This window comes from Bacillus sp. J33 (assembly GCF_000518885.1).
Classification (GTDB): domain Bacteria; phylum Bacillota; class Bacilli; order Bacillales; family Cytobacillaceae; genus Cytobacillus.
The window spans coordinates 1-47,770 of record NZ_JAEL01000037.1 but is presented as its reverse complement, the minus strand read 5'-3'; the positions used below and the strand labels follow the sequence as shown (position 1 = coordinate 47,770).

42 protein-coding genes, 2 tRNA genes, 1 rRNA gene and 2 riboswitches are annotated in these 47,770 nt (G+C 39.9%); of the genes, 5 read left to right on the top strand and 40 right to left on the bottom strand.

Annotated elements, in window-relative coordinates:
• From L634_RS0113050 to L634_RS0112910, 27 genes are all read right to left on the bottom strand, one after another.
• Positions 1-223: ribosomal RNA gene (locus tag L634_RS0113050) — 16S ribosomal RNA — on the bottom strand; the annotation flags it as partial.
• 394 nt (positions 224-617) lie between these two features.
• Positions 618-2,678 (bottom strand): glucose-specific PTS transporter subunit IIBC, encoded by a 2,061-nt coding sequence (ptsG, locus tag L634_RS0113045; protein WP_026582834.1) that lies wholly within the window; start codon positions 2,676-2,678, stop codon positions 618-620.
• Positions 2,679-2,876: 198 nt separating this feature from the next.
• Positions 2,877-3,719, bottom strand: coding sequence for a glucose PTS transporter transcription antiterminator GlcT (glcT, locus tag L634_RS0113040; RefSeq protein ID WP_026582833.1), 843 nt, complete (start codon positions 3,717-3,719; stop codon positions 2,877-2,879).
• A 131-nt stretch (positions 3,720-3,850) separates the two neighbouring features.
• On the bottom strand, positions 3,851-5,179 hold the full coding sequence (locus tag L634_RS0113035; RefSeq protein ID WP_026582832.1) for an NCS2 family permease: 1,329 nt from the start codon (positions 5,177-5,179) through the stop codon (positions 3,851-3,853).
• Between the two features lie 131 nt (positions 5,180-5,310).
• Positions 5,311-5,412, bottom strand: a riboswitch (purine riboswitch).
• Between the two features lie 84 nt (positions 5,413-5,496).
• Positions 5,497-7,017, bottom strand: coding sequence for a glutamine-hydrolyzing GMP synthase (gene guaA, locus L634_RS0113030; RefSeq protein WP_198029766.1), 1,521 nt, complete (start codon positions 7,015-7,017; stop codon positions 5,497-5,499).
• A gap of 191 nt (positions 7,018-7,208) precedes the next feature.
• Positions 7,209-7,310, bottom strand: a riboswitch (purine riboswitch).
• Positions 7,311-7,378: 68 nt separating this feature from the next.
• The gene (locus L634_RS0113025; RefSeq protein WP_026582830.1) at positions 7,379-9,577 is read right to left on the bottom strand and encodes a DUF4129 domain-containing transglutaminase family protein; all 2,199 of its coding nucleotides are present in this window, start codon (positions 9,575-9,577) and stop codon (positions 7,379-7,381) included.
• Positions 9,574-10,791, bottom strand: a complete 1,218-nt coding sequence (locus L634_RS0113020) for a DUF58 domain-containing protein (protein ID WP_026582829.1) — start codon at positions 10,789-10,791, stop codon at positions 9,574-9,576. Before L634_RS0113020 ends, L634_RS0113025 begins: the two co-directional genes overlap by 4 nt.
• A 1-nt stretch (position 10,792) precedes the next feature.
• Positions 10,793-11,749, bottom strand: a complete 957-nt coding sequence (locus L634_RS0113015; protein WP_026582828.1) for an AAA family ATPase — start codon at positions 11,747-11,749, stop codon at positions 10,793-10,795.
• Between the two features lie 374 nt (positions 11,750-12,123).
• Positions 12,124-13,587: an esterase/lipase family protein gene (locus L634_RS0113010; RefSeq protein ID WP_051428323.1), complete on the bottom strand. Its 1,464-nt coding sequence runs from the start codon at positions 13,585-13,587 to the stop codon at positions 12,124-12,126.
• 271 nt (positions 13,588-13,858) lie between these two features.
• Complete coding sequence (locus tag L634_RS0113005) at positions 13,859-15,559, bottom strand: transglutaminase-like domain-containing protein (RefSeq protein WP_026582826.1); 1,701 nt, start codon at positions 15,557-15,559, stop codon at positions 13,859-13,861.
• A 345-nt stretch (positions 15,560-15,904) separates the two neighbouring features.
• Positions 15,905-16,099 carry a hypothetical protein gene (locus L634_RS0113000; RefSeq protein ID WP_026582825.1) on the bottom strand — a complete coding sequence of 65 codons (195 nt, stop codon included), beginning with the start codon at positions 16,097-16,099 and terminating at the stop codon, positions 15,905-15,907.
• Between the two features lie 17 nt (positions 16,100-16,116).
• Positions 16,117-17,523, bottom strand: a complete 1,407-nt coding sequence (locus tag L634_RS0112995; protein ID WP_026582824.1) for a vWA domain-containing protein — start codon at positions 17,521-17,523, stop codon at positions 16,117-16,119.
• 215 nt (positions 17,524-17,738) lie between these two features.
• Positions 17,739-18,596, bottom strand: coding sequence for a hypothetical protein (locus tag L634_RS0112985; RefSeq protein WP_026582823.1), 858 nt, complete (start codon positions 18,594-18,596; stop codon positions 17,739-17,741).
• 18 nt (positions 18,597-18,614) lie between these two features.
• Positions 18,615-18,815: a hypothetical protein gene (locus L634_RS0112980; RefSeq protein WP_026582822.1), complete on the bottom strand. Its 201-nt coding sequence runs from the start codon at positions 18,813-18,815 to the stop codon at positions 18,615-18,617.
• A 109-nt stretch (positions 18,816-18,924) separates the two neighbouring features.
• Entirely contained in the window at positions 18,925-19,548 is a 624-nt protein-coding gene (locus tag L634_RS0112970; RefSeq protein ID WP_026582821.1) for a hypothetical protein, read from the bottom strand.
• Positions 19,549-19,564: 16 nt separating this feature from the next.
• Positions 19,565-19,966: a TadE/TadG family type IV pilus assembly protein gene (locus L634_RS31095; protein WP_034262646.1), complete on the bottom strand. Its 402-nt coding sequence runs from the start codon at positions 19,964-19,966 to the stop codon at positions 19,565-19,567.
• A gap of 4 nt (positions 19,967-19,970) precedes the next feature.
• The gene (locus L634_RS0112960) at positions 19,971-20,699 is read right to left on the bottom strand and encodes a hypothetical protein (RefSeq protein WP_026582820.1); all 729 of its coding nucleotides are present in this window, start codon (positions 20,697-20,699) and stop codon (positions 19,971-19,973) included.
• Between the two features lie 20 nt (positions 20,700-20,719).
• Positions 20,720-21,544, bottom strand: coding sequence for a hypothetical protein (locus L634_RS0112955; protein ID WP_026582819.1), 825 nt, complete (start codon positions 21,542-21,544; stop codon positions 20,720-20,722).
• 3 nt (positions 21,545-21,547) lie between these two features.
• Complete coding sequence (locus tag L634_RS0112950; RefSeq protein WP_026582818.1) at positions 21,548-22,834, bottom strand: hypothetical protein; 1,287 nt, start codon at positions 22,832-22,834, stop codon at positions 21,548-21,550.
• A gap of 79 nt (positions 22,835-22,913) precedes the next feature.
• Positions 22,914-24,314 carry a VWA domain-containing protein gene (locus L634_RS0112945; protein ID WP_026582817.1) on the bottom strand — a complete coding sequence of 467 codons (1,401 nt, stop codon included), beginning with the start codon at positions 24,312-24,314 and terminating at the stop codon, positions 22,914-22,916.
• A gap of 81 nt (positions 24,315-24,395) precedes the next feature.
• The gene (locus L634_RS0112940; protein WP_026582816.1) at positions 24,396-24,629 is read right to left on the bottom strand and encodes a Flp family type IVb pilin; all 234 of its coding nucleotides are present in this window, start codon (positions 24,627-24,629) and stop codon (positions 24,396-24,398) included.
• Positions 24,630-24,686: 57 nt separating this feature from the next.
• Complete coding sequence (locus L634_RS0112935; RefSeq protein WP_026582815.1) at positions 24,687-25,625, bottom strand: type II secretion system F family protein; 939 nt, start codon at positions 25,623-25,625, stop codon at positions 24,687-24,689.
• A gap of 3 nt (positions 25,626-25,628) precedes the next feature.
• Entirely contained in the window at positions 25,629-26,555 is a 927-nt protein-coding gene (locus L634_RS0112930; RefSeq protein ID WP_034262643.1) for a type II secretion system F family protein, read from the bottom strand.
• A complete protein-coding gene (locus L634_RS0112925; RefSeq protein ID WP_026582813.1) occupies positions 26,533-27,903 on the bottom strand; it encodes a CpaF family protein in 1,371 nt (456 codons plus the stop codon). Before L634_RS0112925 ends, L634_RS0112930 begins: the two co-directional genes overlap by 23 nt.
• 13 nt (positions 27,904-27,916) lie before the next feature.
• On the bottom strand, positions 27,917-29,077 hold the full coding sequence (locus L634_RS0112920) for an AAA family ATPase (protein ID WP_034262640.1): 1,161 nt from the start codon (positions 29,075-29,077) through the stop codon (positions 27,917-27,919).
• A gap of 20 nt (positions 29,078-29,097) precedes the next feature.
• A complete protein-coding gene (cpaB, locus tag L634_RS0112915; RefSeq protein WP_026582811.1) occupies positions 29,098-29,901 on the bottom strand; it encodes a Flp pilus assembly protein CpaB in 804 nt (267 codons plus the stop codon).
• 977 nt (positions 29,902-30,878) lie between these two features.
• On the bottom strand, positions 30,879-31,877 hold the full coding sequence (locus tag L634_RS0112910; RefSeq protein WP_026582810.1) for an ABC transporter substrate-binding protein: 999 nt from the start codon (positions 31,875-31,877) through the stop codon (positions 30,879-30,881).
• Positions 31,878-32,083: 206 nt separating this feature from the next.
• On the opposite strand from L634_RS0112910, the gene L634_RS0112905 reads away from it, so the two are divergent.
• Positions 32,084-32,710: a DUF421 domain-containing protein gene (locus tag L634_RS0112905; RefSeq protein WP_026582809.1), complete on the top strand. Its 627-nt coding sequence runs from the start codon at positions 32,084-32,086 to the stop codon at positions 32,708-32,710.
• Positions 32,711-32,754: 44 nt separating this feature from the next.
• Here the strand turns inward: L634_RS0112905 and L634_RS0112900 are convergent, their stop codons facing one another.
• On the bottom strand, positions 32,755-33,945 hold the full coding sequence (locus tag L634_RS0112900; RefSeq protein WP_026582808.1) for a M14 family zinc carboxypeptidase: 1,191 nt from the start codon (positions 33,943-33,945) through the stop codon (positions 32,755-32,757).
• Positions 33,946-34,924: 979 nt separating this feature from the next.
• Here L634_RS0112900 and L634_RS0112895 point away from each other — a divergent pair.
• The gene (locus L634_RS0112895; RefSeq protein WP_026582807.1) at positions 34,925-35,773 is read left to right on the top strand and encodes a hypothetical protein; all 849 of its coding nucleotides are present in this window, start codon (positions 34,925-34,927) and stop codon (positions 35,771-35,773) included.
• A gap of 590 nt (positions 35,774-36,363) precedes the next feature.
• On the opposite strand, the gene groL is transcribed toward L634_RS0112895, so the two are convergent.
• A complete protein-coding gene (gene groL, locus L634_RS0112890) occupies positions 36,364-37,995 on the bottom strand; it encodes a chaperonin GroEL (RefSeq protein ID WP_026582806.1) in 1,632 nt (543 codons plus the stop codon).
• Positions 37,996-38,057: 62 nt separating this feature from the next.
• Positions 38,058-38,342, bottom strand: a complete 285-nt coding sequence (gene groES, locus L634_RS0112885; RefSeq protein ID WP_009336289.1) for a co-chaperone GroES — start codon at positions 38,340-38,342, stop codon at positions 38,058-38,060.
• Positions 38,343-38,829: 487 nt separating this feature from the next.
• Here groES and L634_RS0112880 point away from each other — a divergent pair, with 487 nt between their 5' ends.
• The gene (locus L634_RS0112880; protein WP_026582805.1) at positions 38,830-39,564 is read left to right on the top strand and encodes a CPBP family intramembrane glutamic endopeptidase; all 735 of its coding nucleotides are present in this window, start codon (positions 38,830-38,832) and stop codon (positions 39,562-39,564) included.
• Between the two features lie 240 nt (positions 39,565-39,804).
• On the top strand, positions 39,805-40,008 hold the full coding sequence (locus tag L634_RS0112875) for a YdiK family protein (protein ID WP_026582804.1): 204 nt from the start codon (positions 39,805-39,807) through the stop codon (positions 40,006-40,008).
• A gap of 21 nt (positions 40,009-40,029) precedes the next feature.
• On the opposite strand, the gene tatC is transcribed toward L634_RS0112875, so the two are convergent.
• The 4 genes from tatC to moaC all read right to left on the bottom strand — a co-directional run bounded on the left by tatC (position 40,030) and on the right by moaC (position 42,201).
• Positions 40,030-40,785 carry a twin-arginine translocase subunit TatC gene (tatC, locus tag L634_RS0112870; protein WP_026582803.1) on the bottom strand — a complete coding sequence of 252 codons (756 nt, stop codon included), beginning with the start codon at positions 40,783-40,785 and terminating at the stop codon, positions 40,030-40,032.
• 16 nt (positions 40,786-40,801) lie between these two features.
• Positions 40,802-40,972, bottom strand: coding sequence for a twin-arginine translocase TatA/TatE family subunit (tatA, locus tag L634_RS0112865; protein WP_026582802.1), 171 nt, complete (start codon positions 40,970-40,972; stop codon positions 40,802-40,804).
• 76 nt (positions 40,973-41,048) lie between these two features.
• Entirely contained in the window at positions 41,049-41,693 is a 645-nt protein-coding gene (locus L634_RS0112860; RefSeq protein WP_026582801.1) for a redox-sensing transcriptional repressor Rex, read from the bottom strand.
• 25 nt (positions 41,694-41,718) lie between these two features.
• Entirely contained in the window at positions 41,719-42,201 is a 483-nt protein-coding gene (gene moaC / locus L634_RS0112855; protein WP_026582800.1) for a cyclic pyranopterin monophosphate synthase MoaC, read from the bottom strand.
• A gap of 384 nt (positions 42,202-42,585) precedes the next feature.
• On the opposite strand from moaC, the gene L634_RS0112850 reads away from it, so the two are divergent.
• Positions 42,586-44,511: an ABC transporter ATP-binding protein gene (locus tag L634_RS0112850; RefSeq protein WP_026582799.1), complete on the top strand. Its 1,926-nt coding sequence runs from the start codon at positions 42,586-42,588 to the stop codon at positions 44,509-44,511.
• A gap of 230 nt (positions 44,512-44,741) precedes the next feature.
• Here L634_RS0112850 and tsaD read toward each other — a convergent pair whose 3' ends face one another.
• The 6 genes from tsaD to L634_RS0112820 all read right to left on the bottom strand — a co-directional run bounded on the left by tsaD (position 44,742) and on the right by L634_RS0112820 (position 47,758).
• Entirely contained in the window at positions 44,742-45,767 is a 1,026-nt protein-coding gene (gene tsaD, locus L634_RS0112845; protein WP_034262649.1) for a tRNA (adenosine(37)-N6)-threonylcarbamoyltransferase complex transferase subunit TsaD, read from the bottom strand.
• A complete protein-coding gene (rimI, locus tag L634_RS0112840; protein ID WP_026582797.1) occupies positions 45,764-46,213 on the bottom strand; it encodes a ribosomal protein S18-alanine N-acetyltransferase in 450 nt (149 codons plus the stop codon). The genes tsaD and rimI overlap by 4 nt, the downstream gene beginning before the upstream one ends.
• Positions 46,214-46,228: 15 nt before the next feature.
• Positions 46,229-46,936 carry a tRNA (adenosine(37)-N6)-threonylcarbamoyltransferase complex dimerization subunit type 1 TsaB gene (gene tsaB, locus L634_RS0112835; RefSeq protein WP_026582796.1) on the bottom strand — a complete coding sequence of 236 codons (708 nt, stop codon included), beginning with the start codon at positions 46,934-46,936 and terminating at the stop codon, positions 46,229-46,231.
• Positions 46,933-47,388 (bottom strand): tRNA (adenosine(37)-N6)-threonylcarbamoyltransferase complex ATPase subunit type 1 TsaE, encoded by a 456-nt coding sequence (tsaE, locus tag L634_RS0112830; protein ID WP_026582795.1) that lies wholly within the window; start codon positions 47,386-47,388, stop codon positions 46,933-46,935. The genes tsaB and tsaE overlap by 4 nt, the downstream gene beginning before the upstream one ends.
• 216 nt (positions 47,389-47,604) lie before the next feature.
• Positions 47,605-47,681 (bottom strand) — tRNA-Asp (locus L634_RS0112825).
• A 3-nt stretch (positions 47,682-47,684) separates the two neighbouring features.
• A tRNA-Met gene (locus L634_RS0112820) sits at positions 47,685-47,758 on the bottom strand.
• Positions 47,759-47,770: the final 12 nt, after the last annotated feature.

Below are 47,770 nucleotides of genomic sequence, written 5' to 3'. Positions count from 1 at the left end.
AGCCGAAACCATCTTTCAGCTTTCCCTCATGTGAGAAAAAGAATTATCCGGTATTAGCCCCGGTTTCCCGGAGTTATCCCAGTCTTACAGGCAGGTTGCCCACGTGTTACTCACCCGTCCGCCGCTGACGGTCTGGGAGCAAGCTCCCATCCGTCCGCTCGACTTGCATGTATTAGGCACGCCGCCAGCGTTCGTCCTGAGCCAGGATCAAACTCTCCATATAAGAGTTGATTAAGCTCACTTACACACGGATGTGTTGGCGTCGATGTTGCCACAGGACGTGGCGTACTTAATCGACGATCCGCTGTTGTCTTTTCAAAAAAGACTAAAGAATTAACGTTGACGTTTTTGTTCGTTCAGTTTTCAAAGATCAATCCGTCGCTCAAAAGCAACTATATTAATATATCATTCACACATCACTCTGTCAACAAATTTTTAAAACTTTTTTCAAAATCGTTAACGTCTCAAGCGACTGTTTTAATATAATAACATCCATATGCCCAAATAGTCAACAAAATATACATAAGAATTTAATGGTTATTTTAACTATATAAGATTATTTCAGAACAAAAAAGAAACCAGCACAAATCACGGCTGGTTTCTTCCTATTATATATCCTACTGTTTAGAGATCATAATAATGTCTTTATCTTTCAAGTCTACAGCACCTGGCTTATTAATTTTTACAGTTTCTCCTTGCTCAAGGTTCGTGAATACAATTGGAGTAATTTTTGAAGTAGCATTTTTCTCGATATAATCGAGATCCACTTTTAATAATGGCTGCCCCGCTTCAACACGGTCGTTTTCAGCTACCAGCGTTTCAAACCCTTGGCCTTTTAGGTTAACTGTATCAATACCTACATGAATTAGTATCTCACGGCCAGAATCCGAAAGTATGCCAATTGCATGCTTTGTCGGGAACATGTTAACGATTTTTCCATCAACTGGAGAAACAACCGTCCCCTCCTCTGGTACAATCGCAAATCCATCACCCATCATTTTTCCTGAGAATACCGCGTCAGGAACTTCTGTGATTGGTTTGATTTCACCTTTGATCGGTGCAACGAATAAATCTTCCTTATGTTCAGTTTGAAGCGCTTCAGGATTTACTTCTTCAATTTGCTGTTCAACTCCGCCTTCAGGAGCCTTTTCAACAACACGCGGCCTTTTTCCGCTCATAATATCTTTCATTTGACCTTTAATTGTTTCAGATCTTGGCCCAAAAATCGCCTGGATGTTATTTCCGACTTCAAGTACACCAGAAGCCCCCAATTTCTTTAGACGGTCTTTGTCTACACTGCTGATGTCATTTACTGATACACGAAGACGAGTAATACAAGCGTCAAGATGAGAAATGTTTTCTTGTCCGCCCATCGCTTCAAGAACTTCGTATGGAAGGTCTCCTCCTTTTCCAGAAGCAGTTTCCTCTTCGTCTTCAACCTCTTCACGGCCAGGAGTCATCAGATTGAATTTCCGTATCGCAAATCTGAAGCCGAAGTAATAAATAACCGCAAATACAAGACCAACCGGAATAACAATCCATGCATTTGTCTGAGGATTGATTAAACCGAATAAAACATAGTCAATTAATCCTCCAGAGAATGTCATACCAATTTTAACATCTAAAAGGTGCATGGTCATGAAAGAAAGACCAGCAAAAACTGCGTGAACTGCAAATAGTACAGGCGCAACAAATAAGAATGAGAACTCAAGCGGTTCTGTAATACCTGTTAAGAATGAAGTTAATGCAGCAGATGCCATAAGGCCGCCGACTACTACTTTCTTTTCAGGTCGTGCTTCATGATAAATCGCTAATGCTGCCGCTGGAAGACCAAACATCATGAACGGGAATTTACCGGTCATGAAGGTACCAGCTGTCAGATCTTGAACATTGTCGCTAATCTGCGCCATGAAGATACGCTGGTCACCGCGCACAGTCTCTCCTGCACTTGTTACATATTGGCCAAACTCATACCAGAATGGTGAATAGAAAATGTGATGTAATCCAAATGGAATCAGTGAACGTTCAATTAAACCAAAGATAAATGCTGATAAAGTTAAGTTAGCATGTACCATGTTTTGAGAGAATGCATTAAGCCCTTCCTGGATTGGCGGCCAGATTACAAGCATAAGCAATCCAAGGACTACTGATGTTGCAGCTGTAATAATTGGAACGAACCGTTTTCCTGCAAAGAACCCTAAATAAGATGGCAGTTCGATTTCATAAAATCTGTTATATAAACCTGCCGCGATAATACCTACGATAATACCGCCGAATACCCCTGTTTGCAGAGTAGGGATTCCCAAGATATTCGCATAGTTAAGCCCATTTACATCTTCTGCAGTAATCCCTGCAGCCGTACCCATTGTGACATTCATGATTAAATAACCGATGATGGCAGCAAGTGCAGCTACACCTTCACCGCCAGCCAAACCTACAGCTACACCAACTGCGAATAGGACAGGCAGGTTGGCAAATACTATGTCCCCTGCTTTTTGCATTACCTGGGCGACGATTTCTACCCCTCCATTATCGAGGAAAGGCGCCAATTCAAGCAATGCCGGATTTTGCAGCGCAGCACCTAAAGCAAGCAAGATACCCGCTGCAGGTAAAAGCGCCACTGGAAGCATTAAAGCTTTTCCGACTTTTTGCAGGACGCCGAATACTTTTTTAAACATAAGTTAACCCCCTAGTATTTTTTACTCATTAAGCGTTTTCATTTCATTCGCAAGCATTAAATGCAAATAAAAAAGGCATGAGGAAAAAAGGATAGAACTTAGGCATATATAAGGGTATCTTTCCCTAATTGCCTAAATTCCATTACCTTTCTTCACTCATGCCTGATCGAATCAGTAACACGTAAAGATAAATAAAGACTAATTTATTTTCTTTTGAAGCCTCTGCAAATGCATGGTCAAATATACCGCTTCTGCATTATAGACTGGTTTTTTTAATGTTTGCTGCATTACCTTAATGAGCTTCCATGAGAGATTGTAGCATACCGGATATTCTTCTTTCAAGAGGGAAGTTATTTTTTCCGGTTCCTCCACTACCTCACCTTTGTTAACGCGCTCAATCGTAAAACGGATATGACGGACGAGCCTCATATAATCTATGCTATCTTTATCAATTTCTATATCAAGCTGATCTTCAATCATGTTAACGAGATGAGTTACAAGCTGAGAATGCTGATTAACCTCAGATAAGTTGCGGTTCATCACGGCACTATGAACATGCAGGGCTATAAAACCAACTTCTCCCTCAGGCAAATAAATGCCCGTTCGTTCTCCGATAACGCTTACAACCTCCTGGGCTATTTCATACTCAAAGGGATATAAGGCCTTGGTTTCAATAAGGAACGGGTTTTTCATTTCCATTCCCTTTTTTAAGCGGGTGATAGCAAACATCAAGTGATCCGTCAAAGCAACGTGAATATGTTCATTAAGCATTGAGTTTGACCTTTGTTTAATCAATTCAATAGAGGAGATGATTGCTTCTAACAATTCATTATCGACAAAAGGCATTAGCTTAATATAATTTTCCTGTTCTTTTTCATTTTTTAACACAAAAAGCTTTTCAACCAGTGCAGAGTCAATCTGCTGACCAGGCTTCCGGTTAAAACCTATACCCTTCCCAATAAGAACCACTTCTCCAAATGACTCATGACTGCCGATTAGGACATTATTATTAAGTACCTTTTTTACCTTATATTCTCCCATACTTTTCTCCCCGCTCATTAAACAAATGTACTCTCATGGTATTAAAGCCTGCCCGGGAAGTCAACGGATTAGATGAAATATTTGCAGAATAAAAAGAGACCCGCTGCTTAAGCGGATCCCCAGGCAAGTTTTTATTTTAAGAAAATAAAGTACAGGATAAAGATCACAAACAGCACGTACATAACCGGATGGATCTCTTTGGTGCGTCCTTTTACAATCATTGTAATTGGATAGAAAATGAATCCGACTGCAATTCCTGTAGCAATGCTGTAGGACAGCGGCATAACAATGATCGTAAGGAAAGCCGGAACAGCAATTTCGAACTTATTCCAGTCAATCTTCCCTAATGAAGCTACCATCAATACACCTACAATAATTAATGCCGGGGCTGTCACAGCTGAAGTAATGACTTCCAATAGCGGGAAAAAGAATAGTGATAATAGGAACAGCCCTGCTGTTACAATTGAAGCAAAGCCAGTTCTTGCACCCGCAGCAACACCAGATGATGACTCAATAAATGAAGTTGTGGTTGATGTTCCAAACACCGCACCTACTACAGTTGCAGCAGAATCGGCGAACAATGCTTTTCCTGCCCGCGGCAATTTATTGTCTTTCATTAAGCCAGCCTGATTCGCTACGCCTACTAATGTTCCGGCTGTATCAAAGAAATCAACGAATAAAAATGTTAACACAACTACCAGCATGCTTGTTGAAAAGAATGAAGGATCTCCATAAGCCTCAAATGCCGCCCCAAAGGTTGGAGCCACACTTGGAATGGAATCCACAACCTTTCCTGGGACATCAATCAATCCTGCGATCATCCCTGCGATGGTTGTAATCACCATACCGATGAAAATTCCGCCATTAACTCCTTTTGTCATTAATATAACTGTTACGGCAATACCAAAGATGGCCAGCAGAACATTCCCGTCAGTAAAATCGCCTAAGCCAACTAAGACGGCATCATTATTCACAATAAGCCCGGCACTCTGGGCACCAACGAATGTAATAAATAGACCGATCCCGGCACTGACAGCATATTTTAATTCTGCAGGTATCGAATTGATAATTTTTTCGCGTAGACCAGTCAGAGTTAATAAGATAAAAATGATCCCTGAAATTAAGACTCCGCCTAAAGCATGCTGCCACGGAATTCCCATGGTTAAAACGACTGTATAAGCAAAGAATGCATTTAAGCCCATGCCCGGAGCAAGTGCGATTGGGTATTTGGCTAAAAGCCCCATGAGCAATGAACCTATCGCTGCAGCTACAGCAGTAGCTACAAATACAGCACCATAATCCATTCTCATCGCATCAGGCAGATCCGGTATATCCATTAACGATAGGGTTATCGGATTAACTACTAAAATATATGCCATGGCTAAAAACGTTGTAAGACCGCCGATAAATTCACGGCGATAGTTTGTTCCAAGCTCTTCAAACTGGAAGTATTTCTTCATTCCTTTTCCCCCTATAAGGTTGTCTATATTTTTCCAATAAAAAAACTCCGGCAGAGTACCGGAGCTTTGACAACAGGGCTCGTGCACGATTAGGGATTAATAAGGAAGCTATAATGGCTAAAACCATTCCCTAAAAGCTGCACTTACCTCGTAGTCAAGCTATTTACGGTAGCTCGGTAGAAACTTTCGGGCCATATTCCCAAGATTATACGACGTAATACGACATATTTAATTCTTCTTTATATTAACACCTCAAAAAGTCCCAGTCAACAGAAAAAGCGAACATTAAATGTCCGCTTTTTCCCAATGTTCGTATTTTATTCCCACTCAATTGTGGCTGGCGGCTTGCTTGTAATATCATACACCACTCTGTTAATGTGAGACACTTCGTTAACTATTCGGGTAGAGATTACTTCAAGCACATCCCAAGGAATACGGGCCCAGTCTGAAGTCATTCCATCAATGGATGTAACTGCACGAATCCCGATTGTATAATCATATGTGCGTGCGTCACCCATCACACCAACACTGCGGATGTCAGGAAGAACAGTAAAATACTGCCAAATATCCCGGTCCAACCCAGCTTTTTTAATTTCTTCGCGCAAAATTGCATCGGACTCGCGCACGATTTCCAGTTTTTCCTCAGAAATTTCTCCAAGTACACGGATGCCTAAGCCAGGCCCTGGGAATGGCTGTCTCCATACAATCTCATCCGGAATGCCAAGTTCCGTTCCAAGTGCGCGAACTTCATCCTTAAATAATGTGTTCAGCGGCTCGATTAGCTTGAACTGCATATCTTCAGGCAGCCCGCCTACGTTGTGATGAGATTTAATCGTTTGCGCAGTAGCCGTACCGCTTTCAATAATATCTGTATAAAGCGTTCCCTGAGCAAGGAATTCGATGCCTTCAAGCTTTGCAGCTTCATCATCAAAAACATAGATGAATTCGTTGCCGATAATTTTGCGTTTTTGTTCCGGGTCGCTGACACCTTTAAGTTTATTCAGGAAACGCTCTTGTGCATCCACTTTAATAACATTCATATTGAAGCCATCAGCAAATGTCTTCATGACGCCTTCTGCTTCATCTTTCCTTAGTAAGCCATGGTCCACAAAGATACAAGTCAGCTGATCCCCAATTGCTTTATGGATAAGAACAGCTACGACAGAAGAATCAACACCGCCGCTTAATGCGCAAAGTACTTTTTTGTCGCCCACTTCCTGGCGAATTTTCTCCATTTCAATTTCAATGAAGTTTTCCATGGACCAATCGCCAGTACAGCCGCAAACGCCAAATACAAAGTTTTTCAGCATATCATTTCCGTAGACAGAATGGCGGACTTCCGGGTGGAACTGAACAGCATATAAACCGCGCTCTTCATTGCTCATGGCAGCAATCGGGCAAGAAGGATTAGTACCATCTACAGTAAAGCCAGCTGGCGCTTCCACTACAAGATCTCCATGGCTCATCCAAACAGTCTGTTCTTTTGGAAGGTCTGCAAATAATTTTGATTCATTTTCAACCTTGAGGACTGCTTTTCCGTATTCACGATGCTTGGCAGGTTCCACTTTTCCGTCGAAATGCATTGTCATCAGCTGCATTCCATAGCAAATGCCGAAAATCGGCAAGCCCAGTTCAAAAATTTCTTCATCGCAGCGGAAAGCATTTTCCCCGTAGACACTGTTAGGGCCGCCAGAGAAGATGATGCCCTTTGGATTCATCTCTTTAATCTCCGCAGCTGTAATCGTATGCGGATGAAGCTCACTGTATACGCCCAATTCGCGGATTCTTCGCGTAATTAACTGATTGTACTGGCTTCCAAAATCCAGCACTACGATCATCTCTTGATTTTGAAGTTCTGTTTTCCCCGTCACGCTGTTCACCTCATTAATTTATTATCTTGCTTTTATTCTTCTCTTCTGCGAAAAAAATATCTAGGAAAAATTAATTCTTTGCACGCCTGCATATAAAAAACCGGAACTCTATCTCCACAAAAAAAGTGAAGGCAGAATTCCGGTTTTTACCTATAGTAAAAAGCATATTCTGCCTTCATAGTCAGATCATTTACGGTGATCCGGTAGAGACTTTCGAACCATATTATCGAGGATATATGAAGGTTGCATCATATTGTTGTTATAACGGCAAAATCCGAACGATGCCGTTGTCTTATTTGCCTATTGTAACAACATGCTTAATTTTTGGTCAAGCTATTGTCTTTTTAATTAAATTTTCCCACAATTCCTTTGTCTCGCTCCAGCTTCCTTCTTTAAGGACGCCCTTGTAAACGAGCTCTTCATAGCGCGCGGTCAAATGGCTCATTTCCTTTGTCGAAAAGAAGCTGTCTACATATTTGGCATACTCTCTTAAAGTCTGCCTATTCTTTCTTTTTAGACCGTAACGATCCAGCTCTTTTAAAAGAATCAAATATGCTTGAGGAAAGTGTTCATCCTTCTTTGTCTGTTTAAAGCGCCATAAGAAATAATGCGGCAGCCAGCGGCCGCGTTTCCGATAAAGCACAGCAGCCAGAATAGCTGCGGCCAGAATGATTATGGCAAAGGCAATCCAATGCTTCGCAGCAAAAGCTTTTAATGAATCCCACAGCTCTTTGACAGAAAATGAAGATTCTTGTGCAGTTGTCTCCTCAGGCTTTTCCGGCTTCACTGGAGTTTCCGTCTCTTTCGGCTCTTCAATTTCCGGCTGGCTAGCATTTTGACTAGCATTATCAAAATTGAATTGCACGTTATTGCTAAAACCCTGGGTCGGCTCAAACGGAACCCAGCCGATTTCAGGAAAATAAATCTCTACCCATGAATGGGCATTGTTATTTGTGACCTCAAATAAACGAAGGCCAGATCCAGGAGACTGCTTGAATTCTCCCTCTGTATAGCCCTTCACCCACCTTGCCGGCATACCAATTGCTCTGGCCATGACCACCATGGAAGTGGAGAAATTATCGCAATATCCCCGTTTTGTATCAAATAAAAACTGGTCAACATAATCTTCATCTTCATCGGGAATAGCCACATCTGTCTGGTCATAGGTATATTCTGCTCTATGGAAATACCTTTCAAGTTCTCTGGCTTTTTCAAACCAATCAGGTTTATCCTGAGTGATTTCAAGCGCCAGCTCCCTAACTCTTTCGGGTAAATCTTCAGGAAGCTGTGTATAGCGTGACATGAATTCCCCAGTAAGGGCCGCAGCTTTCGTCTCCGCCTCCTTCATAGCCGTTACACTATATTTCGGTATCTGGAAGCTCAGCTCATATTGGTCCAGCGCCATTGGGCGGCCGCCATCCAAAGTACGGATTTTTTCTGTAGCCGATTCAAGCTCAAACGTAATAAAAGGCGGGGCATCAATACTTTTAATACCTAGCGGATAAACCACATGCGGATAATTCATAAATGTATATACCTTGCTTGTTTCTTCGGTTGTTTCGATCGCCTCATTATCAATAAACGAAGAGACCGGAATGTCCTCTCCCATTTCAAATGGGACAAATTCTTCCTCAGGCTGTGAGGTGACCCATCCTTTGCCTGTATAAGTATCTTTGGTTTCCACCTTCCAGTAATGGCGCGATTCCACTTCAGACCTGAATACCACCTGATTGTCCCCGACAAATGGCCCACCAAGACGTGAATCATCTTCGCCATAACCGATCTTCTGGATCCCGGGGCCATCTTCCCCACTGTTTTGCCCGTACGATTTAATAAACGGAACGGGATCCGGCCAAATTGGCTCTGCCTTGGGTGCGGCATACCCCAAACCGGTACTGACTGCTATTAGAACGGCAAGAGGAACCATCCATCTGCGCGATAGGGAGCCCTCTTTGCTAATCCCCTCCTTATCAAGAAGGCGGTAAAAAGTCAGGATGCCCATGACAGCAAAGCCCGCAGCCACTGTTCTGACAATTGCTCCATCTGCTATATAAGGAGTAAATGTATCCAGAACAGTTATATAGACGAGTGTCATAAAAAAGAAGATAAAAATCCGTTTGCGGTTAATGAGCCAGTATTGAATTAAATAAGTCATCAGCCAAAGCAGAATAAAGAAGAGCAGAGTTCTGAAAAGGTTCGTCATGCTCGTCCAATCTCTTTCAGCCATTAACCCGAAATTATATCCCAGGTCCTCCAGGAACGGAGTTATCCATGAAGTTTGAAAGAAAGAGCCCTCAAAATATAGGTAATGCAGCTCATAGATAATGTAAAGCACCTTTATAAACCCGCTTAATATAGTGCTGACACCGAAAAAAGCAAGCATCAGCGATAACACAAGAAACATTAGAAAAACGGTTATATTCGAAGTTTCAGTCAATTCTTTAAGGGGTCTCAGCCATTCCCATAACAGCAAAAAGCCCAGTCCATATAAAAGAAAGGTGGCAACATCTTTTTTATGAGACTTCATCCCTTGCTCACCCCCGAAAATGCTTCTGAAAATTGCCCGTTCTGAACCATGATGACCCTTCCCCCCCGGGCGCTGGCTAATGCCGATAGCGCAATCTCCTCCTGCGCAGGGGATTCGTGTTCTGCTTTTATTAAAAAAATGGTAACGGCACCTTTCTTAGAGGAAAAAAACCCCGTTTTTTCAATTAGCGCCTTTGACAATTGCGATGTAATGATCATAAGCTGGATATTTTGCTGCAAGAGAAAATTTTCAGCCTCCAGTACCCGTTCAACTGTAACAGAGGAGTCATCCTTTATTTTTGCCAGATGATAAAAAAGCTGCAGCTGCTGTCCTTCTCCCCCCCTGATTGGAAAAACAGTCCGATCTGCTGCAGATGACAGGAAGCCCACCTGAGCTCCTTTGCGGAGGATTGCTCTTACAATCGTTGCGGTAAAAGAAACGATAGCTTCAAAGCGGCTGTCAGGCGCACAATCCATAAGGATATATACATCATGGGATTGTCTTTGTTCAAACTCTTTTGTCATAATATCATTGCGCTTAGCAGTTGCTTTCCAGTTAATCCAGGAAAATCTGTCTCCCGGCTGATACTCCCTTATCCCAATGGCCATGGAAGTATCCCTCTGCACCCGCTCTTTTGAAGCAGTCATCCCCTGATCATAATGATGTGCCAAAGGCTTATAGATAATGTCCTCATAGGCAGGATAGACAATCATTCGGCTTTCAGCCTGAACATGCGTTTCTTTCTCAATTAAACCAAGGGGATCACCGGTGCTGATCCGTATGGACTTGAAAAAATATTCTCCCCTTGGCAAACGATCTATTTGATATTGAAGCGAGATTTCCTTTTGAAACCCGGGAAACAGAAACCGTTTCGCCTTTTTGCCCTGTTTCGAATAAAGGAGCTGGTCGCTTGCCACATCCTCAATGACCAGGTATAAAAGCGGAATGGCCGTCTTCCTTTCTATCTTCAAGCTGATAACGGCATTCTCACCTGCATTGAACTCCGTTTTGGGCAGCTGCCGCTCCACCTGAAAGTCATTCAAGGAGTATAAGGATAAAGCAAGTGCATACAAAGCAAATGGAAGAAAACTGTAAAATAAAAACCAGCTAACAAACCCTCCCTGAAACATGGCATAAGAAAAGGTGAGGAGAATGAGAACAAATAAGACAATTAGTTTCCATACACCTTTTAAGGCATTATACACCCTGTTCATCTTACTTCACTAACCTTTGAACAGGGACTGGAACTCTGGCAATTACTCGTTCTACCACTTCCTCCGCTGTAATGCCTTCAAACTTCGCCTCCGATTTTAAAATGATTCGGTGGACAAACACGGCAGGCGCCAAATACTGGATGTCATCCGGAATCACATAATCACGTCCATACATAAATGCATATGCCTGGGCAGCTTTCATTAAAGCAATCGAACCGCGCGGACTTGCCCCCAAATATACGCTGCTGTGTGTTCTTGTCCGATTGGCAATATCTACGATGTAGCGCTTAATTGTATCATCAACATGGACTTCCTTAATTTCTTGCTGAAGCCCGCGAAGTTCAGCCAAATCAATAACAGGCTCCAGTTCTTCAATCGGCGGAATCCGCTGAGCGCGATTTAGCACTTCCATTTCTTCCGCAATCTCGGGATAGCCCATTTTCATTTTTAATAAGAAACGGTCGAGCTGAGCTTCCGGAAGGGGATATGTCCCCTCATATTCAATCGGGTTCTGCGTCGCCATAACAAAAAATGGCTTTTCAAGTCGGTGCGTCACTCCATCAATCGTGACGCTGCTTTCTTCCATTCCCTCAAGAAGAGCAGATTGCGTTTTTGGAGAGGTTCTATTAATTTCGTCGGCTAAAATGATATTTCCCATAATTGGGCCTGGCCTGAACTGAAATTCCATTTCTTTTGGATTATAGATGGAAACACCTGTTACATCAGATGGAAGCAAGTCGGGTGTAAATTGGATACGTTTAAATTGCGCCCCCACTGACTTTGCCAGTGCACGCACCATCATCGTTTTTCCGACACCTGGTACATCCTCCAGCAATACATGGCCTTCAGCAAGAAGCGCCACCAGGCTTAGCTCTGCTACATCTCGCTTGCCAATCATCACTCTCTCAATATTCTCCAATACCCTTTCAATCGCAGGGTGCATATTTTCCCGATTCATTGAAACCTCCCCTTATCGATCTCATGCAGTGTCGCATTTATTTTTTTATCTATTAAATTGCTCCTAACCATTTATATATTCGATGCTTCCTCTCAAAGTCCTGTGTTCTATCGAGATGTTTCTCTTTTTGAAAAATTTGGAATACTACTATTAACGGATTAAACTAGTAAAAGGTTTCATAGATTTTAAATGAATCTTGTTTACATTGAACTGATCCAATGGAAAAACCATACCAAAACTCTTCTTAAATAAAGGCATTTTCGAGGAGTCAAGTCTCCTTCGCTACAATCAACTTAGTTGGTTACCCTTAGTTAGCCGCCTACAAACTTTACGAAAACAGCCAAAAAAAGACTGCTTCTCAGCAGCCCCGCGAATTAATTATGCCGTTTTCCTTTCTTATCTACATAAAAAGACTCAATGATTGTTCTTTCATAAGGTTTCCCCTTTGAGGTTAGCCCCTGTACGTCTGTAGTTACATTGTACACGCCTTCCTTTCTTAAATCACCATCTGACATTAGGCCATTTTTTTCTCCCATAGCCTTTTTTTGCAGCTTCTTGCCTGAAGGATCAAACCCGAAGTAAGTCCATTTTGTTTTAAAGGCTTTATGGCTATTCATTATGCCAGCCTTGCCTTGGATTTCATCATTTAACGGACTGTCAATAGTGACCGTGTAAAGGTATGAGGCATTTCCTGGCCCTTTTAATGACCATTTTCCTGCTTCAGGAGCATTGATTTCAAACTGATGGACCCATGCTCCTTTAAAGAATTCAGCTTCTTCTTTATAGGCTTTTTTTGTCTTGTATTCCTGTCCGTCCGGACCGGACAATTTCAAGGTGGACAGATTCTTATCACTTAAGAAGGACACTGTCATGGATTTAACATCTTCTTCAATGGTAAATTGGTCGCTTACCGACATTCCAGCCTTGCCGCCTTTGACAATGGAATTTACAGCCGGCTGGCTTAATGGGGCTTCCACGCTTGCGGAAGCCAGCATTGCAGCAGGCTGGGCAGCTGTTGTATATGGCCTAAACACCTGAAATGTATAGGACCCTTCCCGGATGGTTGTATGATTCCAGCTGCCTTCCTGAACAATAGAAGCTCCAGGCAGGCGGGAATTAACCGCTGTTACAACGCCATCGCTTTTACCGTATTGGCTTAAGTATAAGCCTCCCCAATAGGTAGCGCTTCCAAACGAGCCCCATTTTGTACCGCCAAGCGTATAATAATTGTTCTTAGCGGCATTTGAATGGTTATCCGTTATACTTCGAAAATATTGCATATTGCCTGTCTGAAGGGATTCTGTAGCTTCATTGTTGTTTCCAAGGAGAGCAGCAAGCCACCAGGCGGCACTGCTATGCGCGAGATCTGCAAGCTGGGTTCCATGATGGGGGGAGGATAGTGAAATGACATTAGACACGTATTGATGGGCTCCGTAATGAACAAGCGCTGATTGGGCATCTACTCCGCCTTTGCTATAGCCGATGACCACAAGCTTTTTCCCGCCGAAATGATGATATATTTCCTCGAGTTTTTCAGCAAGCAATGCGCCATTTGCCCACATATCCCGATCATGATGAAGATCGATGAAGGCCGTTTCATAGCCATTCGCCAAAGCTACTTCATACATATCATTTCCTTCATGCCAGACAGCTGATGAATTGTTATACCCATGGACAAATACAAGAGGAGATTTGGCTGGATCAATGAAGGACGGTGTTTCTCCTGTATACCAATAACCCGGAGTTCCCCTGTCATCACCGCCAAAACCGCCTGCCCTAACAAAACCAGGAAAAAGAAGCATCATACAAAACACAACTCCCGCCATTTGTTTTATCAAGCATTTCCCTCCTTAAGGAAAATCCGGACATTAAAGCCCAGTCAGCATAATTTTATAATTTTCAGAAAATATCCGAAAGGGTATTTGGATTTATTTAATCGTTTTTCCACCTAATTGGTAAAATGAAGCCTGACTACTCAGGACCATCAGGCAGCGGCTCTGGCGGAGGAGCATTTTAACAAAGAGAAAGTGCCGCTTCAATCATTGGCACTTTCTCTTTGTTTTGCTTAAATGTCTGTTATTCATTTATGGGAACACCCTGTAGCTAAAATTAATACGAAATCCCTTTTCGATTATGAGTTTTTTCAAATTCATTCTGATCGGGATCAAAGTATTTCTCATTAAAAGCAGCTACAAATTTATCATCTTTTATGTAGCCTGCTCCCCATGTTGGATCCATAGTCAGCCAGTTTCCTTCCACTTTCACTTCCACCCATGCATGATTCTGAGGCCAGAAACCGCCGAAAGCAGTGCCTTCTACAAAACGGGCTTCCATATCGCTGGCCCGCAGGAGAGCAATGGCAAGATAGGCGTAATCCTGGCAGACACCAGTCTTGGAATCCAGCGTTTTCAGTGCGCTATCATCCCAGCTGAAATTATCTGTTTCCAGCTTTTCCACATCATACGAAACGTTTTTTGCGACGTAATCATAGATCGCTTTCGCTTTATCCCTGTCCCCGGCTATCCCGCCTGTCAGCTCATCAGCCAGCTCTTTAATTTGAGGGGCATCTGATTGGACGCCTCTTGAAGGCAGCAGGTCCCGCTTATCTTCACCTTCAGACTCCACTTCAAACTTGGCAAACCCATAATACCGGAAATAATCACTGTTCTTTTCTTTAATTTCCGGAACACTTAATGTAACTTCATACGTACCAGGGCCAAACCTCAAGTAAAAAGAATCATCAAAAGTGAAATCTTCTACAGGGATGACATCGAGCGCCTCGTCCTCTCCCTTTTTAGTCGTGATATAGATGTGTGTGGTTTCAGGGCCAAACTCCGCCTTCGGATCAATTTTTCCTTTAACAGAAAAAGTGCCATCTGACTCTTCACCGCCGTATTGCGGATACTCCAGCGTTACTCCGCGTTCTTCATACGTTTTGGAGAATTCAATCGGGCTCATTATTCTATCAGACTCATTATCTATTAAAAGCGTTGTGGCGGTCTGATAATAATTATCACGTTCTTTATCTGGTACCAATATCTCGAGCTGATGAAGGCCTTTCCCGTAAAATAAAGGAACTTCATAAGAGAACTTTCCATTTTTGACCGGGATCACATGCTTCCACATTTCACTATCCTTGTTCAATTTGAGCATAATTGAATCACTTTCCGTCAGGTTCCCAGCTTCACCTTCCAGGGTGAAAACTTCTTTCCCTTTCACATAACTGGATTTCAAATCCAAAGCCAGCTCTGCTTCCTGGCCAAACGGAGTAAAGGTTACGTCACGTTCCGTATCCGGATTGACATTGTGGACAGTGAATGAGGCAAGATCATAATAATAATTCCCGCTATCCGTACTTGGAAGCTGTATGCTTACTTTGTACTCGCCTTCCCCATTGAAAAAGCGGATGTCCTGCTTAAATTTCCCTTCCTTGATTTGTGTGTAATATTCAAGGTCGTTTCCTGCCGGTCCATCCCCAGTAGAACGAACCTTGATCCAGGCATAGTCAGACTTTAACGCTGAATATTTCTCAACCTTCCCTTCAATAACCACCTTGCCATTCGCAGCAAACTCCTTATATTCAGGGTTTGTTAAAGCTGCCCCGACTTCCTCGCTATAAGAAGTCAGCTCCAGAGGCTCAAGTACCAGTTCCTTGTTTTTTTCTTTAGCCAGCTTTTCAAATTTATTTTCTTCCTTCTTCTCCGCTTTGGCCTCGGCACTGCTTGGATCCGGATCGCTGCATGCGGAAAGGAGCAGCAAGCTGCTAATTAAACATACAAAAACGATAACAAAAGGATTTTTACGCACCATGTTACCCCCCTAATTAGCCTTCTCTTACAGATTATAAAAAAATCACTGTTTCCTTATTCCTTTTACGTCTTTTGCTTTATTATTGTTCCTGGGTCTTATGTCCCCTTTTTTATAAAAAGAAATGCTATATAGCTATACTTTATTAAAAATAAAATTTAACCTTCGATGGCTTTTTTTATAGAGCAGTGGATGCAAAGGTTATAAATAACCCTATCCCATATGTAAAGCTGGAAAAACATTTGAAGCTCCTGAAGGGAAATCAGCGGGCAAATTAACCAAATACGGAGAATCCACTCACTTATAAAACCCTTAAATAAATGATAAATCGATATTTTCACTTTTAATTTACATTTCACTATATTTCTTGTTGATTTCTTCTTTTACACTCTCAAAGTTTTTATTAGCTAAACTTCTTAAGTCTTCCCTGATTTGTTTGTTCATATCCATACCTTTGCTAAACCGTTCACTTGTTTTATCAGATAAAAGCTTGAAAGCTTCCCTGCTAATATGGCCTTCATCTCTTAATACTCTTAAAGGCAATGATTAGCCCACTTTAATTACTGGGTACTTTGCTGATATCTCTCCTCCAAAGTCTTTAAAGCTTCTGCATAACTTTTTTCATTTAAATCTTTGAGCTCTTGATCAAACTTCTCGATTTCCTCAAGAATCCAATCGTGATACTGATTGTTTTTTTGTTCAAGGTACTGATAGGATTTTTTGTCCATTAAACCCTTTTGCCAAAGTTGGGACATTATAAGGTTCATTTTCGTTTTTTCATTTATCGCTTTTGATTCTTCTTTTGTAATATAGACAAAGATATCTATGCTGTTGTTCACTTTTTTATAGTCAAGGCTTTGAATCCCTTGCTCTTTCCATTTCTCCCACGTTTCTGCCAGGTCATTAAGCTTTGAAAGTTCTTCATTAAGCTGGCTGCCGTCAGATACCTGTGCATACAAACCTTCAGTCGTATCAGCGATTCTCTTTAATTGGTTTTGACCTTCGCTATCAACATCAAAACCTATCACATTAATAATAGGAGCAATATTAGAATCGTATAATTGTTTTGCTGCCTTGACAGGGTCATCATCACATGTTGAAACCCCATCACTTACTAAATAAACGATGTTCGTATTACTTTCACCGTCATAGTTTGCCAAATCTTTTTTTGCTTCATTTATTGCAAGCTCAATAGGAGTCCATCCGCTTGGAGCTATTTTATTTAAAGCAGATTGAAAGCTGGACTCATCATAAGCTGATATAGGATACATCATTTCACTGCTGCTGCAGGATAATGTTTTATCCTTATCAGAACCGGTCCCTTTATGTCCGTAAACCCTGATACCGACATTGGCTTCTTTCGGCAGCGATTGAACAAATTTTGAAATTGATTCTTTTGCTGCATCCATTTTTATTTTTCCATTGACCTTGCCAGCCATACTGCCTGATGCATCCAGTAGAATTTCAACATTTAAATTCTCTTTAAATTGATATCTTGTATTTTCCATTTCCGGATCACCAATCGTCTGGAATCTCAACTGCCTAATGGCTTCCTCGGGTCCTCTAAAATCTTGCTGCATTTTAACCAATAATTCCTGATAAAAATAATCCAGCTCCTCATAGGTCGGGCTATTTGAGATATCAGGAAGATCCTTAAAAGTTTCAAACATCCTCTTCAAGTCCTTTTCATTCAACATGAAGGTAAAATCATGCTGTTCTCCAACTGGTCTGGAAGCAAGCTCTTCATATGTAGAAGGAAGTGGGTCAACCTTGACCTCTGAACCGCTCTCTTTTTCAGCTTGGCTTTCTTTATCCTTCTTTAAAACTTCTTGATTTGTATCTTGCTGAGAGGTTTCTGATGGTTTAGCAGAATCTTTATCTGCTTTATTTTGAGTATCCTGATTACAGCCAGCAAGAATAAGGGAAACATAAAGGAAAACAACTATTAATAATTTCGATCTTCTCATTTTTCACTCACCTTATAAAGTAAAATAAAAGCAGTCAAACACAAATAAACTTTGGCCTTTAATGATTAATCAATTAGGCAGTTATCATTACAGCCGCAATCCTAAAAAAAGCCATAAGCTGGCACTCGCATCTTATGACTTTAAATATAGCTTTATTGAGTTCACCGCTGGCGGGACAGGAATCGCCTTCCGTTTGTTAAAAACATTTGTGATGTTTATTTTGGATTTCTTAGTTTAACGACCATATTTTCTTCAAAATATATTAGTCCCTCTCGATCAAATTTTTCTTCAAGGGATTCTTTCAGTCTTGTCTGGTCAATAAGTACTTTATTTCCTTTATCATCCTGCTCAAATTCCCGCATGGACTTTTCCAAAGCTCCTTGATTGGACTGTTTTGCTGCTATCAGCAAAGTCTTGATCATTTTTCGATCCTTTGCGGGTATCTGCCCTTCCAGATGATCAAGAGAATCAACTACTATATCATAATCCTTAATAAGTGATCTTTCCCTTATTCCGTAGTTATACATTAATTCTCTATAACTGTTAAACGTACTTCTTACCTTTTCCAAGAACTTCTGATCAAAATAACCTTTTTCCTTTTTAGTTTCTTTCTGGTAATCTGCCAAAGTATAATAAATGTCATTTAACACTTTAGGATTTTCAAGTGTGATATTGGTTTCCTTAATTATTCGATCAGCCGAGGCCGCTGCGTCTGCTGAAGGAAGGCTGTTAAACACTCCCCGATGTTTCGTTAATAGCTTTACTCTTTCCTGAAAAGGAGACATATTTTTCTTCAATTGAGGAAGGATATCTGAAATCGCCTGAGACATCAAAGTATTGAAATTAACCATTAATCTAAAGATATCCTTTGCTTGCTTATAAGGGATCACTTTTCCATCACGATTTAATATAAGATATCCGCTTATCCCTTTCATTTTCGAGAGATACTGATTTAGAAAATAATACTCCGAACCGTCATAATAAGCATAATCCCACATGTCCCATTTCTCGAAAAACTTCTTATAGCTTTTTATGGTTTCAATTTGTTTCGGTGTTGGTTTTGTATTAATCATTGATATTCACCACCTGCTTCAGCCTCTCAGGTCTATCCTAATCTTGGTCAAATGATTCTTTCTGATGACCGGAAGAGCAAAGCCAACAACGATTGCCGTTAATGGAATACCTTCATCTGAAAAAATCCATTCTGCTACTGAAACAGGAACGTAAATGAAGTAAAAGAATATCATGATAAATAAATAAAATCGCTTCCAGTTCTTCTCTTTCTTAGACATCCTAGCACCTCTTACTGCTTAATGATTCCTACCGGTATTGCTTCAGCTGCTGCTGAAACTCTTCTTCGTGGATAAAATCCAGCATATAAAAAACTCAACTGCTGCAAGCTTATTCTCCAAGTGTTTTGTTTGACCAAGAGAGTTTCTCTATAAATGGAATAGATGGACCTTTCCCTGTCTGTGAGAGATCCTTTATCAAACTATCAAATAAGTTACCACTAGACTTGAATGTCGCCTTTCCTTCTACCACAATTCTCTCCTGGGAATCAAATAGTTGTACCTTAAAGCCTGTACTCTTTCCCCCGTTTTGAGAAATAACATTACTTACTACAGCTGAAATTTCATTTGTACTATCACTTAATCCATCCATGATATAGCTTTTAAGCTTTTCATTCCCACTCAGTTCTTGCTTTAATACTGTATTAACAGCGACATGTAGAGCTTGGTTTTCATTTAGCGTATTATTAGACAGCATCAAATTTGATTGCTCATCTTTAATTTTCTTTTCAACTGATTTCCCTTCAAGCAAACCTTCACCAATGCCAATTAAAGATTCATCATAATCCCTAACAGCCATTAAAACATAGTCGTAAACAACATCTGTGGCAGCAATACTAGCCTGTTCTGCACCTATGGAGGCTGTTTCCTTTACGGCATAAGCTTTAATTAAATTGACTCCCATTACTAATAAGACACCCGAAAGAAGCATTACCCAGATAATTAAGATAGTCATATGACCCCTTTGATTTCTAATTAAAGACACTATTCATCACCCGGCTGCTTGCTTTCTGTGTAACATTTAAAGAATTTATTGATTTCCACTGATCTGGTACAAAGAGCAGATCTACTTTTACTGTGATTGTTGCTTCAAAATTTCCTTCTGAGTCCTCGGATTTCGAGAGATTTGAAAAGCTTACCGAGCTGCTATTTCCGACCACTTTCATAGCAGCTGCTTTGGCTTCTTCAAATGTATCTCCTGCAGCATAAACCTTTGCCGCTTCATTTACTGCGGATTGGGCTGTAACTACCCCGTAGCCAAGGGCAAATCCTTGAAAAATTAAGAGCATAAACATAAAAAAGAAGGGAAGCACTCCAATAAACTCCAAACTTATAGAACCCTTTTGATCTTTTAAAATATGTTTTATTTTCATACTTTCACCCTCTTCTCAGAGCAATTCTTGCTCCCCCTGCGTCAAAATTCGTTTTCGGAGCATATAGAACACCTAACCATTCGTTGCTTAAAGAAGTTAACAAAATTACAAAAAAAGGAAAAATAAGAAGGTTTAATAACATCTGACTCAATACAATCGCAAGGTAGCTTTGGGTAAACAGGGAAACCCCGTACATGAGTCCTACCCCAATACCAAGTTCAACTACTGTCATAATTAGAAGAATAAGGAAAAGCGGGAGAAATTTCTTTTTGGTGAGCTTGATTGAAGTCTTCCACGCTTTTGTGATTTTTTGGTTGCGAATCACTGTAATATATGGCGATAAATAGAGAAATAATAGCACCAAGACACCTGGAATGATAAAAAGAATAGAACCTGCATAAAAAAGCAGCACATACACAATTCCGAAAACGAAAACTTGGAAACCATATTGTATAAAAGCTATGTAACTGCTTTTCAGACGTTTTTCTTCGCCGTCTATCTCTGCTAAAGTAAATCGAATAAAAGGAATCTGACAAATCGAAAGAAAGAGTATTGTAAAGAAGGTGTTGGTTAGATCACCGAATATCGGTGCACCATACGAGTTTCCAATGTAATAGCAAATAGACACAATATAATTATGAAAAATAAGGAAAGGGAGCATGATTGTAACTCCCAATAGTAAAATAGATTCTATGTTTCTTACATAAATGTTCAAAGCACTTTTTGCATGCATACTATTTCACCCAATCTAGGCTAATTTCGGATAATAGGGATAATTTTTTCCTTGTACATGACTTCCCCTTCGAGTACTTTTAATCTCCTAAATTCCTTTATTCCTTCTTCAGATAAAGGAATAGAATAAACGTCCCCTATATAGGATTCTATCAATGTATCCATTGACTCTTTTAAGATTTTTCGCTTTTTTTCATCCGCAAACTTCCATAAAAAATTGATTAACTTTTTATCTGAACTGTGCCTTTCAAGACTACTAATAATGACTGGAACAGTTTTAAGGTTGAGCCATTGGATCATTCCTTGTCTAAATAATATTTCTTGACTCTCTAAAAATAAATCATAAGCATATTGGAAATCAGTGACTGTAAGCTTTTTTCTAATCTTTGTAATTTCATTATGAAATTTCTCCAACAATCTATAGATTTCTTTTAATCTAGACTGGCCCTCTAACATTTCCTCTGCCATTCTTTCGAATAATTCTATTTCTTTTTGCGGATAATCATCTTGACTTCGATTTAGATAATTATAAATAGAATCTATCGTTGTGTTTAAAAAAGTAACAGGCCTTTCCTTAATTTTCATAAGGTCATTAGCTGCATACAACATAATATTGTTATAACTATTCACTATGAAAATAACCTTAATAGCCAACTCTTTATCTGGAACATTTCCGTTCACATGAACGACCATGTTCCCTGTGCCTTTCCCTAATAAGCTTAGAAATACAATGAATTGATATTCATTTTGATTATACTCAGTAATATATGGATATACTTCTATTCTTTCATTCCATTTTTTCTGATTCTTTATGAAGTCTTTAGTATCTGCTGTTAAATTTGTCATTTATTAACCTCCAAAAAAAGTCTTTTTAGTCCAATCCCACGCCCCTTTTGCAGCATCTTTCACTGCTTTAACAGGCTTAGAATCCAATATTTTACTTACTGTTTTACTTTTTCTGAGGAACGATGAAATATTATTTCTATATTTATAAATAGTACTTCCTAGCCACATTGCTCCACCTACAACAACTAGACCAGCACCAATGACCTGTCCTCCTGGAATGGCAGCAGCAACAACTCCTGCATTCATCAATGTTTCACCAGTAGCACCAAAAAATTCACCCATTGCTTGATTACGTTCAGCATCTGTTTCCGCATTATATGCAGCATACCATTTCGTACCTGCTTCTATTCCTGAAGTGACTGCTCCTACTGCAGCTACACCTGCATTTAATTTTGAAACTGGTTGAAAGGCAGTGCTAGCAAAGCTTGCACTTCTACCTGTAGCTGCTGCAATTTTACCTGCTGAGAATTTACCAAGTGCATATGCACTTTGTGCAGACATGACACCTTTCTCACCGACATCATACAAATCGGCTGTCCATTCAATACTAGTGCCCTTAACTGCCATTTTATAGCCGCCAGTAAGTAGTCCCGCTTTAAATCCAACAGTTGTATTTATTAAATGCCTGTTAAATGCCGCTGAATTGGGGTCCATTTCTCTCAAAGCCGCATCCATTGTTCCTGCATACACAACGGTTGTTCCAGCTACATCATTAATGACATATTTGGCGGCATCGAGTCCTGATATTCCCTCGTTTTCCGATGATTCCTCTGGTTTCCCATTACCTCCAGGATTTAATGCAGAGTTATTTGCTATTGGAGAGTTTGGATTAAAGGGATTCTGATTTCCGGGAAGATTGCCTAACGATGGATTACCAGGTAAATAAGGCGAATTTGGGTTTACTGGAGTAAAGGTTCCGTCTGGCTGTGGAAGCAAAACGGTGCCATCTGGAAGTTGTATTGGCAGTACCGGGCCTACATTACCGTTTAACCCGCTTCCACCATTCCCTGTCGATGGATTTGAGGTATTCCCTTGCTGCCCTGGGGTAAATGGACTGACTTCTAAATTAAAAGGATCTACCTCTAAATTAAAAGGTGTCACTTCATTCATTTCATATGGACCTACATCTAAATCAAATCCCTCAACGTCTAAGTTGAAGCCTTCTACATTAAGGTTAAAGCCATCTACTTCATTGGCTAAGGCGATAAAAGGAAAAAAGTGAAAAGAAACTATTAATGATGCTAATAATCCGGCTGCCATTCCCCTCCATTTTTTTATCAGACGATTCATTGTTTCTCCCCTATTCGTTTTTGATAAACGAGGATGCTACTCATATAGGTTTTAGCATCCTCCTGTCATTTCGTAATATCTAAGTGCCACTATTCTCTTTAAACTTTTCATCAATTTGTTTTTGCATTTCTTCGTATGTCTGATTATTTAGCTGGTTAAGTTCTTTTTCGAGATCTTGAAATTGTTTAATTACTTCATCTCTTCGTTCTTCCATTTTGCTTAAAATGTATTCATAAGCTTCACCTGTTAATGCACCTGTTTCATCTCTTAAATATAGGATAGCGTCTTGATAATTCTGATATTCTTTGAAACTTTTATCAGACCAATCATTTGTAATTTCTAACACCATAATACCGCGTTCATAACTGGTGGTTATCGCATCGCTATCGGACTTAATTTTCCAATTCTGCCATTTTTCTGCGATTTCTTTTGCTCGGTTAAACTCTTCTTCTAATCCCGCTTGATCATAAACATTTGTATAGATTCCATCTGCAGCGTCAGCAGCAGCTTGAAGCTGTTTTTGACCATCTGCATCTACATCAAAGCCAATGATGTTGACGATTGGTGATACATCTGATTCCTTCAGCTTTTTAGCGGCTTGAACCGGGTTTCCACCGCAAGTCTCGATTCCATCACTTACGAGAAACACGATGTTTGTATTGTCCTTCACAGGATATTTAGATAAATCCTTTAGCGCATGCTCAAGTGAATCAGCTACAGGTGTCCACCCTGCAGGCTTAATTTGATTTAATGCATTATCAAATTCAGCTTGCATATAGGGACTAAAAGAGTATATTAGTTCATTACTGCTGCAAGATAATTGTTTATCACTGTCAGATCCGCTTCCTTTATGTCCATAAACTCGCAGACCCACGTTGGTATTTTCAGGTAATGAAGAGGTAAACTCTTTAATCGCTGCTTTAGCTAGTTGCATTTTGGATTGTCCATCAACCAGTGCAGCCATACTGCCACTCGCATCAAGTATGATTTCTACATTTAGATTGTCTTTCAGCTGGTATCTTGGATCAGTTATTTCAGGACTTCCAAATGACATGACCTTCATCTGTTCGAACACATATTTAGGATCTTTATAATCTGGAGCAAAAAGCTGCACCCACCTTCTCCAATATGCATCTAACACCTCTTGATCTGCCTTCCCATTTAATTTAGGAAGTTTATCTAACTCTTTTGTGATTTCTTTTTTATTATTATCGAAAGAATATTTAGAAAGTGGCCCTGCTGGATATGATACGTTTTCTTCAAGCGTTGCAGGTACAGGTGGCGCCTCCTTTAGTTCAGGAAACTTTGAAAGAATATCCTCTTCAGCATTTTCTTTCTTTTTGTCATCAGATTCCGCAGATTGTTTAGATACAGGTTCACTTTTGTCCTTCTTCTCTGTAGATGTACCTTCGTCACTTTGGCAAGCCGAAAGTAATAGTACCAATATTGCAAAGATGAAATATGTAAATTTTTTTGACACTTAAAGCACTCCTTATTTAAGGAATCGTAAACTCTAAAAGATAAAGGTGAGAACTGACTGCCCTCACCTATTAAAAAACTATTAGCTGCCAATCATCGTTTGGATTTTTTTAAATATACTCGAAACCATGCCGCTGACTCCAGCACCAGAAGAACTTACAGCTGTAGATAATAAAGTTACGATTGTAATAATAACAGCAGCTACACCAATCCACTCTAAAGCTTGGGAACCTCTTTCATTTTTTACAAATCTTCCAATACCTTTCTCAAAAGCATTACCTGATTTTACATATAACTTTGTGCATAGGTTTTTCATATTGTTTCCTCCTTGAGTTTTAATTAATTTTTTATATTAGCCTCCTAAAATAGAAGGTTACTTAACTAGGTCAAGAATGTTATTATCACCAAACAACAAGTTCATCACCATTAAACCTCCAATTAAGAGCATAGCAGTTGGAGCAATAATGAAGGTCGTAATTAACGTGATTTTCGGTGAAGCTTTTGCCGCTTTTTCTTTTACTAACTCTTTACGGATTTCTCTCATATCATCAGCTTGTAATTTAAATGTTGTAGCAATTGGAACCCCAAGCTTCATCCCTTGAATAAGCGATTTAATCAGGGTTTGGAATTCTGGATTATTATTTCTTCTCAATAAACCACGATAAGCCTCTTCTCTAGGGACTCCGAGTTCAATCTCTTGCAAAAATCTCGAAAACTCGTCTCGTAACGGGCCATCAAAAAATCGGATTACTTCTTTTAATGCATGGTCAATTCCAACTCCTGCTTGTAAGCTTACGCTGACTGTATCAAGGAAATCTGGGAGATCGTAACGAAGCTGTTCTTGTCTTTTGTTTGCTTGAGTTCTTAGGAGCAAAATCGGAATGGCATATCCAATAACAGGGAAAAATGCAACAGCGAATTGTGCTAATGGGAATCCAATAATAAATAGGACAACTCCAAAAATAAAGCCTACAAAAGCTAGGAATATTTTTATCCCTTGGAACCTTTCCATCGTTAGACCAAGTGGGTGACCCGCTTTTCGCAACCACTCTTTAACATCATGATTTTCACTAAAAAAGTTAATTCTTTGCCCTAAAGATGAAAAATCATCTGCGTATTTTGTCATTCTTGTTAGTGCTTTAGTAATCAGAGGTTCTTTCTTTCGTCTAAACAATTGATCGGAAGTTTGTATTTGTGTTTCAATATGCTTTGACAACTCTTCCTTTTTTTTCATATATACGTACACATGTCTTAATCCCAAAGCTATAAAGAACCAAAATAATATAATTAAAAGTAAGATCAATGTATCCATGAGCTACACCCTTATATTTGTGACCTTTCTAACAAGAATAAAAGCAATGACCGTCCCAATAACGAACATTCCCCCTAATATTGCCCCTGGAAGAGTAGCTAGGTTATCTAAAAAGCCATCCATCATCGAGTTCATCATTAAAAGGATAAACACTGGCATCGCAGGTAAAATATAAGAGATAAAGCGCTGTTCTGCAGTCATCGTCTTAATTGTCTGATCTAAGATCTTCCGTTCTTCAAGTGTTCGGGACATTTCGTCTAAAACAGCATGAAGGTTTCCTCCAGCACGCTTTTGAATTAATAGAGTAGCAATGAAAAGCTTGAATTCTCGTGATTGATTACGGTTTTGCATTTCGCGAAGGGCTCGATCAAAATCCACCCCTAGCCTAAGTTCATGAGCCAGCCGCTGGAATTCCTCCTTCGCAGGCGAATCTACTTCATAAGCTACTAGTTCAAGCCCTTGCTGAATAGTCATTCCAGCCCTTACTGAGTTACCTAGCAATCTGCAAATCTCAGAGAGCTGAAAATTTAATCTTTCTTGATACTTGTTTTTTCGAATCAGGAAAAGTAAAAAGTATATAGCGATAACTACGATAACGGCAATTAGAATGTTAATAGGAAAATTTATTGAGAATATTGTATTAGAAAATACTGCAATTGCAGCTCCACCGACTAACAAAATTCCATAAAATTCAGACGGGGTTAAAGGGATATTTGCCTGCTGAAGCTTTTTGTGCATAGGGGCAGCGAAATTTGTTTGGTCAAACTTATCCCCCCATACAACAATAAAGCTTTTTCTTCTTTCACCTGAATCAAACCATTTTTCAACTTTTTGTTTTAGAATTCTTTTTTCAGATCGATAGCCTAGAAGATTATATACTCCAAAGGTGCCGAACAATACTGCTAAACTATAAAGAATAGCTGGCGCCAACTGGGCTCACCTCCCCACTCTCGAATAAAGACTTATCTACATCATCAATTCCAAATAGCTTAATTCTTTCTATACACTTAGGAATGATACCGGTTGGAGTGAAATAACCCAACACCTGTCCATCTTTCCCAATCCCTGTCCTTTTAAAGGTAAAGATTTCATTTATTTCCGTTTTCCCATCATCATCTGTGTAAACTTCTGAAATAGAAATAATTTTTCTCGTTCCATCTGTCAGCCTGGATCCTTGCACAATGAAATCAATGGCACTTACGATATATTCTCGTACTATGTTTGTAGGCAAATCCATTCCGGCCATAATAACCATTCCTTCGACCCTCCGCAAAGCATCAGTAGGTGAGTTAGCATGGACGGTTGTGATAGATCCTTCATGACCTGTATTCATCGCTTGAAGCATATCAAATGCTTCTGCTCCCCGAACCTCTCCAACAATTATTCGATCTGGCCTCATCCTTAAAGCATTCTTTACAAGCTGTCTGATTGAGATTTCCCCACTTCCTTCTACATTAGCAGGTCTTGCTTCGACACCAACAACGTTAGGACGATCTAATCGAAGTTCGGCTGAATCTTCAATTGTAATCACACGCTCTCCTGCGGGAATAGCTGAACCAAGCACATTTAGTAATGTCGTCTTTCCGCTGCCTGTTCCCCCCGATATAAGGACATTTAATTTTGCTCTTACGATTGCATTTAAAAATTTCGACATTCTTTCATCAAGTGAATTAAAATTTAATAAATCACTTACTTGAAATGGTTCAGCACGAAACTTACGGATGGAAATCAAAGTCCCATTTAAACTAATCGGAGGAATAACTGCATTTACACGACTTCCATCTGGCAACCTTGCATCAACCATCGGTGAGCTTTCATCAATTCTTCTGCCTAACGGTGCAACAATCCGGTCAATAACATGTCGTACATGCTGTTCATTACGAAACGTGATGTTTGTAAGCTGAAGTTTCCCTTGCTTCTCAATATAAACCTCTTGATGACCATTAATTAATATTTCAGTTATATCACTATCATGAAGCAATGGCTCCAGTGGCCCATATCCAACCGATTCATCAATAATCCGAATTAAAAGAACTTCCTTATCCTGTCTAGAGATAATAACCTTCTCTTCACTCATAAATTGACTTATAAGCTGCTCAATCCTGAGTCTCATTTCTCCTTGGGATAAGCTTGTCAATGCTTCGAGATTGGTTTCCTTTAATAAACGTGCTTTATAATGTTCAACGAGCTCATCAATATAAGGATTATGATAGGAGACACTTTCCTGTTGTTTTAATTCTCTAGATTTTTTATCCTTTTTCTTATCAAAAAGCGCCATAGAAGATCACCTTTTATCCTAGCTTTGAAAGGACCCATTTACGAATATCCTTTGCGAAAGGTATTATTTTTTTCTCATTGGACTCTTTTCGAATAGGCTCTCCCTTGTTAATGAAGGGTTGTAACCCCTTAAAGTCCTTATTAATTTTTGATTCAATCGGATGCGGTATAAGATTTTTGATATCTTTTACATTAAGCTCATTGTCTTTTGATATTTGATTGACCACTATTTCAAAACGATCATCTGTCGAGATTCCAAGTCTTCTAAAAAGCTGTTCTACCTGTTTTAACACCTGTAAAGAGGGTGTATCCAAATTAAGAACATAATAAATTTTATCTGACTCCTCTAATGCGGTATATGTATTCTCATTCATATTGACAGGAAGATCAACAATAACAAAATCATAGCTTCTTCTACATGTTCTTAATAGCTTAGTAACAAATTCGTCATTCAAGCTTTCCGCCACTTCTGCATCTCTTGGGCTTAACAATACTTCTAGCTTTGAGTATTTCTCACGCTCAGCTACATTTCTAATATGATTCTCGTTCAACTCGTTGATAACAGGGGTTAAATCGGCTAATGAACGATTTGATTCGATTGATAAGTAGGTTTCAATGCCGCCATACTGAAGATTTAAATCTAACAATAGTACTTGAGCCGTAGACTCTAGACTTAACGTTTGCGCAAATGTTGAAGATATTAATGTTCTTCCGCTTCCACCCTTTCCACTATAGAAAGAATAGATTTGGCCCCGCCCCCGTTTAAACGATTGGTTCGAAGCTGCCACTTCTTCCTGACTCTTCATTTGATCGGCAGCCACCTGAATAATACTCTTTACTCTTCCCGTTAACAGGGTTACTTCGTCCGGGAAAATGAAGAAATCAGATACACCTGCTCTTGTGATGCTTCTCAGAAGATTGAAATCTTGGGAGATTGAAATAAAAACAACCGTTGAGATTGGGTTCACCGTTTTTATATATTGGACAGCTTCTATTGATGTATCATCATTGGCTTGTTGTACCAAAAAGACGAGATCTGGTGCTATTCGATCAAGCTCTCCTTTTAAATCTTTATAAAGTATGGAGTCAACATTTGTATATTCAGACAGTATTGCTTGCAGCTGCCCTGTAATATTTTTATCTTCACTAACAAGCAAAATTTTTATATCCCTCATAAGCTGGCCTCCAAATTCAATTAAGGTTTACTTTCTCCAGATGCGTTTTTAGAATCTTCTTTCTTTGGATTTTCGGTTTTAGATTCTGAATCTTTAGGCTGTTGGGTCTTAGCTTTTTCTGCCTGTTTTTCAGGTGATGTTGCAGCTGGTTTTGAATCAGTCTTTGATTGGTCCGCTGTTGTATTTGCCTCCACCTTAGGGGCATTCTGATCAGCCTTTCCAACGTTAGCCTTCAGTATTCTCATGTTATCTGCATAATTTTGCATGTGTATTAACCCCGGAGCATCTTCTGCAGCTATTTCAACACCTACCCCAGCAAATTTGCCATCTTTTTTTATAATGGTATTGACAGTTACATCCTTCATAAATGTTTCTGTTTTCGGATCCCCTTCAAATTGATGGGAAACAATAATATCTACTCTATCTAATGGTTTTAGTTGTTCATCAAACCTTACTTTTTCAGAAAAATAAAGGTTTACTAGTCGATTATTTCCATCCCTGACTTGACTAACCTCATTAACCATACCATTTGTAATAATATCGCCTTCTGAGAGTGGGACCACTAACACCTTCCCAGCCAATTGTTTAGCATCAACAACATGAGAGTCCGTTAAAAAGCGATTTGGAATATCCATCGTTTTGAGCTGGTCTGGTTGTATAATCGTTCTAGAAGGAATATCACCTGCCGCTACATATATTTCTGTCATCCCTCCTAGATCAGCATTCAGAGCTTTAACCTTTTGGAGAACGAAAAAGCCGGCTGCTAAAGCTAATACAAAGGATAAAGTTAAAAAGATAATGGCTCTTCTCTTAGACTCTAACATTCAAAAACCCTCACTTCTTTTATTTGCAGTAAGTTCCATCTTTAGGTGTCTGTAGGATTCCTACGTCTGCACCCTTGGAAAGTTCCTAATATTGCACAAAATAGTTAATTTGTAACAATATCGGTATATGAATCTGTTATTTTTTCTCTTATTCCTACTTTCTCCTTATGGATTGATTCAATCTACAAAATACAGGAAGTATTTTCCTATATGTGGATTTACCATTTGTTTAGAATTTGGTCAAATCTCACAGAATCCCACTAAAAGCCACAAGAAGTTTTTATTTGTTTCCTTCCGCTAAAAATAGCTAAACACCTTCACAAGATTTACATTGAAAATAAATTTTACAGAATTAGAGTAATTTTATTTACCATAAATATACTTATTATCACGCGGTTATATTTCCGTCAAACCCACCTGCAGAAATGTCGAAATATGTCTGTAATTATTTTCCTAAAAACACCTCAAAATCGAGATTTTTTTGTGGGTAAAAAGAAATAATTGCATAGAGGCTATCGTATGTTAATTCGTTAAAATTTTTTAACTCCCCATAAAAATTATTACAAATATTACAAATTGTAGGTATTTAGGCTTGTTTTCTTAAAATCAATTATCATTAGGTTACTTTTAATACACACATAGGTATTTATTCATCATATTTAAATGTTTATCGCTCAAAAATTAATGTAATATTTCACTACCAGATATTTTTTTCACCATATGTTTAAAGTGAGGTCGGCAGATAGTCTTATCTTTATGCTACCCAGGTTTTTTAGTTAGATCATATCCTATTCCACTTTCCAGCCTCACAAAGTAACAAATTCAAACCTATTTTGACATACTCATACTAAAGAAACCTTTTAATATAGAGCTTAGATTGGTGCTCTCTATTATTACCGTATATTACAGCTATAGCCTTAAAGAAAAAATAAAAAACGATACAGCCCATTCGGCTGTATCGTTTTCAATTTGACCATTTACTCCCCTACCACCTTAGCATCCTTCAGCATCTCTTCCGTCAGAGTAACACCCTGCTCTTCAGCTGCTTTCTTATTGATGACTAGCTCAAGGCTCTCAGGGTACCCCACTGGAATATCGCTCGGCTTTTTGCCTTCGAGGATTTCAACAGCCATCTGGCCAGTTGAGTAGCCAAGATCATGGTATTCAAAACCATAAGAGGCAAATCCGCCGCGTTTGACAGAATCGCTTTCGCCCACAAAGGCTGGAATGTCTTTTTCGTTTGCTACGTTGAGCACTGATTCAAGAGCAGATACGACTGTATTGTCCTTAGGGATATAAAATACATCTGCGCGGCCTACTAAGGATTCTGCAGCCTGCTTTACTTCAGAGCTTGTAGAAATAGTTGTTTCTACGGCCTCAAGGCCAAGTGCTTCGATTGCTTCTTTCGCATGCTTGACATTGACAACAGAGTTAGGTTCCCCATCATTGTAGATAATTCCCACTTTTTTGGCATCTGGTACGAAGGTTTTGATCGAGTTGATCGTATTCTTGATAGCATCTGGATGTGTATCAGACGTTCCCGTTGCATTGCCGCCTGGCTTTTCCATGCTTTCCACAAGCTCGGCCCCAACCGGATCAGTAATCGCTGTAAATAAGATTGGAATTTCTTTAGTAGACTGAACTACAGATTGTGCACTTGCAGTCGCAATCGCCAATATAAGGTCATTTTTATCGGCTACTAGATTCTGGGCGATGGACATGTTATTGTTCATGTCACCCTGTGCATTTTGGAAGTCAATCTTAAGGTTCTTCCCTTCTTCATAACCAGCATCCTTTAATGCTGCAATAAAGCCCTCTCTCGCTGAATCCAATGATGGATGTTCAACAATCTGGGTAATCCCGATTTTTACCGTTTTCTTTTCTGCTGCTTCACCGCTGCTTTCCTCATTTCCTGATCCGCATGCAGCCAGCATTAATAAAGCGCTGCTTGCTAAAATTGCCATAAACTTCTTCATCCCTTTTCCCCCCGATAAAGTTTTTCTTATGTACCCATGATGTCATTCTGTAAGCGTTTTGAAAATTTTTATAATATTTTGATATTAACACGGTTATTAGCTTAGAAACAATAGGAAATCTATTATTAATAAAATAATTATATAAGAGCCAATAAGCAGGGCATTTTTGAGGAAAGCTATTAAAAAACATGAAAAGGAGGACAAGAATGGAATTCGATTGGATCTGGAACTCAATCCTTGTCGTGGTCGGCGGTACATTGCTCTTGAGGCTTGCTGGCAGAAAGTCTATTTCACAAATGACATTGGCTCAAGTCGTTATCATGATTGGCATTGGCTCTTTATTAATCGAACCTGTTTCAGGAGATAGCATTTGGACCACTCTCGCAGTTGGCCTCATTCTTGTCCTTACACTTATAGTCATGGAATATGCACAGATCAAATCTGATAAATTTGAAAGGTTTATAACCGGACAATCCAAAATTATCATTGAAGATGGGGTTTTAAATGAGAAAAATCTGAGGAAGCTGAGATTTACAGTCGATCAGCTCGAAATGAAACTGAGACAGCATAATGTAGCCGTGATCAGTGACGTAAGGTGGGCAACCCTGGAGGCAAACGGCCAGGTAGGCTATGAATTAAAAGAGGAAGCCCAGCCTGTAACAAAAAAGGAATTTCAACAGCTGCAGGCTGATGTCCAGCAGCTGATCAATTTGCTGGAGCCTGCTTTTGCCAAAGGCTTCTCAATCCATATGCTATCCGAAAAGGAAGAGGATATTTTTACAGAAGTTGCTGAAGAAACCGCAAATAATAATGGACCCGATCATCTGCAGTAAATGAAAAGCTGATGCTCCCAAAAAGCATCAGCTTTTTAACTGAATTATCGAATGTACTCCCTGTTTGGAATTTCATTATATTCCTCTGGGTTCAATTCATACACACTGCCATCTGCCACACCATTGATGATTCCCATTACACCTGTTTCTACCGTTTTAACCAGCTGCCCCTTCATCTTTTGGCCATAGTTATGTGTTTGGCCTTTTACCTCAAATAGAACAACCCCGCTTCCGTTCAAGGCGAATGAACCCAATGCAGTTCCAGGCAGGTCTAAGTCCTGGTCATATAATGAAATGTTTGTAAATACAGAATTGCCTTTTTCCTGAAGTGCATCATAAAGTGCAACATTTAGCTGGCGGGAAAAATCAAAGCGATAATTCTCCGCATATTGGCTATACTTTGATCCCTCTGGAGAACTTGGATCCGGAACAAAATCTGCAGAGATGGACATTGTCACATCTTCATCTGTCCCTTCTATTTTATAAAAGTTTTGATGATGAAGGTCCAGAAATACTTCTACATTTCCAAACTCATCCTGCAGGCTCTTATAGACATCCCTGACTGTTTGAGACTCAGGTGTAATATACCAGCCAGGTGCACTTGATTTGCCAGGGAAATCCTCCGGTTTCGGTACATAATTTAGATCCGGATTGAAGTCACGGTTTACATCGAATCCAGGAGCTGCTGAGTAGTCATCCCCTTGCAGGGTACGGTTATAATAGTTCCATGTCGGCTGTGCACTATGTAATTGAGGGAACTGCTCTTGAACGTCTTCCCAGGTCATGACATTTCCGCGCCTGTCCAATTCGGATCCGTCAGCATTCATCATTGGAATAGCAACGATTGTTAACTCTTCCCTGATTCTTTTCGCTTCCTCTGTCTGGCTTGAACCCAAATATTGAAGAATATTTAGTAATGCGACAGTTCCTGTCTTTTCATTTCCATGAATTTCACTTTGTACCAGTACAACCTTATCCCCATGGCCTACTCGGGCTGTATAGATATCTCTGCCCTGATTTGTTTTTCCTGCAGACTCAACCTGAACAAGCCCATTAGATGATTTTTCAATTTGGCTTAGCTTTTGCTTCATTTCTTCATAATCAACAAAACCATTGATTGATACATTTTCTACTGTGACAGGTTTTGCACCTTCAGCAAATCCCACTTGGGGTACGAGTATTGATGCTGCCAGTGCGGCTGAACTAAAAACTTTCCATACTGTTTTTTTCTTCATTTAAAAACCTCCCATTGAAATGTGTATGAAGCTAAAAAATCCGGAAATTTACTTAGTAATCCGAATTATTTATATCATGCCTTTTCAATAGGAGATTGTAAATCTGCTAAAAGAATTAATATTCAGACAAATGAATATCCTACATTTTCCTTATGTGGATAAGCCTTTCATCATAAAAAAGGCCGCGGAGTTATCCGCAGCCACTATTTTACTCAACCAGCACTTCTTCTCTTAAAAATTCAAACGCTGCATCTCCATATTTCTCTCTATCATTTCTTCTCTTGCATTCAGATCTTGGATTTTCCCAGCCAGAATGTCCAGTACTTACTCTATTACAAGATTGTCTTCAAGCGTATCGTTCCTTATGATAGGATAGGCGTGGGATAAATGGTCTTTGGTTTGGGCAGTTCTCACTAAAGATTGCTTCTTCCGCATCGTTCAAACAATACAAAAAACCACTTCTCATTTCGAGAAGTGGTTTTTAAGAAGGGGGATGATATTACATCATGCCGCCCGTAGGTTGCTAGAGTTTAATATTGTTAACATTGAGTGCAAAAAGTGCGGTATATCAAGGTTTTGCTGAATCTGAGGTGTAACTTCCTTAACGAGAATTAACTGTTTTTCACTTGATTGCGTTAGCAAAATGTTAGCATTTTTTCACACTTTTTTTAGATCATTAAAACTCATCTTTGGAGAATATTTGATTATGGAATGATCATCACTTTTTAGAAATAGATGGACATTTGTCCTACGCTCAACGTGGCTTCAGTAGTGTTGTTTATCTTTGACTTATGATAGGATTCTCTACACTCTCTGTTATAGCAAGTTTTGATATTATCCATTCTACAAAGGGATTCACTGGACCCAAATTCCTCACCCAACAGTCGATTACGCTGAATATTTTTTAAATCGAGGGTCAACATAATTTTACCAACAAATAGTGTAGAACATGAAGTTAATAGGAAAGGAACTGTGTTTAATGGGTCCTGGATTTTGGAGCAACACGATATGGTATATTCTCCTTGGGATTATAACAATCCTTGTAATGGTCATTGTTTTCATCAAAACAACCAATCGTAAACACGTGCTTTCTCTATATTTAACTATAAGCGGAATCACTTTTTTTTCATTCGAAGTAGCTATTTTAATGTGTTTGAAGGCGTACATATATTTTCCGAAAATTTGTTCTAACCAACACGATGATGCGGTTGTAGGAAACTTATTTTCACAAACTTCAGTGTCCGCTTCTGCCGTCCTTGTTACCGTCTTTAATCTTAAATTTCACTGGCAATTGTTCATCGCTCTAATTTACGGCGGTATTGAAGAATTGTTTATTCAAATGGGAATATATAAACAAAACTGGTATCGGACATGGATGACTATTATCGGTATTCTCATTTTATTCCGTATTGCGAAAATAGTAAGCACCATATTATCAAAACACATTGGGCGCATTTGGCGTTATATCTTTATCTTCTTTGGATTGTGTACTTTGCATTTTCATTTAGTAACTTGGGCATCCAAGGCAGCCGGCGTTCGTAGTTTCAATGAAACTCTAATTCCAAATAATGATTGCAGTATTGCTATTATTGCCGCGACCTATCATCTGCTCTTGACCGTAAGCACAATGATCCTGTATTTTACGAACATCAAGTGGAAGTGGAAAGCTGCGGGGATATTTATTCTCTATATCGCTCATTTTTCTGCAGAAAAATATCAAGTGTTAATAAGCGCAGATGGTTGGTTTTTTATTTTAACCTCCATTAACATTTGGGGAATGTACTTGAATATTTACATCCTTGATCGATTATATCCTAAGCCCTTATAGCTTGACTTGGATGTAAGTCTAAATCATATAACGAAACCGATAAGCGTCGACGATGACCTCTTCATAGAGCGACAGGAAGTGCGATAGCAGCTTTTGCTTTGTTTCGTCCTGCTCTACTTGGTTAGTATCTAACAAGCCGAAAATGACAGGGCACTCAACAGCCTGCCCTGTTATTTTTTAGAACCAAACTTCCTTGGAGTAATAATTTCGCTCAATTCGCTTTACTACTATTTGTGATAAGGTTCACCATAATTATATTTAAATGGCCAAAAATTTGGCATTAGAAACTTACCAAGATCGTTTTTATGTATTTTCTCCATTAAAATGTGTCCGTGTAGTAAAAGACCGGATGGTGTCCCCCCATTTTGTGTTTGATAATTTAAATTTAGCCATAAAGGTACATTTCCTTCCACTAGTCCATACAAATGACTAAATAACGAAAATCCTGTAACCCTATGTAACGCATAAGATGAAAAAAGAAGCTTCCCAAAAGTTTAAACAACTTATGAGAAGCCTCTTTTATTTCACTGTTTCAGCATTTTGCTTTTTGTTTATAAAAGCCCTTATGGCTCAAGGAGTTTGGGCGATGATTACATCATGCCGCCCATTCCGCCCATTCCGCCCATATCAGGCATTGCAGGGCCAGCATTTTCTTCCGGCTTGTCAGCAACAACTGCTTCAGTTGTTAAGAACATAGCCGCAACAGATCCAGCGTTTTGAAGAGCTGAACGAGTTACTTTAGTTGGGTCAACGATACCAGCTTCGATCATGTTTACCCATTCGCCAGTAGCAGCGTTGAAGCCTGTTCCAACTTCTTCGCGCTTTAAGCGGTCAACAATAATAGAACCTTCTAGGCCTGCGTTGTGTGCGATTGTGCGTACAGGCTCTTCCATCGCACGCAATACGATGTTGATGCCAGTAGCTTCATCGCCTTCAGCTGCAAGAGAAGCAACTTTGTTATATACGTTTAGAAGGGCAACGCCACCACCAGAAACGATACCTTCTTCTACAGCAGCACGTGTAGAGTTAAGGGCGTCTTCGATGCGAAGCTTGCGCTCTTTCAATTCAGTTTCAGTTGCAGCACCAACTTTAACTACTGCAACACCGCCAGCTAGCTTAGCTAGGCGCTCTTGTAATTTTTCACGGTCAAATTCAGAAGTTGTTTCTTCCATTTGAGTGCGGATTTGGTTCACACGGCCGGCGATTTGCGCGCTGTCTCCAGCACCTTCAACGATCGTAGTGTTTTCTTTTGTAACAACAACTTTAGAAGCGCGTCCTAAAGAGTCGATTGTAGCAGACTTAAGGTCACGTCCAAGCTCCTCAGTAATCACTTCACCGCCAGTTAGGATAGCGATATCCTCAAGCATAGCCTTGCGGCGGTCACCGAATCCAGGAGCTTTAACAGCAACTGCATTGAAAGTTCCGCGAAGCTTGTTAACTACTAATGTAGCAAGTGCTTCACCTTCAACATCTTCAGCTACAAGCAATAATGGCTTGCCTTGCTGTACAACTTGCTCAAGAACAGGAAGGACTTCCTGAATGCTAGTAATCTTCTTGTCAGTGATTAAGATATAAGGGTTTTCAAGAACCGCTTCCATCTTATCAGAATCTGTTACCATGTATGGAGAAGCATATCCGCGGTCGAACTGCATACCTTCTACCACATCAAGCTCAGTAGTGAATCCTTTAGATTCTTCGATTGTGATAACGCCATCGTTGCCAACGCGCTCCATTGCTTCGGCAATCAGCTGGCCAACTTCATTGTCAGCAGCAGAAATCGCAGCAACCTGTGCAATAGATTCTTTGCCTTCGATTGGCTTAGAAATAGTCTTTAATTCTTCAACAGCAGTTGCAACCGCTTTTTCGATACCTTTGCGGATACCCATTGGATTGGCGCCTGCCGTTACGTTCTTAAGGCCTTCACGGATCATTGCCTGTGCAAGAACTGTTGCAGTTGTTGTACCGTCACCGGCAACATCGTTTGTTTTGCTTGCTACTTCAGCAACAAGCTTCGCACCCATGTTTTCAAATGCATCTTCCAGTTCAATTTCCTTTGCGATTGTTACACCGTCGTTTGTAATTAACGGAGAACCAAATTTTTTCTCAAGAACCACGTTGCGTCCTTTAGGTCCAAGAGTTACTTTTACCGCATTTGCAAGGGAATCAACACCGCGAAGCATCGCACGGCGAGCTTCTTCACTAAATTTAATCTCTTTAGCCATTTGTAAAAAACCTCCTCTGAATTTTTAACTCTTTATCGTTTTAATCTACCGTTCTTGGGCTATTAGCCAATTACAGCAAGAATGTCGTTTTCACGTAAAATTAAGTATTCTTTGCCTTCGTACTTTACTTCAGTACCGGCATATTTTGAGAAGATAATGCGGTCGCCGTCAGCAACTTCAAGGGCAACACGCTCACCATTTTCAAGTACACGGCCAGTTCCCACAGCTACAACTTTGCCTTCTTGAGGCTTTTCTTTAGCAGTGTCCGGCAGTACGATGCCGCTTGCAGTTTTTTCTTCAGTTTCAACAAGCTCGATAATAATTCGATCACCTAGTGGCTTTAACAAGTGAAACAACCTCCTCAAATAATATGTAAATATTTTTATTTATTAGCACTCTATCCAATTGAGTGCTAACACAATTATTATATTAATGAATCTCATTTCCATTTGCAAGGGTGAAGCTTAAATTTTTTAAAAAAATTTACAATCGTTAAAGCAGCCTGTTTTTCGGCGCAAACAACCTTTTAATTATGCACCAGAAGCATAACCTTTAATCATAACTGTTTGAAAGTTTTTGCTGAATTAGCACTGCGTTGATTGGAATAGAAAGCTCGATTTGTATTTTCTTCGTGCAGGATTCTGTTAGACCCCACACAGATAAAACGCCTCGGCGGAAAGCCAGTGCATGAAGCGGATACCAATATCCCTGTTTAACAGAGCCATAATCAATAATTCCTTCCATACGAAGCTGAGATTTGAAACCTTATCCATATTAAGAGTAAAATGGCTTTAGTACTTGCTTTTCAACCATATACGTTAAGGAGTAAACATTTTGAAGAAAGAATACTGGATTATATTAATAGTCTATATTGCCATGCAGCTTTCAAGTCTATTTGGTATTCCGCTCGTGATGTTCACTGCAGATCTCATAGGCTATAACCCTGAAAACATGCAAATCCTAGCGGTTGCCTGCTGGCTGGTTATCAGCTTCACAATTACATTGATCATTACGCTTGTATTACTCAAGCCAGAAATGAAAATGGGCTTGGCCCAAAGGGATGCTCCATCTACAGCAAGTGCAGCTGGCTGGGCAGTTGGAGGTATATTTTTAGCGTTAATCGCCCAAGCTACAGCAGCAAGCATTGAAAATATGATCGGCATCGAAATGGGATCGGAAAATACACAGCAAATTATCCGTATTATAGAAGCTTCGCCAATCGTCATTTTGATTAGTTCCGTAGTTGGGCCTATCCTTGAGGAAATCGTATTCAGGAAGGTTATCTTCGGTTCTCTCTATAAACGATTTAATTTTTTCCTATCTGCCCTGATCAGTTCTGTCATTTTTGCTCTTGCACACTTTGAACCTGAACATATTCTTTTATATTCAGCCATGGGCTTTACCTTTGCTTTTCTCTATGTAAAAACAAAACGGATTATCGTACCGATTTTTGCCCATGTGGCTATGAATACGCTTGTTGCCGTCATTCAGCTAAATCAGGACAGCCTGGAGAAATGGATGAAGGAAATGGAAAATGTACAAAGTTTTATCGGCTTAATCACAGGCTAATGGACAGTAGACCACTATTATAATTGTTAATGGATTGTGGTCCAATTTTTTTGTTGGATAACTGCTGCAGCACATAAGAGTTACCAGCCCGATGGAAAGCCATGGGACAAAAGTGTCCAGCGATACATTACACGACCGAAAGCGCAGCTTTGGGAGAGACGTGGCGTTTAAAGCTTTAATGAACACTCAGTTAAGAAAATCGCTTCTCTGAGTGAAGTTTCACTATATTGGAGGATTTTGATGAGAAGTACACCACTGTTTTCGGGCATCGTATACATCCTTCTCGGATGCCTTTTTACCTTTATTGCCATTCAAAATATTCAGCGTGAAGAAACATGGGGATTTTTTACTTATTTTTTGATTATCATTGCCACATTCGATTTTGGCACAGGCCTGCGAATGATTGGTTTACATTTTAAAATAAAAAATAAAAACAAAAAATGAGCCTGTAAAAAGGCTCATTTTTTATGTTTGTTCACTTTCCATTTCCTGTATTCTTTCTGCTTCCAATACTTTTTTATAGGAAATGCGAGAGATAAAAATGCTGACTTCATATAAAAGCAGCAGCGGGAACGTCACCATCAAATGGGATAGAAGGTCGGGCGGTGTAATGAAAGCCGCTATGACCACTAATACAAAGTAAGCATACTTTCGTATCTTCACCAGATACGCTGGTGTGACAATCCCCAGCCTTGTTAAAAACATGACGACAACCGGAAGCTGGAACAGCACCCCGAATGGAATAGTCAGCTGGAAAAGAAACTGAAAGTATTCATTTATCCCGATTACTTGGTTAATATCCAGCCGGTTGGCAATGGATGTCATGAACTCGACTACAAACGGAAACAGAATAAAGTAGGCAAATGCGATACCGCCAACAAACAAAATAACAGAAACAGGGATATAGCTAAGCGTCACTTTCCGCTCTTTTTCTAATAATCCCGGGCTGATAAACGCCCATAGCTGATATAAAATGACTGGCAATGTAATAATAAAGGCAATCAGAAAAGCAAATTGCATATAGACTTTGACCGGATCTGTTAGCCGGAAAGCATTCATCGTTAATTCCTTCGCTTCATCCGCTTTTTGCAAATAAACAATCAGCGGTTCAGCAAGAAAAAAGCTAACTACCACGGCGATAACGAAAAAGATAACCGAAATGACAATCCTTTTCCGCAGTTCGCCAATATGTTCATAAATCGTCATATCATTATGACTCATAACTATTCATCCTATCTTACTTAGCATCTTTTTTATCGTCGTCATCTGCTAAGCCTTTTGCTGCGTTTTTAAATTCACGTAAAGTATTCCCAGCTGCCCTTCCCAATTCCGGAAGTTTCTTGGGGCCGAAAATTACTAATGCAATCAATATAATAAGTATGAGGCTTCCAGGTCCAAGATTCATCATTGCCGCACACCTCCCACTACCTATAATAGCGAAACCTTGACAATCTTCAACTGTTTTCTATTGGAACGTATATGGTTTACGTTTCCGCCGGATAATTTTTTAAAAAGTATACCAGGGATTGCAATTCAACGGCCAGATCAATATGATGAATCCTAATGGAAGACGGCACAGTCAGCCTGGCAGGCGTAAAATTAAGGATGCCTTTAATCTTGGCTTTCACCATCCGGTCGGTAATTCCCTGGGCAGGTGGTGCCGGCACTGTCAAAATAGCTACCTGGATATCATTTTCTTCAATAACCTTTTCCAGATCATCCATATGATAGACAGGTACATCCCCTATTTTCGTACCTACCTTATTTTCATCTACATCAAATGCAACTTCAATTTTCGTATTATTATTTTTAAGAAAATTATAATTGAGAAAGGCCGTCCCCAGATTGCCTACTCCCACCAAAGCTACCTTAGTAAGCTCGTCCTGGTCAAGAGTTTTGCGGAAGAAGGACAGCAGGTAATTTACATTATAGCCGTAACCCTTTTTCCCTAATGCACCAAAGTAAGAAAAGTCCCGTCGGATTGTTGCGGAATCAACCTTTACCGCTTCACTAAGTTCCGCTGAAGAAACCCTTTGTTTCCCTGAGGAGTAAAGATTCTTTAAAAAACGATAATATAAAGGCAGCCTTTTAGCTGTCGCTTGCGGTATTTTCATCGGTTCATTGGCCATTCGTTCATCTCCGTCCCTTTGATGTTTAGTCTCTTTTAAAATCTCCGTTTTTTCCGCCTGTTTTTTCTACTAAGAAGGTCGGCCCAATTACCATCCCTTTATCTACTGCTTTACACATATCATAAACAGTCAAGGCACAAACAGAAGCAGCTGTTAACGCTTCCATTTCTACACCCGTATTTCCTTTCGTCTTAACCGATGCAGAAATGAGCAGAATATATCTTTCGTCATCTATATTCCATGAAAAAGAAATATCTACACCAGTCAGCGGCAGCGGATGACACATCGGAATAATATCCCACGTCTTTTTGCTTGCCATAATTCCGGCAACCTGTGCTACAGCAAGCACATCCCCTTTTTTCATGGAATTTGAGGCAATCTTTTCATAAATTTCTTTATTAACCGTTATACTGGATTGGGCAATAGCTGTTCTCGCTGTTTCTGGTTTATCGCTGACATCAACCATTTTTGCTCTGCCCTCTTGATTAAAATGGGTAAAATCCGACACTAAAAAACACCTCTCTCCAAAATCATACACTATTTTCCCACATCTTTGTACGGGCTTTGTACGTTTATTCACATATTTTCTTTAGGTTTATCTGTAAACTTTATCCATCCGAGATAAATGGCCTGCTGATTTTTTCACATATAACTGACTGTAAATCCCTTGCTTCTGCTGCTTAATTCATAAAACGCAGGCTGGTAATGCCTTTAGAAGAACTTAGGCTGCCGTTCCCGTGTCATGCCCGCTTTTCTTGAAGCCAACGTCTGAATGATTCGCCTTTTGCGGCCTCAGCTAGTAAAATAAAACACTTTTTTGATGGAAGTTTCACTTTATTGCCGAAGATATATGAATGAGTTACACTTACTCTATACTATAGAGGTGAAAATAATGATTTTATTACAAGTAAATCAGCTTTCTAAAAATTTTGCTGCTGATCCTATTTTAACGAATATAAAGCTTGAAATACAAACCAGGGACCGGATTGCCTTAGTTGGACGGAATGGGGCAGGAAAATCCACCCTTTTAAAAATAATTGCAGGCCAAATGTCATATGATTCCGGCGAAATTATTAAACCAAAAGAAGTAACGATTGGATATCTGGCACAAAATACAGGCCTGGAATCTGACCTTTCGATCTGGGATGAGATGCTGACCGTGTTTGAAGACTTGCAAAAGCAGGAAAAACAGCTTCGCAAGCTTGAAGAACAAATGTCAGATCCTGACACCCTAAATAATGCCAAGACATATGAACGAATCATGAAAGACTATGACAAACTCCAGGTAGAATTCAAAGAAAATGGCGGCTACCAATATGAAGCGGATATCCGTTCTATTCTCCATGGATTGAATTTTAGTCATTTCAGCTATGACACGAAAATTTCATCGCTCAGCGGCGGACAGCGAACAAGGCTTGCGCTTGGGAAACTGTTGCTCACAAAGCCTGATATCCTCATTTTGGATGAGCCTACCAATCATTTGGACATTGAAACTCTATCATGGCTGGAGCAATACTTGCAGGGCTATGATGGAGCCATTCTAATTGTTTCACATGACCGTTACTTCCTGGATAAGGTTGTCTCTCAGGTTTATGAGATTTCAAGGCACCAAATCCGAAAATACCTTGGAAACTATAGCTCCTATTTGGACCAAAAAGCAGAAAACTTTGAACGGGAAATGAAACAGTTTGAAAAACAGCAGGAAGAAATTGCAAAGCTGCAGGATTTTATCCAGCGCAATCTCGCACGTGCTTCTACAACCAAAAGGGCTCAAAGCCGCAGGAAGCAGCTTGCTAGAATGGAAGTGATGGACAGGCCCCTTGGTGACGAGAAATCAGCTTCTTTCGGGTTTGATATTGAAAGACAATCCGGCAATGAGGTGCTAAATGTAAACTCACTTGCTGTCGGATATAATGATAAAGTTTCTGAAAACATCTCCTTCCGCCTTGCAAGAGGAGATAGCATTGCTCTTGTAGGTCCCAATGGAATTGGAAAATCCACTTTGCTGAAGACAATTGTAAAAAAACTTCCAGCTCTTGCCGGGGATATTCAATACGGTTCAAATGTAACTATTGGATACTATGACCAAGAGCAAGCTGAGCTTTCCAGCAATAAACGTGTCCTAAATGAATTATGGGATGAATATCCGCTAAAGCCGGAAAAGGAAATCCGTACAATTCTAGGCAATTTTCTTTTTTCCGGAGATGATGTTCTTAAGACCTTTTCAACACTAAGCGGCGGTGAAAAAGCCCGCCTGGCGCTTGCAAAGCTAATGATGCAGAAAGCCAATTTCTTAATCCTGGATGAACCGACAAACCATCTTGATCTGGATAGCAAAGAAATCCTGGAAAACGCCTTAATAGACTATCCAGGAACGATCCTGTTTGTTTCCCATGACCGTTATTTTATCAACAGGATTACAACTAAGGTAATCGAACTTTCCAGTGGCGGCGCAACCGAGTATCTTGGGGATTACGATTATTATGTTGAAAAGAAGCAGGAGCAGGAGGAACTGCACGCTTTTGATCAAAATGATTTTCCACAGTCTGCACAGCCTGTAAAACAGGAAAAAAATAATTATCAACTTGATAAGGAAGCAAAGAAGCTTGAACGGCAGCGAAAAAGAAGAATGGAAGAAATCGAAATGCTCATCGAAGAGCTTGAAAAACAGATTGAAGAATATGATCAGCTTCTCTGTGATCCTGAAGTTTATAAGGATCATGAAAAGGTAATGGAAATAACACAAAAAAACGATGAAGCTAAATCAAAGCTAGAAGATTTAATGGAAGAATGGACAATTTTAGCAGATAATGAGTGAAGAAAATTCATAACCCTGAGACTGGTAGGATAGTCACCGCCAGTCTTTTTTATTATCCACAAAGATAACCACAAATAAAACTCTGCTATATACGGTTTCCACACAGTTTTCCACATTATCCACAAAAACAGGTTGTTTTATCCACACTATCAACATAAAATTCAGAAAACAATCATTTTATCCACAAAAAAAGCCCCTGGAACATCCAGGGACTTTTACCTATCTTATTGTTAATTGTGGATAGTAATATCCAAACCAGGATTTGCATTTAAATCCAAACCGGAATGGTGGCCTTTTTCAAATAAAATACTGCCTGCTGCTGCAATCATGGCGGCATTATCTGTGCACAGAGACAGTGGAGGGATAATTAAGCCAATATCAGGCCTCTGAGCAAATTTGTCTTCCAAGGCGGCCCGCAATCCTTTATTCGCTGCTACTCCTCCCGCGAGCAGAAGCTGCTTAACCTTGTATTCCTCTACAGCTCTTTCCGTTTTCGTCACAAGAACGTCTATAACACTTTGCTGAAAACTAGCTGCCAGATCTTCCGGGATAATCTTTTCCCCACGCTGTTCCGCATTGTGGACAGTGTTTATAACTGCCGATTTTAAGCCGCTGAAACTAAAGTCATATGATCCCTCTTCCAGCCAGGCTCTCGGTAAATTTATCGATGGTGTACCAGCGTGCGCGAGCCTATCAATATGGGGACCTCCTGGATAAGGAAGGTTTAATACCCTGGCAACTTTATCATATGCCTCCCCTGCAGCATCATCCCTTGTTTCGCCAATTACTTCAAAATGGCCATGTTCTTTCATATATACAAGCTCTGTGTGCCCGCCGGATACAACAAGAGAAAGCAGAGGGAATTGCATCTCTTCAACTAATCGATTCGCATAAATATGTCCTGCAATATGATGTACGCCTACAAGCGGAATCCCATGGGCAAAGGCAATCGCTTTTGCGGCATTCACACCAATCAGGAGCGCTCCTACAAGGCCGGGTCCTTCAGTTACAGCAATAGCAGAAAGGTCAGAATATGTAATTCCTGCCTGCTTTAATGCTTCCTCCAAAACAATTGTGATCTGTTCGACATGGTGGCGGGAAGCTATTTCAGGGACTACCCCGCCGAACCTCTTATGGCTTTCGATTTGGGAGGCAACAACATTTGCTGCGATTTCCCGGCCATTCTTAATGATGGCAACTGCTGTTTCATCACAGCTTGTCTCTATTCCCATAATCCACTGATCGTGTTTAATCATAAATTCACCCACATTACTAAAGCATCCTCTTGATTATCTGTATAGTAATTTTTTCTGATGGCTCCATCCTGGAAGCCCAGTTTTCGATATAGTGACTGTGCTGTGAAATTGGATACCCTGACTTCAAGAGTCATTGTTTTTGCCCCCATTTCGACTGCAACCGCCATTCCCTTTCGCATTAAAGCTTCTCCCAGCTTCCTGCCACGGTATTCAGGCAGCAGTGCAACATTAGTGATATGTGCCTCATCCACCACAATCCACATGCCGCAATAGCCTATCACTTTATCCTCTTCTTCTAATACTACATACACTGCAAATTGATTTTGTGTTATTTCATTATAAAATGCTTCCCTGCTCCAAGGAGTAGCAAATGATTTATATTCAATCTCAAGAACTTCATCTATATCCTGCTCATTCATGAAACGGAAAGTTAAGGATTTATTCATGCTTTCGCTTCCTTATCACTTTAGCTTTTTTTCTTTGTTAGCTTCAATCCAATTTGCCTCTGCTTCCGCAAGCCGTATATAATTCGGAACAAAGGAATGGATTTCCTCCCCCTCACGGTCTCTGCCCAACCATGCAAGTTCAGCTGGCCTTGGATTGTGTTCAGTGGGCATTGCAAATACAGCTTGTTCTTTGAGTGTTTCTTCAAGCACAGCCTTATGCAATGGCAAGTCATTTCCCATGAAGAGAACTTTCTCATTTTGTTCAGAAAGCTTAGCAGCCCAATCCTTTGAAAGAAGCAGTTGATCCCTCACAAGAGAAACCAGGCTGCCTTCTTTATATTGATACAATCCCGTGTAAATCTGCCCTCGTCTGGCATCAAATAAAGGGGATATTACCCCATTAAAGTACCTTCCAGCACCTGCAGCAAATATCTCCAAACTTGAAACACCGACCAGCGGTATACCTAATGTCCATGCAAGTGTTTTCGCAATTGTGACACCGATCCGAACACCCGTATAAGAACCTGGCCCTTTTGCAACAACTATTTTATCTAACTCAGCTGGTTTGACATCGCAATCTTTCAGTAACATATCAATAGCCGGCATCACCCGGATTGAATGGTTCTTCTTTACATTAGTAATATACTCGCCTATAACCTTTTCTCCGTCCAGGAGAGCCACTCCCAGCGGGTAATTGGATGTATCAATGGATAGAACCCTCATGCCAATATCTCCTTACACAATTCCTCATATCTTTTTCCCTTTGGTTCTAAAACCAGCCTTCTTGAGCCGTTTTCCCCCAAATACAAATAAATGGTTAATAACTCCTCAGGAAGCTGATCTTCAATTAAATGAGCCCATTCTACAACTGTGACCCCATTTCCTTCAAAATATTCATCAAATCCCAGGTCTTCAAAAGAATCTTCTACTCTATATACATCCATATGGTAGAGCGGCATTCGCCCCTGATATTCCTTGATTATTGTAAACGTTGGGCTGTTCACATTTCTCATTATGCCAAGACCTTGTGCCAGGCCCTTTGTAAATGTGGTTTTGCCCGCACCCAGATCTCCTTCAAGCGCAAGCACATCCCCTGGCTGCAGCATGCTGCCTAGCCGTTTAGAAAAGCCCATCGTATCCTCTGGACATTTTGAGATAAACTCAAACTGAGACATATTATTTCATCACCTTTAATGGTTTAATCTGCGTATGAATAAAAAAACCTTAGGATAAATCCTAAGGAGAATAGTCTATATGTAGTGTACATCATTTTAATACAATGGGCAAAGCTTGCCATCATTCTAAATAATCAAGCATAGCATCATCAAGTAAAAAAAGAACATAAAAAAAGACGAAACCTTGTTTCGTTTTTAAGAAAGTTACTATAAAAGTGGCGGTCCGGACGGGACTCGAACCCGCGACCTCCTGCGTGACAGGCAGGCATTCTAACCAACTGAACTACCGGACCAGATTGCGGGGGCAGGATTTGAACCTGCGACCTTCGGGTTATGAGCCCGACGAGCTACCGGACTGCTCCACCCCGCGATAGTATTATTT

Coding starts and splice junctions, on each gene's coding strand:
- L634_RS0112850 (WP_026582799.1), top strand. CDS start 42,586: ATGATTTTATTACAAGTAAATCAGCTTTCTAAAAATTTTGCTGCTGAT.
- tsaD (WP_034262649.1), bottom strand. CDS start 45,767: ATGATTAAACACGATCAGTGGATTATGGGAATAGAGACAAGCTGTGAT.
- L634_RS0112900 (WP_026582808.1), bottom strand. CDS start 33,945: ATGAAGAAAAAAACAGTATGGAAAGTTTTTAGTTCAGCCGCACTGGCA.
- L634_RS0112950 (WP_026582818.1), bottom strand. CDS start 22,834: ATGAATCGTCTGATAAAAAAATGGAGGGGAATGGCAGCCGGATTATTA.
- L634_RS0112995 (WP_026582824.1), bottom strand. CDS start 17,523: ATGAGAAGATCGAAATTATTAATAGTTGTTTTCCTTTATGTTTCCCTT.
- L634_RS0112905 (WP_026582809.1), top strand. CDS start 32,084: ATGGAATTCGATTGGATCTGGAACTCAATCCTTGTCGTGGTCGGCGGT.
- L634_RS0112895 (WP_026582807.1), top strand. CDS start 34,925: ATGGGTCCTGGATTTTGGAGCAACACGATATGGTATATTCTCCTTGGG.
- L634_RS0113035 (WP_026582832.1), bottom strand. CDS start 5,179: ATGAAGAAATACTTCCAGTTTGAAGAGCTTGGAACAAACTATCGCCGT.
- L634_RS0112960 (WP_026582820.1), bottom strand. CDS start 20,699: ATGCATGCAAAAAGTGCTTTGAACATTTATGTAAGAAACATAGAATCT.
- groL (WP_026582806.1), bottom strand. CDS start 37,995: ATGGCTAAAGAGATTAAATTTAGTGAAGAAGCTCGCCGTGCGATGCTT.
- L634_RS0112955 (WP_026582819.1), bottom strand. CDS start 21,544: ATGACAAATTTAACAGCAGATACTAAAGACTTCATAAAGAATCAGAAA.
- L634_RS0112910 (WP_026582810.1), bottom strand. CDS start 31,877: ATGAAGAAGTTTATGGCAATTTTAGCAAGCAGCGCTTTATTAATGCTG.
- L634_RS0112925 (WP_026582813.1), bottom strand. CDS start 27,903: ATGGCGCTTTTTGATAAGAAAAAGGATAAAAAATCTAGAGAATTAAAA.
- L634_RS0113005 (WP_026582826.1), bottom strand. CDS start 15,559: ATGGTGCGTAAAAATCCTTTTGTTATCGTTTTTGTATGTTTAATTAGC.
- L634_RS0112920 (WP_034262640.1), bottom strand. CDS start 29,077: ATGAGGGATATAAAAATTTTGCTTGTTAGTGAAGATAAAAATATTACA.
- L634_RS0112970 (WP_026582821.1), bottom strand. CDS start 19,548: ATGACTATCTTAATTATCTGGGTAATGCTTCTTTCGGGTGTCTTATTA.
- L634_RS31095 (WP_034262646.1), bottom strand. CDS start 19,966: ATGAAAATAAAACATATTTTAAAAGATCAAAAGGGTTCTATAAGTTTG.
- L634_RS0113020 (WP_026582829.1), bottom strand. CDS start 10,791: ATGAACAGGGTGTATAATGCCTTAAAAGGTGTATGGAAACTAATTGTC.
- L634_RS0112980 (WP_026582822.1), bottom strand. CDS start 18,815: ATGTCTAAGAAAGAGAAGAACTGGAAGCGATTTTATTTATTTATCATG.
- L634_RS0112875 (WP_026582804.1), top strand. CDS start 39,805: ATGAGAAGTACACCACTGTTTTCGGGCATCGTATACATCCTTCTCGGA.
- tatC (WP_026582803.1), bottom strand. CDS start 40,785: ATGAGTCATAATGATATGACGATTTATGAACATATTGGCGAACTGCGG.
- L634_RS0112860 (WP_026582801.1), bottom strand. CDS start 41,693: ATGGCCAATGAACCGATGAAAATACCGCAAGCGACAGCTAAAAGGCTG.
- L634_RS0112985 (WP_026582823.1), bottom strand. CDS start 18,596: ATGATTAATACAAAACCAACACCGAAACAAATTGAAACCATAAAAAGC.
- rimI (WP_026582797.1), bottom strand. CDS start 46,213: ATGAATAAATCCTTAACTTTCCGTTTCATGAATGAGCAGGATATAGAT.
- tatA (WP_026582802.1), bottom strand. CDS start 40,972: ATGATGAATCTTGGACCTGGAAGCCTCATACTTATTATATTGATTGCA.
- glcT (WP_026582833.1), bottom strand. CDS start 3,719: ATGGGAGAATATAAGGTAAAAAAGGTACTTAATAATAATGTCCTAATC.
- L634_RS0112935 (WP_026582815.1), bottom strand. CDS start 25,625: ATGGATACATTGATCTTACTTTTAATTATATTATTTTGGTTCTTTATA.
- L634_RS0113015 (WP_026582828.1), bottom strand. CDS start 11,749: ATGAATCGGGAAAATATGCACCCTGCGATTGAAAGGGTATTGGAGAAT.
- guaA (WP_198029766.1), bottom strand. CDS start 7,017: ATGATCGTAGTGCTGGATTTTGGAAGCCAGTACAATCAGTTAATTACG.
- cpaB (WP_026582811.1), bottom strand. CDS start 29,901: ATGTTAGAGTCTAAGAGAAGAGCCATTATCTTTTTAACTTTATCCTTT.
- L634_RS0112940 (WP_026582816.1), bottom strand. CDS start 24,629: ATGAAAAACCTATGCACAAAGTTATATGTAAAATCAGGTAATGCTTTT.
- ptsG (WP_026582834.1), bottom strand. CDS start 2,678: ATGTTTAAAAAAGTATTCGGCGTCCTGCAAAAAGTCGGAAAAGCTTTA.
- tsaB (WP_026582796.1), bottom strand. CDS start 46,936: ATGAGGGTTCTATCCATTGATACATCCAATTACCCGCTGGGAGTGGCT.
- tsaE (WP_026582795.1), bottom strand. CDS start 47,388: ATGTCTCAGTTTGAGTTTATCTCAAAATGTCCAGAGGATACGATGGGC.
- L634_RS0113025 (WP_026582830.1), bottom strand. CDS start 9,577: ATGAAGTCTCATAAAAAAGATGTTGCCACCTTTCTTTTATATGGACTG.